At 73.0% G+C, this 54879-nt stretch carries 56 protein-coding genes (1 of these 56 running past the window's edge); 28 read left to right on the forward strand and 28 right to left on the reverse strand.

Features of this window, described 5'->3' with window-relative positions:
- Positions 1-323 precede the first annotated feature (323 nt).
- The 5 genes from ACZ4TR_RS43770 to ACZ4TR_RS43790 form a co-directional block, all read right to left on the reverse strand.
- On the reverse strand, positions 324-1553 hold the full coding sequence (locus ACZ4TR_RS43770) for a lipase family protein (protein WP_465294316.1): 1230 nt from the start codon (positions 1551-1553) through the stop codon (positions 324-326).
- 27 nt (positions 1554-1580) lie between these two features.
- Positions 1581-3170 (reverse strand): acyl-CoA carboxylase subunit beta, encoded by a 1590-nt coding sequence (locus tag ACZ4TR_RS43775; RefSeq protein ID WP_465294318.1) that lies wholly within the window; start codon positions 3168-3170, stop codon positions 1581-1583.
- 7 nt (positions 3171-3177) lie between these two features.
- Complete coding sequence (locus ACZ4TR_RS43780; RefSeq protein ID WP_465294320.1) at positions 3178-10152, reverse strand: SDR family NAD(P)-dependent oxidoreductase; 6975 nt, start codon at positions 10150-10152, stop codon at positions 3178-3180.
- Positions 10149-11858 (reverse strand): fatty acyl-AMP ligase, encoded by a 1710-nt coding sequence (locus ACZ4TR_RS43785; RefSeq protein WP_465294322.1) that lies wholly within the window; start codon positions 11856-11858, stop codon positions 10149-10151. The genes ACZ4TR_RS43780 and ACZ4TR_RS43785 overlap by 4 nt, the downstream gene beginning before the upstream one ends.
- Positions 11859-12248: 390 nt before the next feature.
- Positions 12249-13001: a D-Ala-D-Ala carboxypeptidase family metallohydrolase gene (locus ACZ4TR_RS43790; RefSeq protein WP_465294324.1), complete on the reverse strand. Its 753-nt coding sequence runs from the start codon at positions 12999-13001 to the stop codon at positions 12249-12251.
- 154 nt (positions 13002-13155) lie between these two features.
- Between ACZ4TR_RS43790 and ACZ4TR_RS43795 the strand changes: the two genes are divergently transcribed.
- Together ACZ4TR_RS43795 and ACZ4TR_RS43800 are read left to right on the forward strand one after the other, a co-directional pair.
- The gene (locus ACZ4TR_RS43795) at positions 13156-13707 is read left to right on the forward strand and encodes a hemerythrin domain-containing protein (RefSeq protein WP_364523521.1); all 552 of its coding nucleotides are present in this window, start codon (positions 13156-13158) and stop codon (positions 13705-13707) included.
- 1 nt (position 13708) lies between these two features.
- Positions 13709-14527 (forward strand): family 1 encapsulin nanocompartment shell protein, encoded by an 819-nt coding sequence (locus ACZ4TR_RS43800; RefSeq protein WP_465294326.1) that lies wholly within the window; start codon positions 13709-13711, stop codon positions 14525-14527.
- Between the two features lie 84 nt (positions 14528-14611).
- Here the strand turns inward: ACZ4TR_RS43800 and ACZ4TR_RS43805 are convergent, their stop codons facing one another.
- Positions 14612-15652 (reverse strand): NAD-dependent epimerase/dehydratase family protein, encoded by a 1041-nt coding sequence (locus tag ACZ4TR_RS43805; RefSeq protein WP_364523602.1) that lies wholly within the window; start codon positions 15650-15652, stop codon positions 14612-14614.
- A gap of 133 nt (positions 15653-15785) precedes the next feature.
- Here ACZ4TR_RS43805 and ACZ4TR_RS43810 point away from each other — a divergent pair, with 133 nt between their 5' ends.
- Together ACZ4TR_RS43810 and ACZ4TR_RS43815 are read left to right on the forward strand one after the other, a co-directional pair.
- Positions 15786-16652 carry a manganese catalase gene (locus ACZ4TR_RS43810; protein ID WP_465294328.1) on the forward strand — a complete coding sequence of 289 codons (867 nt, stop codon included), beginning with the start codon at positions 15786-15788 and terminating at the stop codon, positions 16650-16652.
- Positions 16653-16938: 286 nt separating this feature from the next.
- Positions 16939-17283 carry an STAS domain-containing protein gene (locus ACZ4TR_RS43815; RefSeq protein ID WP_465294330.1) on the forward strand — a complete coding sequence of 115 codons (345 nt, stop codon included), beginning with the start codon at positions 16939-16941 and terminating at the stop codon, positions 17281-17283.
- 47 nt (positions 17284-17330) lie between these two features.
- Here ACZ4TR_RS43815 and ACZ4TR_RS43820 read toward each other — a convergent pair whose 3' ends face one another.
- Positions 17331-18347: a DUF5914 domain-containing protein gene (locus ACZ4TR_RS43820; protein ID WP_465294332.1), complete on the reverse strand. Its 1017-nt coding sequence runs from the start codon at positions 18345-18347 to the stop codon at positions 17331-17333.
- Between the two features lie 179 nt (positions 18348-18526).
- Between ACZ4TR_RS43820 and ACZ4TR_RS43825 the strand changes: the two genes are divergently transcribed.
- From ACZ4TR_RS43825 to ACZ4TR_RS43855, 7 genes are read left to right on the forward strand one after another with little or no spacing between them, the layout of a single operon-like run.
- Positions 18527-19618, forward strand: coding sequence for a polyprenyl synthetase family protein (locus ACZ4TR_RS43825; RefSeq protein WP_465294334.1), 1092 nt, complete (start codon positions 18527-18529; stop codon positions 19616-19618).
- On the forward strand, positions 19615-21129 hold the full coding sequence (crtI, locus tag ACZ4TR_RS43830) for a phytoene desaturase family protein (RefSeq protein ID WP_465294336.1): 1515 nt from the start codon (positions 19615-19617) through the stop codon (positions 21127-21129). Before ACZ4TR_RS43825 ends, crtI begins: the two co-directional genes overlap by 4 nt.
- A complete protein-coding gene (locus ACZ4TR_RS43835) occupies positions 21126-22073 on the forward strand; it encodes a phytoene/squalene synthase family protein (protein WP_465294338.1) in 948 nt (315 codons plus the stop codon). The genes crtI and ACZ4TR_RS43835 overlap by 4 nt, the downstream gene beginning before the upstream one ends.
- A 1-nt stretch (position 22074) precedes the next feature.
- Positions 22075-22413 carry a lycopene cyclase domain-containing protein gene (locus tag ACZ4TR_RS43840; RefSeq protein WP_465294340.1) on the forward strand — a complete coding sequence of 113 codons (339 nt, stop codon included), beginning with the start codon at positions 22075-22077 and terminating at the stop codon, positions 22411-22413.
- Positions 22413-22730 (forward strand): lycopene cyclase domain-containing protein, encoded by a 318-nt coding sequence (locus ACZ4TR_RS43845; protein ID WP_465294342.1) that lies wholly within the window; start codon positions 22413-22415, stop codon positions 22728-22730. The genes ACZ4TR_RS43840 and ACZ4TR_RS43845 overlap by 1 nt, the downstream gene beginning before the upstream one ends.
- The gene (locus ACZ4TR_RS43850) at positions 22727-23437 is read left to right on the forward strand and encodes a class I SAM-dependent methyltransferase (RefSeq protein ID WP_364528587.1); all 711 of its coding nucleotides are present in this window, start codon (positions 22727-22729) and stop codon (positions 23435-23437) included. Before ACZ4TR_RS43845 ends, ACZ4TR_RS43850 begins: the two co-directional genes overlap by 4 nt.
- Complete coding sequence (locus ACZ4TR_RS43855) at positions 23434-24936, forward strand: hydroxysqualene dehydroxylase (RefSeq protein WP_465294344.1); 1503 nt, start codon at positions 23434-23436, stop codon at positions 24934-24936. Before ACZ4TR_RS43850 ends, ACZ4TR_RS43855 begins: the two co-directional genes overlap by 4 nt.
- Before the next feature lie 21 nt (positions 24937-24957).
- On the opposite strand, the gene ACZ4TR_RS43860 is transcribed toward ACZ4TR_RS43855, so the two are convergent.
- The 4 genes from ACZ4TR_RS43860 to ACZ4TR_RS43875 form a co-directional block, all read right to left on the reverse strand.
- Positions 24958-25203 carry a hypothetical protein gene (locus ACZ4TR_RS43860; protein WP_465294346.1) on the reverse strand — a complete coding sequence of 82 codons (246 nt, stop codon included), beginning with the start codon at positions 25201-25203 and terminating at the stop codon, positions 24958-24960.
- A 120-nt stretch (positions 25204-25323) separates the two neighbouring features.
- Positions 25324-25806: a hypothetical protein gene (locus ACZ4TR_RS43865; RefSeq protein ID WP_465294348.1), complete on the reverse strand. Its 483-nt coding sequence runs from the start codon at positions 25804-25806 to the stop codon at positions 25324-25326.
- Positions 25803-28139, reverse strand: coding sequence for a molybdopterin oxidoreductase family protein (locus tag ACZ4TR_RS43870; RefSeq protein ID WP_465294350.1), 2337 nt, complete (start codon positions 28137-28139; stop codon positions 25803-25805). Before ACZ4TR_RS43870 ends, ACZ4TR_RS43865 begins: the two co-directional genes overlap by 4 nt.
- Before the next feature lie 140 nt (positions 28140-28279).
- Positions 28280-28741 (reverse strand): DUF6098 family protein, encoded by a 462-nt coding sequence (locus ACZ4TR_RS43875; RefSeq protein ID WP_465294352.1) that lies wholly within the window; start codon positions 28739-28741, stop codon positions 28280-28282.
- 89 nt (positions 28742-28830) lie between these two features.
- Here ACZ4TR_RS43875 and ACZ4TR_RS43880 point away from each other — a divergent pair, with 89 nt between their 5' ends.
- Positions 28831-29748 carry an alpha/beta hydrolase fold domain-containing protein gene (locus ACZ4TR_RS43880; protein ID WP_465294354.1) on the forward strand — a complete coding sequence of 306 codons (918 nt, stop codon included), beginning with the start codon at positions 28831-28833 and terminating at the stop codon, positions 29746-29748.
- 61 nt (positions 29749-29809) lie between these two features.
- On the opposite strand, the gene ACZ4TR_RS43885 is transcribed toward ACZ4TR_RS43880, so the two are convergent.
- Genes ACZ4TR_RS43885 through ACZ4TR_RS43895 form a run of 3 tightly spaced genes read right to left on the reverse strand, consistent with a single transcriptional unit; the run spans position 29810 to position 31659 of the window.
- Positions 29810-30826 (reverse strand): RNA polymerase subunit sigma-70, encoded by a 1017-nt coding sequence (locus ACZ4TR_RS43885; RefSeq protein ID WP_465294356.1) that lies wholly within the window; start codon positions 30824-30826, stop codon positions 29810-29812.
- Positions 30823-31017: a hypothetical protein gene (locus ACZ4TR_RS43890; protein ID WP_465294358.1), complete on the reverse strand. Its 195-nt coding sequence runs from the start codon at positions 31015-31017 to the stop codon at positions 30823-30825. Before ACZ4TR_RS43890 ends, ACZ4TR_RS43885 begins: the two co-directional genes overlap by 4 nt.
- Positions 31018-31047: 30 nt before the next feature.
- Complete coding sequence (locus tag ACZ4TR_RS43895; protein WP_465294360.1) at positions 31048-31659, reverse strand: HSP18 transcriptional regulator; 612 nt, start codon at positions 31657-31659, stop codon at positions 31048-31050.
- Positions 31660-31760: 101 nt separating this feature from the next.
- On the opposite strand from ACZ4TR_RS43895, the gene ACZ4TR_RS43900 reads away from it, so the two are divergent.
- From ACZ4TR_RS43900 to ACZ4TR_RS43915, 4 genes are all read left to right on the forward strand, one after another.
- A complete protein-coding gene (locus tag ACZ4TR_RS43900) occupies positions 31761-32198 on the forward strand; it encodes an Hsp20/alpha crystallin family protein (protein WP_465294362.1) in 438 nt (145 codons plus the stop codon).
- A 131-nt stretch (positions 32199-32329) separates the two neighbouring features.
- Positions 32330-32758, forward strand: a complete 429-nt coding sequence (locus ACZ4TR_RS43905; protein ID WP_364515040.1) for a DUF6292 family protein — start codon at positions 32330-32332, stop codon at positions 32756-32758.
- Positions 32755-33234, forward strand: a complete 480-nt coding sequence (locus ACZ4TR_RS43910) for a DivIVA domain-containing protein (RefSeq protein ID WP_364515037.1) — start codon at positions 32755-32757, stop codon at positions 33232-33234. The genes ACZ4TR_RS43905 and ACZ4TR_RS43910 overlap by 4 nt, the downstream gene beginning before the upstream one ends.
- A gap of 29 nt (positions 33235-33263) precedes the next feature.
- Positions 33264-33548 carry a hypothetical protein gene (locus ACZ4TR_RS43915; protein ID WP_465294364.1) on the forward strand — a complete coding sequence of 95 codons (285 nt, stop codon included), beginning with the start codon at positions 33264-33266 and terminating at the stop codon, positions 33546-33548.
- Here the strand turns inward: ACZ4TR_RS43915 and ACZ4TR_RS43920 are convergent, their stop codons facing one another.
- Positions 33549-33728: a YkvA family protein gene (locus ACZ4TR_RS43920; protein WP_465294366.1), complete on the reverse strand. Its 180-nt coding sequence runs from the start codon at positions 33726-33728 to the stop codon at positions 33549-33551.
- Position 33729: 1 nt separating this feature from the next.
- Here ACZ4TR_RS43920 and ACZ4TR_RS43925 point away from each other — a divergent pair, with 1 nt between their 5' ends.
- From ACZ4TR_RS43925 to ACZ4TR_RS43935, 3 genes are read left to right on the forward strand one after another with little or no spacing between them, the layout of a single operon-like run.
- Positions 33730-34467: a dihydrofolate reductase family protein gene (locus ACZ4TR_RS43925; RefSeq protein WP_465294368.1), complete on the forward strand. Its 738-nt coding sequence runs from the start codon at positions 33730-33732 to the stop codon at positions 34465-34467.
- 5 nt (positions 34468-34472) lie between these two features.
- On the forward strand, positions 34473-34826 hold the full coding sequence (locus ACZ4TR_RS43930; protein ID WP_465294566.1) for a YciI family protein: 354 nt from the start codon (positions 34473-34475) through the stop codon (positions 34824-34826).
- A complete protein-coding gene (locus ACZ4TR_RS43935) occupies positions 34823-36028 on the forward strand; it encodes an RNA polymerase sigma factor (protein WP_465294370.1) in 1206 nt (401 codons plus the stop codon). The genes ACZ4TR_RS43930 and ACZ4TR_RS43935 overlap by 4 nt, the downstream gene beginning before the upstream one ends.
- Before the next feature lie 7 nt (positions 36029-36035).
- Here ACZ4TR_RS43935 and ACZ4TR_RS43940 read toward each other — a convergent pair whose 3' ends face one another.
- From ACZ4TR_RS43940 to ACZ4TR_RS43960, 5 genes are all read right to left on the reverse strand, one after another.
- Positions 36036-37547, reverse strand: a complete 1512-nt coding sequence (locus ACZ4TR_RS43940; protein WP_465294372.1) for an AbgT family transporter — start codon at positions 37545-37547, stop codon at positions 36036-36038.
- 68 nt (positions 37548-37615) lie between these two features.
- Positions 37616-38776 carry an NAD(P)/FAD-dependent oxidoreductase gene (locus ACZ4TR_RS43945; protein WP_465294374.1) on the reverse strand — a complete coding sequence of 387 codons (1161 nt, stop codon included), beginning with the start codon at positions 38774-38776 and terminating at the stop codon, positions 37616-37618.
- Between the two features lie 40 nt (positions 38777-38816).
- On the reverse strand, positions 38817-39530 hold the full coding sequence (locus ACZ4TR_RS43950; protein ID WP_465294376.1) for a GntR family transcriptional regulator: 714 nt from the start codon (positions 39528-39530) through the stop codon (positions 38817-38819).
- Positions 39531-39658: 128 nt separating this feature from the next.
- Positions 39659-40555, reverse strand: coding sequence for an oxidoreductase (locus ACZ4TR_RS43955; protein ID WP_465294378.1), 897 nt, complete (start codon positions 40553-40555; stop codon positions 39659-39661).
- A gap of 59 nt (positions 40556-40614) precedes the next feature.
- The gene (locus ACZ4TR_RS43960) at positions 40615-41301 is read right to left on the reverse strand and encodes an NAD(P)/FAD-dependent oxidoreductase (protein ID WP_465294380.1); all 687 of its coding nucleotides are present in this window, start codon (positions 41299-41301) and stop codon (positions 40615-40617) included.
- Here ACZ4TR_RS43960 and ACZ4TR_RS43965 point away from each other — a divergent pair.
- Positions 41294-41740 carry an SDR family NAD(P)-dependent oxidoreductase gene (locus ACZ4TR_RS43965; protein ID WP_465294382.1) on the forward strand — a complete coding sequence of 149 codons (447 nt, stop codon included), beginning with the start codon at positions 41294-41296 and terminating at the stop codon, positions 41738-41740. The two genes, ACZ4TR_RS43960 and ACZ4TR_RS43965, sit on opposite strands and share 8 nt — an antisense overlap.
- A gap of 22 nt (positions 41741-41762) precedes the next feature.
- On the opposite strand, the gene ACZ4TR_RS43970 is transcribed toward ACZ4TR_RS43965, so the two are convergent.
- Complete coding sequence (locus tag ACZ4TR_RS43970) at positions 41763-42461, reverse strand: SDR family NAD(P)-dependent oxidoreductase (RefSeq protein WP_465294384.1); 699 nt, start codon at positions 42459-42461, stop codon at positions 41763-41765.
- Between ACZ4TR_RS43970 and ACZ4TR_RS43975 the strand changes: the two genes are divergently transcribed.
- Positions 42460-43446, forward strand: a complete 987-nt coding sequence (locus ACZ4TR_RS43975; RefSeq protein ID WP_465294386.1) for a helix-turn-helix transcriptional regulator — start codon at positions 42460-42462, stop codon at positions 43444-43446. The two genes, ACZ4TR_RS43970 and ACZ4TR_RS43975, sit on opposite strands and share 2 nt — an antisense overlap.
- A 25-nt stretch (positions 43447-43471) precedes the next feature.
- On the opposite strand, the gene ACZ4TR_RS43980 is transcribed toward ACZ4TR_RS43975, so the two are convergent.
- The 4 genes from ACZ4TR_RS43980 to ACZ4TR_RS43995 form a co-directional block, all read right to left on the reverse strand.
- Positions 43472-44233 (reverse strand): alpha/beta fold hydrolase, encoded by a 762-nt coding sequence (locus tag ACZ4TR_RS43980; RefSeq protein ID WP_465294388.1) that lies wholly within the window; start codon positions 44231-44233, stop codon positions 43472-43474.
- Positions 44234-44307: 74 nt separating this feature from the next.
- Positions 44308-44916: a TetR/AcrR family transcriptional regulator gene (locus ACZ4TR_RS43985; RefSeq protein WP_465294390.1), complete on the reverse strand. Its 609-nt coding sequence runs from the start codon at positions 44914-44916 to the stop codon at positions 44308-44310.
- Positions 44913-45926: an SDR family oxidoreductase gene (locus tag ACZ4TR_RS43990; RefSeq protein WP_465294392.1), complete on the reverse strand. Its 1014-nt coding sequence runs from the start codon at positions 45924-45926 to the stop codon at positions 44913-44915. Before ACZ4TR_RS43990 ends, ACZ4TR_RS43985 begins: the two co-directional genes overlap by 4 nt.
- Positions 45927-45957: 31 nt before the next feature.
- The gene (locus tag ACZ4TR_RS43995) at positions 45958-46578 is read right to left on the reverse strand and encodes an NADPH-dependent F420 reductase (RefSeq protein ID WP_465294394.1); all 621 of its coding nucleotides are present in this window, start codon (positions 46576-46578) and stop codon (positions 45958-45960) included.
- A gap of 190 nt (positions 46579-46768) precedes the next feature.
- Here ACZ4TR_RS43995 and ACZ4TR_RS44000 point away from each other — a divergent pair, with 190 nt between their 5' ends.
- Together ACZ4TR_RS44000 and ACZ4TR_RS44005 are read left to right on the forward strand one after the other, a co-directional pair.
- Positions 46769-47668, forward strand: a complete 900-nt coding sequence (locus ACZ4TR_RS44000) for a LysR family transcriptional regulator (protein WP_465294396.1) — start codon at positions 46769-46771, stop codon at positions 47666-47668.
- Positions 47669-47752: 84 nt separating this feature from the next.
- On the forward strand, positions 47753-48289 hold the full coding sequence (locus tag ACZ4TR_RS44005) for an EF-hand domain-containing protein (protein WP_465294398.1): 537 nt from the start codon (positions 47753-47755) through the stop codon (positions 48287-48289).
- A gap of 24 nt (positions 48290-48313) precedes the next feature.
- Here ACZ4TR_RS44005 and ACZ4TR_RS44010 read toward each other — a convergent pair whose 3' ends face one another.
- Positions 48314-48823, reverse strand: a complete 510-nt coding sequence (locus tag ACZ4TR_RS44010) for an alpha/beta fold hydrolase (protein WP_465294400.1) — start codon at positions 48821-48823, stop codon at positions 48314-48316.
- A 75-nt stretch (positions 48824-48898) separates the two neighbouring features.
- Between ACZ4TR_RS44010 and ACZ4TR_RS44015 the strand changes: the two genes are divergently transcribed.
- A complete protein-coding gene (locus ACZ4TR_RS44015; protein WP_465294402.1) occupies positions 48899-49774 on the forward strand; it encodes a fumarylacetoacetate hydrolase family protein in 876 nt (291 codons plus the stop codon).
- A 14-nt stretch (positions 49775-49788) separates the two neighbouring features.
- Here ACZ4TR_RS44015 and ACZ4TR_RS44020 read toward each other — a convergent pair whose 3' ends face one another.
- A complete protein-coding gene (locus ACZ4TR_RS44020; protein ID WP_465294568.1) occupies positions 49789-50631 on the reverse strand; it encodes a LysR family transcriptional regulator in 843 nt (280 codons plus the stop codon).
- Positions 50632-50734: 103 nt separating this feature from the next.
- On the opposite strand from ACZ4TR_RS44020, the gene ACZ4TR_RS44025 reads away from it, so the two are divergent.
- A complete protein-coding gene (locus ACZ4TR_RS44025) occupies positions 50735-51625 on the forward strand; it encodes an aldo/keto reductase family oxidoreductase (RefSeq protein WP_465294404.1) in 891 nt (296 codons plus the stop codon).
- 12 nt (positions 51626-51637) lie between these two features.
- Here ACZ4TR_RS44025 and ACZ4TR_RS44030 read toward each other — a convergent pair whose 3' ends face one another.
- A complete protein-coding gene (locus ACZ4TR_RS44030; protein ID WP_465294406.1) occupies positions 51638-52234 on the reverse strand; it encodes a TetR/AcrR family transcriptional regulator in 597 nt (198 codons plus the stop codon).
- 94 nt (positions 52235-52328) lie between these two features.
- Here ACZ4TR_RS44030 and ACZ4TR_RS44035 point away from each other — a divergent pair, with 94 nt between their 5' ends.
- The 3 genes from ACZ4TR_RS44035 to ACZ4TR_RS44045 form a co-directional block, all read left to right on the forward strand.
- Positions 52329-53279 (forward strand): NADP-dependent oxidoreductase, encoded by a 951-nt coding sequence (locus ACZ4TR_RS44035; RefSeq protein ID WP_465294408.1) that lies wholly within the window; start codon positions 52329-52331, stop codon positions 53277-53279.
- Between the two features lie 384 nt (positions 53280-53663).
- The gene (locus tag ACZ4TR_RS44040; RefSeq protein WP_465294410.1) at positions 53664-53915 is read left to right on the forward strand and encodes a hypothetical protein; all 252 of its coding nucleotides are present in this window, start codon (positions 53664-53666) and stop codon (positions 53913-53915) included.
- A 206-nt stretch (positions 53916-54121) separates the two neighbouring features.
- On the forward strand, positions 54122-54879 hold the 5' portion of the coding sequence (locus ACZ4TR_RS44045) for a PA14 domain-containing protein (protein ID WP_465294412.1). 2380 nt of this gene lie beyond the right edge of the window; the window shows 758 of its 3138 coding nt (coding positions 1-758); its start codon is at positions 54122-54124; its stop codon lies off the right edge, out of view.

Raw genomic sequence — 54879 nt, forward strand, 5'->3', positions numbered from 1 at the left:
AACGCCCTGCTGAAAAACAAACAAACCCCCAAAAACCCCCCTAGTGCCCGCCAACCCACTGCAGCCCCCCTCCCCCCCCCCCCTCCCCCCCCCCCCCCCCCCTTCCCCCCTCCCCCCCCCCCCCCCCCCCCCCCCCCCCCCGGCCCCGCTCCTGTGCCCGCCGGGCCGGCCTTCAGGGACCGTCCTTTTCGGTGGCGAGCGAAATCAGTCGTCCGGATCGGTCGGTCGGCGACGGCTCGGCCAGTCAGCCCGAGGTCCTCACGGCGCTGCAGGCTGTTGCCCGTCGCCGGTCACGCGCGGTTGCTCCGCCGCGGGACGTCCGGTCAGCAGTTGGACGGCGCCTGGTCGCCGTTGAACCGCTTCACGATCCACTGGTGGGCGTCCCCGTTGCCGGCGAAGATGCCGGACAGGTGGTCGGAGACGTAGGTGTTCCACTGCTCGCGGACCCCGGCCGCGCAGTAGGCCCGGTGCAGCGCGTCGGCCTGCGGGGTGTTGACGATCTCGTCGGTGCTCGCGTGGTACTGGAACACCGGCACGCGCGGCGGGTGCGCGCCGAGCTTGTTCTCGGCCAGCCGCGCCTTCCACTGCGGGGTGTCCAGCGGGTTCGACGTCGTGTAGTCGCTGATCTTCTTGAACGGATAGTTCGCCAGCAGTTCGACGACGCAGGCGTTCCGCTTGGCGTCGTCCAGCTGCTGCCGGCCGGTGGCGTTGAGGTAGGAGTCCAGCTTCAGGTCCGGGTAGGCCGCGTCCAGCCCGAGCGCGGCGAAGGCGAGGAAGCCGAAGCCGACGTAGCCGTCGAGGCCCTTGGCGACCTCGGTCAGGTCGGCCGGGACCCCGCCGGCCGCGACGCCGACCAGGGTGAGCTCCGGCGCGTAGGACGGCTGCTTCTCCCCCGCCCACATCGCGCCGCCGCCACCCTGGGAGTACCCCTGGAAGATCACCTTGGCGTCGGCCGACAGCCTGGCCGGGGAGAACCGCTGCGCCGCCCGGACCGAGTCGATCACGGCCGGGCCCATCGACTGCCCGGTGATGTAGGTGGGCACGGTCGCCGGGGAGTAGCCCTCGTAGTCGGTGACCGCGACGGCGTACCCGCTGGAGAGCGAGTCGTTGATCGCGGGCTGGTCGTACAGCGTCCCGCGTTCGATCGCCTTGGACGGCGTGCACTTGAACGCCGGGCCCTGCGTGCCGACGGCGTAGCCGACGATCGGCGCCTTCGCCGGGTCGACGCCCTTCGGGACCAGGATGGTGCCGGTCACCGCGTCCGGGCGGCCCTGCGCGTCGGTCGAGAGGTACATGACCTGCCAGGCGTCGGCGTTGGCGGCGTTCAGCAGCGGCACCGACGGCCGCCAGCGGAGGACGTCACCGGGCCGCCCGGCCGGCAGCGGGGACGGGGCCTTGTAGAACGAGTCGTCGAACGGCCCGGGCAGGCCCACGGCGGCGGGAGCGGCGGCCGGGGCTGCGGTCGCCGGGGGCCCGGCGACCGCGACGCCCACCGCCAGCAGCGACAGGCTCAGCAGGGCGAGCAACACTTTGCGTTTCACCGGAACCTCCATCGGGGAAGGGAACTTCGGGCGGGGCTCCTACAGCGGGATGTTCCCGTGCTTCCTGGCCGGCAGGGTCTGCCGCTTGGTCCGCAGCGCCCGCAGCGCGCGGGCCACCTGCAGGCGGGTCTGCGACGGCGCGACGACCTGGTCGACGTAGCCGCGTTCGGCGGCCGGATAAGGACTCGCGTGGCGCTCGCGGTACTCCTCGGTGAGGCGGCGCCGGGCGACGGCCCGCTCCGCCGGGGGCAGCGCGGCCAGTTCACGCCGGTGCAGGACCTCCACCGCGCCTTCGGCACCCATCACCGCGATCTCCGCGGTCGGCCAGGCCAGGTTGACGTCGGCGCCGAGGTGCTTGGACCCCATCACGGCGTAGCCGCCGCCGTAGGCCTTGCGCGTCACGACGGTCACCTTCGGCACGGTGGCTTCCGCGTAGGCGTAGATCAGCTTGGCGCCGCGGCGGATGATCCCGCCGCGTTCCTGGTCCGCCCCGGGCAGGTACCCGGGGACGTCGGCGAGGGTGAGCAGCGGGATGCCGAACGCGTCGCAGAACCGGACGAAGCGCGCGGCCTTTTCGGACGCGTCGATGTCGATCACGCCGGCCTGGTGGCGGGGCTGGTTGGCGACGACGCCGACCGAGCGGCCCTGGATCCGGGCGAACGCGCAGATCATGTTGGGCGCGAAGGCACTGTGGATCTCGGTGAACTCGCCGTCGTCGACCAGCCGGGCGATCACCTCGGTCATGTCGTAGGCCTGGTTCAGCGAGTCCGGCACCAGCCGGTCGAGCTCCAGGTCGGCCGCGGTGAGCCCGGGATCGGTGTCGTCGGCGTACTCCGGCCCGGGGTCGAGGTTGTTCGAGGGCAGGTAGCCCAGCAGGGTCTGGACCCACTCGATCGCGTCGTGCTCGCCGGCGGCCCGGTGGTGGGCGTTGCCGGCGACCTCGCTGTTGGCCGCCGCGCCGCCGAGCTGCTGCGCGGTGACGCGTTCGCCGGTCACGGCGTGCACGACGTCCGGGCCGGTGACGAACATGTGCGAGGTCTCGTCGACCATCACGGTGAAGTCGGTGATGGCGGGTGAATAGACCGCGCCGCCCGCACACGGGCCCATGATCATCGAGATCTGCGGGATCACGCCGGACGCGTGGGCGTTGCGCCGCCCCAGTTCCGCGTAGTAGGCGAGCGAGACGACGCCTTCCTGGATCCGCGCGCCGCCGGAGTCGTTGATGCCGACGACCGGGCAGCCGAGCGTCATCGCCAGGTCCATCACCTTGAGGACCTTCTCGCCGAAGACCTCGCCCATGCTGCCGCCGAAGACGCTGAAGTCCTGGGAGAACAGGCAGATCCGGCGTCCGTCCACAGTGGCGTGTCCGGTGACGACGCCGTCGCCCCAGGGGCGGTTGGCGGCCATCCCGAACTCGGTGCAGCGGTGCCGGGCGAACTGGTCGAGCTCGACGAACGAGCCCGGGTCGGCCAGCAGGTCGATCCGCTCGCGGGCGGTCAGCTTGCCCTTGGCGTGCTGCCGGTCGATCGCGCGCTTCTCGGCGATCCGGACGACCTCGTCCTGGCGCGAGGCCAGGTCGGCGATCCGGAACGACGTCGTCGGCGCGAAGGAGGCGTCTTCGAGCGACATCGTCGCCTCACCCCTTTCCTGCGTGCTGTCCGGTCTCGAGCCGGGCCGCGAGCGCGGCCGCGATCACCGACACGTGCGGCGGGTCGATCATCGAGAGGTGGTCGCCGGGTACGCGGACGATCTCCAGGTCGGCGCAGTGCGCGTCCCACCCGAGGGTGTCGTCGGTGCGCAGGTACCGCGGGTCGAGCGTGGTCGTCAGCGGGTGCGGGTCCTGGGCGCGCAGCAGCAGCACCTTCCCGGCGTAGCGCCCGGGGGCGTAGCGTTCGGCGACGCGGGCGTCCACATAGGACGTGTACTGGTGATGCAGGACCCCTTGGCCCAGGCCGGGGACCCGGGCGGCCAGCCGGCCCAGCACGAACTTGATCTGGTCGTCCTCTTCGAGCTGTTCGAGTTCGGCGCGCGGGATGTCCAGCGGGACGCCGTAGGTCTGCCCGACATGCTCGGCGAACCGTTCGAACCGCTCGAGGAGCAGCTCCCGCACCGGCTTTTCCGGTGCGGGAGCTGGCAGGATCGTGTCGATCATGACCACGACGCCGACGCGCTCCCCCGCGGCGGTCAGCCGCTGAGCCGTTTCGTAGGCGAGGCAGCCGCCGAAGGACCAGCCGCCCAGCAGGTACGGCCCCTGCGGCTGGATCTCCCGGATCAGCTCGAGGTAGCACGCCGCCTTGCCCTCGACGGTGTCCTCTTCGTCGATCCGCTCCAGTCCGTACACCGGCTGTCCTTCGGGCAGCAGCCGGACGAGCTCCTGGTAGACGCTCGTCGGGCCGCCCGCCGGGTGGAACAGGAACAGGGGGTCCGCGGCGACGCCGTCACGCAGCAGCCGCACCGGGCCCCCGCCGAGCCCTTCGATCCGCGCGCGCAGCAGGTCGGCCTGCGCGGCGATCGTGGGTGTGGCGAAGAGCAGGGCTGCCGCCGGCACCTCGTCGAGGTGCTCGGTGAACGCGTCTCGCAGCCTGTGCGCGTGGCCCGCGTCGCCGCCGACGGCGAAGAAGTCGTCGTAGACCCCCGGTTCCGGGCCGCCGAGCACGGTTTGCCAGTGCCGGGCGACCCAGCGCTCGGCCGGGTCCCGCGGGCCGAGCACGACGTGGGGCGGTTCGGCCGGGGTGCCCGCGCCGAAACCGGCCTGTTCGGCCAGGTGCCCGGCGATCTCCGTGAGACTCGCACCGCGCAGCAGCAGGGGCACCGGCAGCGGCAGCCCGAAGTCGCGTTCCACCGCACCGCGGGCCCGCATCGCCATCAGCGAGTCCAGCCCGAGGCTGGTCAGCGGCGCGTGCCGGTCGACGTCACCGGCGGCGAAGCCCATCAGCCCGGCGACGACGCCCGCGAGGTGGCCGGTCATCGCTTTCCGCGCCAGCTCCGGTTCGCCGTCCCGCAGTGCGGCCATACCGTCCCAAGTGGACGGTTCGGTGGTGCCGGGTGCTTCGACCGACACGAACAACTCGAAGAACGGGCGTTCGGCCAGCCGCGGGAACAGCGCCAGCACGGTCTCGGTGTCGACCCGGGCGACGCCGGTCGCTTCGCGGCCGTCGGCGAGCACGGCTTCGAGCGCGTCCAGGGCTTCCCCGGTGCCGAGCGGGTCGAGCACCGGGTTCCGGCTGCCGGTGGCGGCACCGGCTTCGCCCCAGGCGCCCCAGTTGATCGTCGCGGCGGGCAGGCCGAGCCCCCGGCGCCAGGCGACAAGACCGTCGGCCCAGGCGTTCGCGGTGGCGTAGGCGGCCTGGCCGGGGGAGCCGAACAGCGCGGCGGCCGAGGAGTACACGAGCCACCAGTCGAGGTCGTGCCCCAGGGTGGCTTCGTGCAGCCGCCACGCACCGAGGGCCTTGGGCCGCCAGACGGTGTCGACGGCTTCGGCAGTGAGGGCGATGGCGGCACCGTCGGCCAGGGCGCCGGCCGCGTGCAGCACACCGCGCAACGGGAGGTCGCCGGCGGCCGCCACGAGCCGTTCGGCGGTGCCGGGTTCGGCGATGTCGCCGGTGATGACGCGGACGTCGGCATTGAGGTCTCGTAGGAAGTCTTCGGTGTCGCGGGTGGGGCCGCGACGCCCGGAGAGGATCAGCCGGGTGGCGCCACGCTCGGCGAGCCACTTCGCCGCGACCAGGCCGAGGCCGCCGAGGCCACCGGTGATGAGGTAGGCGCCATCGCGCACGACGGGCACGCCGGGCACGCCGGGCGCGCCGGCACGGCCGGTCGAACGCCGCGACACCTCGACCACCGACGAACGGTCGCCACCACGACCACCCAGGTCTCGCCGTGGCTCGGCGACGGACGAACGGTCGCCGCTGGGGCCGCCCGGGGCCCGCGACACCTCAGCAACCGACGAACGGTCGCCACCATGGCCGCCCGGGGCCCGCGGCGGCTCGGCAACCGACAAACGGTCGCCGCTGGGGCCGCCCGGGGCCCGCGACACCTCAGCAACCGACGAACGGTCGCCACCACGACCACCCAGGTCTCGCGGCGGCTCGGCAACCGACAAACAGTCGCCACCACGACCACCCGAATCCCGCGACGGCTCGGCAACCGACAAACGGTCGCCACCACGACCACCCGAGTCCCGCAGCGCCTCGGCAACCGACAAACAGTCGCCACCACGACCACCCGAATCCCGCGACGGCTCGGCAACCGACAAACGGTCGCCACCACGACCACCCGAGTCCCGCAGCGCCTCGGCAACCGACAAACAGTCGCCACCACGACCACCCGAGTCCCGCGGCGGCTCGGCGAGCTGCGGGCGGGTCAGGCGGCGGGTGTGGCGCATGCCTTCGCGCCAGGCGATCTCGTCGTCCGGGCCGTCCGCCCGGACCTCGTCCTGCAGCTCCGCCACCCACAACCGCGCGGGGTCGGGTTCGGCGTCGAAGTCGAGGTGGCTCACCCGCAGCTCCGGGTGTTCGAACGCCAGCACGCGCACCAACCCCCGCAACGCCGCGAGTTCGGGGTGGCCGGTTTCGCCCGGCTCGACCGCCGCCGCCCCCGCGCTGACCAGCCACAACCTCGGCGGCTCCGGCATGTCGGCCAGCTCGGCGACCACGCCCGACAGCGTCAGGACCAGGTCACCGGCTCGCGCCGGATCCGGGGTGCTCAGCTCGTCCGCGCGGCCGGCCATCGCCAGCACGCCGGTCACCTCGCGGGTGCGAAGCAGCTTCGCGAGACCGTCGCCGAACCGCGCGGTGCACAGCTCGCCCCCGGCCTGGGTGACGCCGTCGCGCAGCGTGGCCAGCCACGGCTTGCCCTCCTGCTCGGCGTGGAGGAGGACGACCCAGCTGGGTGTCGCGTCCGCGGGCACCGGCGGCAGCTCGGTCTCCTGCCAGGTCGCCTCGAAGACCAGGCTCGGCAGCGCCGAACGCCGGAGGCGCCGGCAGTAGACGTCGCGGAACTGGACCAGCACCGCGCCGTCGGCGTCGGCGAGCTGGACGCTGCCGAGCAGGCCGTCGCCCGATTCGTCGACCGAATCGAGGACGGCGTCGACCCGGACGCCGCGGCGGGGGTCGCCGGCCAGCACGACCTCCCCGATCGTCAGCGGCAGGTAGAGGCCACCGGCCTCGCCGAGCTGCTCGCCGGTCGCGGCGGCCAGCGCGTGCAGGCAGGCATCGGCGAGCGCGGGGTGCAGCCGGTAGGCCGGGTGGTCCCGGGCTTCCGCGGGCCGCGCGATCGACGCCGACGCCCGGCCCGGCGCGGCCACGACCCGGCGCAGGCCGCGGAAGGCCGGGCCGTAGTCCTGGCCCAGGTCCTCGAAAGCCCGGTAGAGGTCGACCCTGTCACCGGAAACGGCACCGAACGGCGTCAGGGGCGGCGAACCGTCGAGGACCCGCGCGGTGGCGTACCGGACCCAGCCGCCGGACGCGGACTTCGCGTGCACACTCACTTCCGTGCCCGTGAGGCTCGTCGTCACCTCGGTGTGCGCGTCCAGCGGGAGCACCTGGTGCAGTTCGAGATCGCCGATGCGGCCCCCGCCCGCCGCCGCGAGCGCGAGTTCGAGGAACCCGGTCGCCGGGAACAGCGGGACACCCATCGCGGCGTGGTCGGCGAGCCACGGCAACCCGGCGGTGCCGACGTCGGCCCGCCACAGGTGCATCTGCCCGCCGGGTTGTTCGATGTGGACGCCGAGCAGCGGGTGCGCGCCGGTGTCCGGCCGGTGCGCCGGGCGCTGCGGCCAGAAGCGCTCGTGCCGCCAGACCGGGCCGGGCAGCTCGACCGGCGCCGTGCGCGGGCCGTGGTTCAGGACGCCGGGCCGGCCGAGGACGTGCAGCCGGGCGAGGCTGGTCAGGAACGCGGCCCGCTCGTCGAGCTTGCGGCTGCCGCTGGCCAGGCCGATCGCCGCGCCGCCGGTGGTCTGCTCGATCGCGGCCAGCGCGATGGGGTGCGGCGAAATCTCGACGCAGACCGTGTGGCCGTCTTCCGCCGCGGCGGCCAGGGCCTGGGTGAACCGCACCGGACGGCGCAGGTTCGCCGCCCAGTAGCCGACGTCGAAGGCGGGAGTCTCGCGCGGGTCGTCGAGAACGCTGCTGTAGCACCGGATTCCGGCCTGACCGGGCCTGAGGCCGGCCAGCTCGGCGTGGAACCGGCCGAGCACGGCGTCGACGGCGGGCGAGTGACCGGCGCCGCGGACGGGCAGCCGGCGGGCGAGCCTGCCCAGCAGCTCGACGTGCGAGACGAGCGCGTCGACCTCGGCGGCGTCGCCGCTGACCGTGCACTGGGTCGGCGACGCGTACACCGCGACGGTGATGCCGGGGTAGTCGCTTTCGAGGTCGGCCAGCTCCGCCGGGGACAGCTCGACCACGGCCATCGCGCCGGTGCCGCCCGCGTCGACCTCGGCGAGCAGCCGCGCGCGGGTCGCCATCACGCGCAGCCCGTCGGTGACGTCGAGCGCACCCGCGACGACGGCCGCGGCGACCTCGCCCATCGAGTGCCCCAGCACCGCGGCGGGGACGACACCGTGGGCGCGCCACAGCCCGGCCAGGGCGATCTGCATCCCGAACAACGCCAGCTGCGTGGCCCCGAGGTCGGGCAGATCCTGTTCACCCGCAAGGACTTCGCGCAGGGAGAAACCCGCCTGGGCGCGGAAGGCCGGGTCGAGTGCGTCGATCCCGGCGGCGAACGCGGGCTCGGCCGCCAGCAGCCGGCGGCCCATCTCCGGCCACTGGGAGCCGTAGCCGGAGAACACGAACACGACGTCGGTCCGCCCCTGGACCTCGCCGGCGACGACGTCGCGCAAGGCCTTGACCAGCTCGCCGCGCTCCTCGGCGACCACCGCGGCGCGGACGGGCAGGTGCTCGCGCCGCGTCGCCAGGGTCGCCGCGACGGCGCTCAGCGGCGTCGCGCGCCCGGCCGGCGAGTCCAGCCAGTCCGCCAGCTCCCCCGCGCGGGCGTGCAGCACCTCGGCCGAACGCGCCGAGAGCGCGAAGATCCGCGGGCTGTCGGCCGTGGCGCGAGGCGGGAACGACGCGGCGGGCCACTCCTCCAGCACGACGTGGGCGTTGGTCCCGCCGAAACCGAAGGCGGAGACGCCGGCGCGGGCCGTACCCGGGTAGCGGGGCCAGTCCGTGCCGGCCGCGGTCACCCGCAGGCCGAGACGGGCGAAGTCGATGTGCGGGTTGGCGGTGCGGTAGTGCAGGCTCGGCGGCAACCGCCGGTGCACCAAGGAAAGGACCACCTTGATCAGCCCGGCGATCCCGGCGGCGCCTTCGAGGTGCCCCAGGTTGCTCTTGACCGAGCCGACGAGCAGCGGACGCCCGGGTTCGCGCCCGGCACCGAGGACGGCCCCCAGCGCTTCGGCTTCGATCGGGTCGCCGAGCAAGGTGCCGGTGCCGTGCGCCTCCACGTAGTCCACTGAGGACGGATCGACATCGGCGACGGCGTAGGTATCGCGCAGCAGCGCCGCCTGCGCGTCCGGGTTGGGGGCCATCAGGCCGTTGGAGCGGCCGTCGGAGTTCACGGCGCTGCCGCGGATCACCGCCAGCACGCGGTCGCCGGCGGCCCGCGCGGCCTTGAGCGGCTTGAGCACGACCACGCCGCACCCTTCGCCCCGGACGATGCCGTCGGCGCCGGCGTCGAACGGCTTGCAGTGCCCGTCGGCCGCCAGCACACCGGCCCGGTGGAAGTTCGCGGTGACGCCCGGGGACAGCAGCAGGTTCACACCCGCCGCCAGCGCGGTGTCGCTCTCGCCGCGCCGCAGGCTCTGCACGGCCTGGTGCACGGCGACCAGCGACGACGAACACGCCGTGTCGAGGGTGAGGCTGGGTCCGCGCAGGTCGAGCAGGTACGACAGCCGGTTCGCCGCGATGCTCGCCGCGGCACCGGTGCCGGACCAGGCGTCGATGCCGGCGAGGTCGGTCATCGTGAGGTAGCCGTACTCGCCGGCCGACAGCCCGACGAACACGCCGGTTCGGGAGCCGCGCAGCGAGCCGGGCGGGAGGCCCGCGTGCTCCAGGGCCGCCCAGGTCACCTCCAGGAGCATCCGCTGCTGCGGGTCCATCGCCTCGGCTTCGCGCGGGGTGATGCCGAAGAACCCGGCGTCGAACCCGGCGACGTCACCCAGGAACCCGCCGCGGCGGGGCAGCCCGACGAGAGCGTCGGGCGGGGCGAAGGATTCCCAGCGGCCCTCGGGGACCTCGCCGATCCCGTCGGCGCCGGCGTCGAGGAACCGCCAGAACTGCGCGGGCGACTCGACGCCGCCGGGCAGCCGGCAGCCGACACCCACGATCGCGATCGGCTCGCCCGCGGCCATCGGGACCGGGGCAGCCCGCGCGCCGTCTACTGTGGACAGCGCCGCGACGAGCGCCGTGATGCTGGGGTGCTGCCACACGAAGGTCGCCGCCAGGGGACGTCCGACGAGCCGGCCGAGGTCCCCGGCCAGGCTCATCGCGTCCCGGGAGGACAGTCCGGTCTCCTGCAACGACCGGTCGGGGTCGACCTGCCCGGCGGGGATTCCGGTGACCTCGGCGACCCGCTCGACGAGCCACGCCCGGATGGCGCCCGGGGTCGTCATCGCCGCCACCGTCCGTCCAGATAGGACTCCCGGCACCGGGCCCGGCTGATCTTGCCGCTGGAGGTGCGGGGCACCTCGCCGGGTGCCAGCACGACGATGTCGTGCAGCCGCAGGCCGTGCTCGGCGGACACCGCCGCGCGCAACGCCCCGACGGCGACGCCGGCATCGGTGTTCTTGGCCCGCTCCAGCACGACGACCGCCACCTCGCCCTCCTCGTGCGGGATCGCGAAGGCCGCGGCGGAGTGCGGGCGCACGGCGGGGCAGGCTTCCACGGTCTGCTCGATGTCCTGCGGGTAGTGGTTGCGGCCGTCGACGATCACGAGGTCCTTCAGCCGTCCGGTCAGGTACAGCTCGCCCTCGAACCGGACGCCGAGGTCCCCGGTGGCCAGCCAGTCGTCTCCGAACGCCGGAGCTTCGGGACGACCCCAGTAGCCCTGGCCGACGTTCGGCCCGCTCACCCGGATCTCGCCCACTTCGCCGTCCGCGACCGGCGCGCCGGTCGCCGGGTCGGCGAGGCGGATCCGCTGGTCCACCGGGCGCCCGCAGGAGACGAGCGTGGTGCCGGCACCGGCGGGGACCGCGAACCCTCCCGCCAGCTTGTCCCGGTCGAAGGTGACCTGACGCGGCGGCGAGCCCGCGTCGGTCACGGAGACCAGGACGGTCGCCTCGGCCAGCCCGTAGGAGGCCCGGTGGACCTCCGGCCGCAGGCCGCACTCGCCGAACGCGTCCTGGAACTTCGCGAGGGTGGCGGGCAGGACCGGCTCGCTGCCGTTGATCAGCGAGACGACCCGGCTCAGCTCGAGGTAGCTCTTCTCGTCCTCGGTCACGCGGGAAGCGCTGTAGGCGTAAGCGAAGTTGGGGGCCGCGCTGATCGCGCCGGCGCCGGCCGAGAGCGCTCGCAGCCACCGGCCGGGCCGCTCGAGGAACGCGAGCGGGTCCATCAGCACCGAAGCGAGGCCGCCGAACATCGGCGCGCCGATGCCGAGGATCAGTCCCATGTCGTGGAAGAGCGGCAGCCAGCTGACGGTCGAGGTCGTACCGGTCTCGGCGCCGTACGCGGTGCAGCACTGCCGGGCGTTGGAGAGCACGTTGTGGTGGGTCAGCATGACCCCGGCCGGCGAGCGCGTGGAGCCGGACGTGTACTGCAGGTAGGCCAGTTCGTCCGGCGCGGGCCGGTACCATTCGTGCTCGCCCGCGGCGGCCGGCGGCAGCGCGTCGACGGCCACGACGGTGGCTTCGCTCTCGAGCGTGCCGAGGAAGCCGGCGACCTCGCCGGTCAGCTCGGCGGTGGTGAGCACGAGCTGAGGGGCGCAGTCGGTGAGCGTCGCGGCGAGGCGGCCCGCGTGCCCGGGCAGGTTCGGCGCGAACAGCGGCACGGCGACCAGCCCGGCCCGGACGGCCCCGAGGAAGGCGACGACGTAGTCGGCGGACTGCGGCACCAGCACGGCGGCTCGCGCCCCGGGCCGGGCGACGCCCTGCAGGTGCGCGGCGACGGCGCTGACCCGGTCGTCAAGGGCGCGCCAGGTCAGGCTCACCGCGCGGCCGTCGGCGCTGCCGCGGTGGTCCAGGAAGGTCAGGGCGACCTCGTCGCCGAGGCGCCGGGCCCACCGGCCGAGCAGGGTGGCGAACGAGTCGCCCTCGACCGGGCCACCGGCCGGGTCACCGGCCGCGGGTACCGCGAAAGCCGCCTCGGAAATGGTTTCCATAACCCCTCGCCAATGACGTCGCAGGAACGCGGGAATTGCGAGGCGAAGTGCGCCGAATGCGCTGATCATCACCTTCGGCGGAAGGTTATTTCGCGCGGACGAAGAGTGTCAATCGCGCGGATCGCCGAAGACCGTTTTCCCGATCGCGACACTCATCGGGCAACAGAGAACCGGCGGTCGCGGTTGTCACCGGAGGACGGAGTTTCACCGGCAGGGCACGGAAGACGGTCAGCGCCCACGCTCCACCGGGCTCGGGAAGCACCGACCCGCAACCGGGGCTGCCACTGTAACCGCGGTGACAACTTTCTCGGGTCCGATTGTTCTCGGCGCGACAGAACAACGCCGGCGCCCCACCACGAGAGGTGGGGCGCCGGCGTTTCAGGGAGTCACTCAGATTCCGCAGGACGACGCCGACCAGAAGCGGCTCGACCGGTGCGCCACGTGCGTGTGGTCGCTGTGGCCCGGGTAGCCCGGTCCGAGGATCTCGCTGAAGCCGTGGTTGCGGGCCTGCAGCGCCAGTCCGCAGAAGCCCTGCGCCCCGGCCCCGAGGTCGACCGCGTCGCCGTAGAGGTGACGGCTGGCCGCTGCCCCGCCGACCGCGTTGTTGCAGGCGACGCTGCGGAAACCGCCGTTCACCACGATCGGGCGATCCCCCATGGCGTGCCGCATCGCCTGCAGCTTCCACATCGACACCAGCGCGTTGGCCTTCGCGGTCGCGGCGGAGACGTTGCCGCCCGACCAGTCCGAGTTGCACCGGTTCAGTTCGGCGTAGCCGAAGTTGACCGGCGTGCAGTCGTCGTCCTGCAGCTGGTAGATCTTGCCGAAGGTCGCGGGTCCGGCGATGCCGTCCGCGCCGAGGCCGTAGGCCTGCTGGAACCGGGTGACCGCGGCCTTGGTCCCTGCGCCGAACTGGCCGTCGATGGCCAGGACGCCGCCGTAACCCGGGTAGCCGGCGACCCGGATCTGCAGCTGCCGGACGTCGTCACCGGACGCGCCTTGCGCCAGCGTGCGTCCCCAGGTGTAACAGGCGTCGGTGACGGCCATGGCCGTCACGGGACCGGGATCGGCGGCCACCGGAGCGGCACCCACCGAGCAGAACCCGGCCAGCAGGGCGAGCAGGGGCAGGACGAGACGGATGCGCATGACCGGAACACCTTTCGAGCAGGGAAGGTGATACCCGTGGATCGTCGGCGATTCACTGTCCGGCACGGTAGTGCGGTTCCGGGCACCGCACTGTGGGGCGTTCGCACCACAGGGTCCGCGTTTCCCGGGCTCCGGTTGAGGGTAGGAGTGCGGCATGGCCGACATCACCAGCCTCATCCTCGACGACCACGACTGGTTCCGGCGCCAGTTCGCCCGGCTCGACGACCTCACCGACCCCGCCGACCTGGCGGAGGTCTGGCAGCCCCTGGCCGACCTGCTCGACGTGCACGCCCGCGCCGAGGAGGAAATTTTCTACCCCCAGCTGCTGCGTCGCGGCGACGACGCCGAGGAGGAGACGCTCGACGCCGTCGGCGACCACAACGACATCCGCGACGGTGTCCACGAAGCCGCCCTGCACCCCGTCGGCAGCACCGCCTGGCACGCGGCGGTGAACAAGGCCCGGTTCGCCAACAGCGAGCACATGGCCGAGGAGGAGGACGAAGGCCTCGCCGACTTCCGGCGCCACGCCGATCCCGGCCTGCGCGAGGAGCTCGGCCGCCGGTTCGTCGAGTTCAAGCGGCAGCACGAAGGCGCCCGCGACCTCGACGTCAGCGACATCGACCCGCAGCAGTACGTCGACGAACGGCTCGGCGACCACCCCGCCGACGGCTCGCTCGGCATCGGCGGCCTCAAGGAACAGGACTGACATGAACCACCTGATGCGCGGCCTCGCCCCGATCACCGAGGCGGGCTGGAAGGAAGTCGACGCCGAGGCCCGGGAGCGGCTGCAGACCCACCTGGCGGCCCGCCGGCTCGTCGACGTCGCCGGCCCGCACGGCTGGCAGCACTCCGCCACGGACCTCGGCCGGACCACCACTCTCGCCTCGGCTTCCCTGGCCGAAGCGGGCGAGGGCGCGGTGGTCCGGCAGCGGCGGGTCCTGCCGCTCACCGAGGTGCGGGTGCCGTTCACGGTGTCCCGCGCGGAGCTGGACGACGCCGAGCGCGGCGCCGACGACCTCGAGTTCGACGACCTCGACCGCGCGGCGAAGCAGATCGCGATGATCGAAAACCGCGCCGTCTTCCACGGCTGGGCGGCGGCGGGCATCACCGGCATCACCGAGACCTGCCCGTACGACACCCCGTCGCTCGGCGAGGATCCCGAGGCGTATCCCGGCGTCGTCGCCCGCGCGGTGGACACGCTCCGCCAGGCCGGCATCAAGGGCCCGTACGGGCTGGCGATCGCTCCGGCGGGGTACACGCGGATCGTGGAGAGCACCGAGCACGGCGGCCACCTGCTGTTCGACCACCTCCGCCGCATCCTGGGCGGCGGCAAGGTGGTGCGCGCCCCGGGCCTGGACGGCGCCCTCGTCGTGAGCCTCGACGGCGGCGACTTCTCGCTCGAGCTGGGCCAGGACCTCGCGGTGGGCTACAGCCACCACGACGCCGACACCGTGTCGCTCTACCTCGAAGAGAGCTTCAGCTTCCGAGTCGTCGAACCCGACGCCGCGATCACCCTGACCACCTGACCGGCCGCCGGTTCGCGGCCGGGACGGCGCACCGAGCGTCGTCCCGGCCGCATCGCCGTCTGAGGAGCAACACCCTCTCGCGGGTCAGGGCCGCTCCCCCACCCCGGTGGCGACCTCTCGCAGCCGCAGGTGGTCGGCGGCCAAGGGCTCGGTACCGCCTCCGGCGCCGGAGCGGAGCCCGCTGAAGAACGCGCGCAGCGCGTCGGCCGCGTCGTGCCGCGGTGCCCAGTCCAGTTCCGCGGCCGCGCGGGAGGTGTCCATCACGGGCAGCCGCAGCACGGCGTCGAACAGGCCGGGCGTCGCCGGGACCAGGTGCAGCCGCCACGCTCCCCCGAGCGCCGCGCGCACCAGCGCGCGGGGCACGGGCACCGGGCGGGCGCCGAGCAGGCCGGCGACGAACCGGGTGTCCACGACCGGGCCGGTGGCGATGTTGAACGCGCCCGACACCGGCCGCAGCACGCACCGCGCGAGCGCGTCGCCGACGTCGGCCGCGTGCACGACCTGCATCCGCAGGCCCGGCAGGTCGGGCAGGACCGGGACGAGCCCCGGCCGGACCAGGCTGCCCGGCACGAACGGGCCGGCGAACAACCGCCGTTGCTCCGACGCCGCCGCGCGCTGGAACACGAACCCGGGCCGCACGCGGACCACGTCGATCGCGGGGTTTCGGCGTTCGAAGACGTCGAGACACCGCTCCACGTAAGCCTTTTCCCGGGTGTAGGCGGCGCCGGGCCAGCCGTGGGTGGGCCAGTCCTCGCCGACCGGGACGTCGTCTTCCCGCGGCGAGTAGGCCCCCACCGAGGACGCGCACACCAGCTTCGGTACCCCCGCTTCCGCCACGGCGTCGAAGACGCGCAGCGATCCCAGGACGTTGGCCCGCCACGTCCGTTCCGGGCGGTGGGTCGGCTGGAACAGCCACGCCAGGTGCACGACGACGTCGGCGCCGCGGAACAGCCGGGCCAGGTCGTCGTGTTCCACGTCGGCGCGGACGAACTCCGTCTCGCCCCGCCCGGGCGCCGGCGCCCGCCGGGCGAGCCCGACCAGGGAGCCGACGCGCGGCTCGCGGGCCAGCGCGTCGAGGGTCGCGGTGCCGAGGTTGCCCGTGGCCCCGGTGACCACGATGCGCATTCCGTCGCTCATGCGGCGCGGGTACCCGGGCGGTCGCGGCCCAACCGGATTCCCCCTCTGGGGCTGATTCCGGTTAACGCGGGCGTCGGCGGGCACACCCGGACTTCCCAGCCAGTCGGAGAAAGGGAAGCGCGTGTTCCGTCACACCAAGCTCCTGCAGTTCGAAGCCAAGCCCGAGAAGCCCGACCCCGTCTACGCCCACAAGCTCCAAGAACTCATCGGCGGCGCCTACGGCGAGATGACCGTGACGATGCAGTACCTGTTCCAAGGCTGGAACTGCCGCATCGAAGGCAAGTACAAAGACCTCATCATGGACACCGCCACCGAAGAAATCGGCCACGTCGAAATGCTCGCCACCATGGTCGCCCGCCTCCTCGAAGGCGCCCCCGCCACCATGACCGCCGAAGCCGTCAAAGACCCCGTCATGGCCGCCGTCATCGGCGGCATGGACCCCCAGCAAGCCATCGTCGCCGGCGGCGGCGCCCTGCCCGCCGACTCCAACGGCTACCCCTGGAACGGCAAGTACATCGTCGCCTCCGGCAACCTGCTCGCCGACTTCCGCGCCAACGCCGCCGCCGAAGCCCAAGGCCGCCTGCAGACCGCCCGCCTCTACAACATGACCGACGACCCCGGCGTCAAAGCCATGCTCAAGTTCAACCTCGCCCGCGACACCGTCCACCAGAAGCAATGGCTCGCCGCGATCGAAGAGCTGAAGGCCGACGGGCTCGAAGACGACATCGCCCCCAACGCCCTGCTCGACGAAGAAGACCAGACCCACAACCACACCATCTGGCACCTCTCCGACGGCCCCGACGGCGCCAAGGGCACCAGCTGGACCACTGGCGCAGGTATCGAATACCTGATGGACCCGGAACCGCTCGGCGGCCCCGGCACCGCGCCGAAGCCCGATCCCGCTCTCTACGGCACGTACTCGCCGACCCAGGACGCGGTCGGCGTCGTGAAGGGAAAGGCCAAGGCGGTCAAGAACAAGCTCACCTGACGGCGGTGGGCCGGCGATCGCCGCCGGCCCACCCTCGACCGCCCCGGGGGCGGCGGCGGTCTTGCGCGACCGGCCGAGGGGGTTATGGTGGACGTAGCGTGAGGTTGAAACGCCAGCTCTGCGTGCACCCACTCCGCCCGGATCGACGCGGCGGCGGGTACCGGCCGGCGCAGGTCTCGCCCCGCCCCTCGCGCGTCCTCCGCTTCCCTCGGAGGCTCTCGTGATACCAGAGCAATCGCCCGACCCCCACGCCGCAGCCGCGACCTGGTCCGAGGTCGGCGCACCCTTGCGGGTTCGCCGGCACGTCCTCGACGGGCACTCGCTCGTCGTCACCGTCGAAGGCGAGCTGGACCTGTCCGGAGCGCCGATCCTCGGACGCGCCCTGGAGCAGGACCTGCCCGAGTACACGGTCCTGGACCTCGGCGGCGTCACGTTCCTCGCCGCGGCCGGCTTGGGCGTCCTAGCCGGCGCCGTGGCCCGTGCGGAGCGCGAGCACCGGCGCATCGCGGTGATCGCCGGCACCCGCCCGGTGCTGCGAGTCCTCCGCCTGTTCGCCGACGACGTGCGAGTCCCGATCCACGGCGACCGGGCCGAGGCGGTGCGAGACCGGACTCGGTGCCTGTCCTCCTGACCGGGCCGGCTCGTTCGCATGCGCGGCCGCCGCGCACGCGAACCGGCTCAGGGACGCTCCGCCCGCAAGGCGTACCGGCGTTCGGCGTACGCGAGATCGTCACGCCACAGCCGCTTCGCCGTGTGACGCATCAGCGGCCGGACCACCGGAGCCAGTTTCGCGGCCACCGTGAAACCCGGGCGCTCCGACGCGGCGATCGTCGCCTCGATGACCGCCGTTCGCGGACGGCCGTCCGCGCCGGGGCCGAGGGGCGTCGCGTGGGTTTCGACCACGCTGCCCACGCCTTCGCCTTCCAGGATGCGCATCACGACCGTGCGCGGTTCCGGGCAGGTGAACTCCGCCAGGACCGGGACGCCCCAGTGCCCGGCGAGGCGGAAGGTGACCTCGACCAGGAACCGGTCTTCCTCGTCCGGGACGTCGGTGCCGCGCGGGGCCTCCAGGACGCGCAGGCGGGTGAACGAGTACGGGTGGAACCACGCGCCGTGCCACGGGTCGAGGCGGTTGGCCACCACGTCCTCGGGCTCGCAGATCCCGGTGACCGTGGCGACGGCGTCGATGCGGGCGGCGCCGGCCGGGCGGTCGGGCACCACCGGCCGGCCGGCCGGCTGCTCGCGCCCGACGGAGTCCAGCCGCGCCCACACGAGCACGCCGTCGTCGTGCGCCGGGACGGGCGCCCAGGCGCCGCACCGGTCGCCGTCGAGCCGGAGGCCGTGCCACCGGCAGACCAGCCCGCCGCGGTCCACCCGGGCGTCGGCGAGCGGCGCACCCAGGTGCGGGCAGGCGCCCGGCCCGATCCGGACGCCGCCGTCCGGGCCGCGCCAGGCGACGAGCTCGCGGCCGCCGATCGTGACGCCGAAGGGCCGGTCGGCGCGCACCGAACGGCTGGCGCCCAGGACGAACCAGTTGCCCGAAGGGCGCGCGGCCGCCCGCTTGCCCGCCGCTTCGATCAGCGCGGGCGAGCAGTCGCGGTAGGTCGGTTCCTGCCTCGCCCACGGCGGTTCGCGGAACGGCTGGACGGGCCAGCGGCCCGGCCACCGCCGGCTGATGCGCTGGGAGACGTTCACCGGGTCATCGTGACCGATACGCATCGGTACCGCAACGCGTCACCCGGTCTTCGTGGTTCACCCGATCATCGGGTTTATCCGCTCGACACAAGGGGAATGCCTGCACGACTGTGTGGACGGTGACCCGCGTCGACACTCGATCATGCATCGATTGTGTCTCGCGAGTGAATGGAGCCTGGATGAGCGTGATCCCCGACGCCGGTGGTGCCGCGGCGCCCTCGGCCTGGCTGGACGCCGTGCGCCGGCGCTGCGAGGCCGACGTCCACCGCTTCGTCACCGATCGGGTGCACGAACACTTCACCGGCCGTCCGGCCGAGACCCCGGCGATCGCCGTGCTCCCGGAATTCGTGACCGGCGGCAAGTTCCTCCGGCCGCTGTTCGCCTACGCGGGCTGGCGTTGCGGAGCGCCGGAGGACGGCGCCGCGGTGCGCGCCGCGGCGAGCCTGGAGCTGCTGCACTGCTTCGCACTGGTCCAGGACGACGTGATGGACGGTTCGGCGCACCGCCGGGGGCGCCCCGCGGTGCACGTGCGGTTCTCGCGGTGGCACGAAGACGCCGGGCTCGGGGGTTCGGCCGCGCGGTTCGGCGAGTCGGCCGCGATCCTGGCCGGTGACCTGTTCCTCGTCTGGGCCGAGCAGATGTTGCGCGACAGCGGGCTGGGCGCGGACGTGCTCGCGCGTGGCTGGCCGGTGCACGACACCTTGCGGTCCGAGCTCGCCGTCGGCCAGCTCGGCGACCTGCTCAACGACGCCCGGACGCTGCCGTCCTGGGCCGACGTGCTCGACGTGGTCCGCCGCAAGTCCGGCAACTACACCGTCCGCCGCCCGCTCGAGTTCGGCGCCGCCCTCGCCGGCTGCGGCGACAACGTCATCGGCGTGCTCGGCACTTACGGCGAGCTGCTCGGTGAGGCCTTCCAGTTCCGCGACGACCTGCTGGGCGTCTTCGGCGATCCCGAAGTCACCGGCAAGCCCGCGGGAGACGACCTGCGCGAGCGCAAGGCCTCGAGCGTCGTCGTGCTCGCCGCGGAACTGGCCGGCGACCGGCAACGCGCGGACCTGGACGCGCTGCTCGCCCTCGACGTCGTCGACGACGCCGCCGTCGCGCGGTGGCGGACGCTGATCACCGCCACCGGTGCCCGTGACCAGCTGGAGAAGCTCATCGACGACCGCGTCCGCCGCGCTCTCGAGACGATCGACCTGGCCGGCCTGCCGGAGCGGCCGGCCACCGCGCTCACCGCCCTCGCGGCCCGGTGCACCGAGCGGGTCCGATGAGGCGGGTCCCCGGCCGCACCGACCGGGTCGTGGTCGTCGGCGCCGGGCTGGCCGGACTGTCCACCGCCCTGCACCTGGCCGGGCGGGGACGGTCGGTCGTGGTGGTGGAACGCGACCCCGGGCCCGGCGGGCGCGCCGGGCGCGTCTCCCGCGACGGCTACCACCTGGACACCGGGCCGACGGTCCTGACGATGCCGTCGATCCTCGCGGACACCTTCGCCGCCGTGGGCGCCGACCTCGCGGGGCAGCTGCGGCTCACCCGGCTCGACCCCGCCTACACGGCGCGGTTCGCCGACGGGTCGGTGCTGCCCGTGCACTCCGACGCGGACCGCATGACCGACGCCGTCCGCGAGTTCGCCGGCCCGGCGGAAGCGGCCGGGTACGTCGAGCTGCGGAACTGGCTGACCCGGTTGTACCGCACGGAGTTCGACCGGTTCGTCGCCGGCAACTTCGACTCCCCGCTCGGGCTGCTCTCCCCCGACCTGGCGCGGCTGGTGGCCTTGGGCGGCTTCCGGCGGCTGGACTCCCGGATCGGCTCCTTCCTGCGCGACGAGCGGCTCAAGCGGGTCTTCACCTTCCAGGCGCTCTACGCGGGCGAGTCGCCGATGCGGGCCCTCGCGCTGTACGCGGTGATCTCGTACATGGACACCGTGGGCGGCGTCTACTTCCCCGAAGGCGGCATGGCCGCCGTGCCGCGAGCGATGGCGAAGGCCGCGGCGGAAGCCGGGGTGGAGTTCCGGTACGACACGGCCGTCACGGGCCTGGAGCACCGCGGGACGCGGGTCACCGCGGTCCGCACCGACGACGGCGGCCGGATCGGCTGCGACGCGGTCGTGCTCACCACCGAACCGCACCGGAGCTACGAACTGCTGGGCCGGGCCCCACGTCGGCCGCTGCCGTTGCGCGCGGCGCCGTCCGCGCTGGTGCTGCACGCGGGTGGCGCCGGGAACTGGCCGGTCGGGCACCACACGATCTCCTTCGGGCACGGCTGGGCGTCGACGTTCCGCGAGCTCATCACCGACGGACGGCGGATGAGCGACCCGTCCCTGCTGATCACCCGCCCGACCGCGACCGACCCGGCGCTGGCGCCCGCCGGCCGGCAGCTGTTCTCGATCCTGGCGCCGGTGCCGAACCTCCAGCGTGCGCCCCGGGACTGGGACAGCGACACCGGCCCGTACGCCGCGGAGATCCTCGACCACGTCCGCGCCCGGCTGCTGCCCGGGTTCACCCCCGAACTGTCGTACGTCCTCGGTCCGGCCGACTGGCAACGCCGCGGCATGGTCGCGGGGACACCGTTCAGCTACGCGCACTCGTTCGCCCAGACCGGCCCGTTCCGGCCGCGGAACCTGCCGCCGGGCACGGAGAACGCCGTCCTCGCCGGCGGCGGGACCGTCCCGGGCGTCGGCGTGCCGACCGTGCTGCTGTCCGGCCGGCTCGCCGCCGACCGGATCACCGGCACCCGCCCGGCCCCGGCCACCGTCCTCGACCTCGCCGCGGAGGCCACCCGATGACGCGCCGCGAGCTCGACGCCGCCGGCATCACCGAACCCGGCCTCCGCCACGCCTACCGGCGCTGCCGCGAGGTCAACGCCCGGCACGGGCGGACCTACTTCCTCGCCACCCGGATGCTGTCCCCCGCCCAGCGGCCGGCCGTCCACGCGCTCTACGGCTTCGCCCGCCGCCTCGACGACGTCGTCGACGAACCCGGGCCCGGCGCGACGCCCGGCCGCGTCGAGGCGACCCTGCGCGACGCCGAGCGGCGGTTCTTCGCCGACCTCGAAGCCGGGCGCAGTGCCGACCCCGTGCACGCGGCCGTGATCGACACCGTGACCCGCTACGGCATCGCCGAGCGGCACTTCCGCGCGTTCTTCGCCTCGATGCGGATGGACCTCACCGTCACGGACTATCCGACGCGGGCCGCGCTCGACGAGTACGTGCACGGCTCGGCGGAGGTCATCGGGCTGCAGGTGCTGCCCGTGCTCGGCACCGTCGGCACGCGATCGGAGGCGGCGCCCCACGCCGCGGCGCTCGGAAAGGCGTTCCAGCTGACCAACTTCCTGCGTGACGTCGCCGAAGACCTCGAGCGTGGCCGGGTGTACCTGCCCGCGGACGAGCTCGCCGCGGCCGGCGTCGACCGCGACCGGCTCGCCTGGTGTGCCGCCACCCGGCAGGTCGATCCGCCGGTGCGGCGGGCGCTGGCCGACCAGATCGCCCGGACGCGCCGGATCTACGAGCAGGCCCGGCCGGGCATCGGCCTGCTGCACCCGGTGTCCCGGCCGTGCGTGGCGACCGCGTTCACGCTCTACGGCGGCATCCTCGACCGCATCGAGGCCGCCGGGCACAACGTCTTCGCCGGGCGCGCCCGCGTGCCGCGGCACCGCCGGTTGTTCGCCGCCGGCGACGCCCTCGTGCGCGCGAGCTGGGCGCGGCACCGCCACCCGGCGCCGGCGGCCTGACGTGGGGAAGGTGGAGTACCTGCTGGTCCTCGGCGCCTGCGTCGTCGCGACGCTGCCGCTGGAGCTGATCGGCGCCCGGGTCTACCGCCGGCCGCGGCGGCTGGCGCGGGCGGTGCTGCCGGTCGCGGCGGTGTTCCTGGTCTGGGACGCGATCGCGATCGCCGCCGGGGTCTGGGACTTCGACCCGGCGTTCGTCACCGGGGTGCGGAACCCGCTCGGGATCCCGCTGGAAGAGGTGCTGTTCTTCGTCGTCGTCCCGGTCTGCGGGGTGCTGACCTACGAGGCGGTGCAGGCGCTCAGCCCGCTCCTGCGCCGGATCCGGCAGCGGGTGTCGCGCTGATGCCCTGGGGGTACACGGTTCCCGCGGTCGGCGCCGTGCTCGTGGTGGTGGCGGCCGAGCTGGCCGTGCTCCGCACCGGGCTGCTGCGCCGCCCCGCGTACTGGGTCACGATGGCCATCGTGACGGCGTTCCAGATCCCGGTCGACGGCTGGCTGACCAAGCTGTCCGCGCCGATCGTGCGGTACGCGCCCGGCCACATCACCGGCTGGCGGTTCCCCTGGGACATCCCCGTCGAGGACTTCCTCTTCGGCTACGCCCTGGTCACCGCGGTCCTGCTCCTGTGGGAACGCGGGAAGTCGCGAAAGGACAGTGCATGAACCCGTTGCCGGACAACGGCTTGCCCCGCGCCGAGGTCCCGGGCGCGTTCGACGGCGGTGCCGCCGCGTACGACCGGCTCGTCGGCGTGAACCCCGGTTACCACCACCACCTGCGCATCTCCGCGCGGCGGCTCGGGCCGGCCGCCGGCGCGCGCGTCCTCGACGCGGGCTGCGGCACCGGCGCTTCGACCGCCGCGCTGCTGGCCGTCGCGCCGGACGCGCGCGTCACCGCCATCGACGCGTCCGCCGCCATGCTCGCCCGGGCCCGCGCGAAGCCGTGGCCGGAGCACGTGGAGTTCGTCCACACGCCGGTGGAAGAGCTGGCGGGGGTCCACGGCCCGTTCGACGCGATCTTCGCCGCGTACCTCCTGCGCAACCTCGCCGATCCCGACGCGCAGCTGAAGACCCTGCACGACCTGCTGCGCCCGGGCGGCCGCATCGCGGTGCACGAGTACTCGGTGCGGGACTCCCGCCGCGCCCGGTGGGTGTGGAACGCGGTGTGCGGCGCTATCGTGATCCCCGCGGGCCGGCTCGCCACCGGGGACGCGACGCTGTACCGGCACCTGCGGCGCAGCGTGCTCGCCTTCGACGGCGTCGCGGACCTCTGCGCCCGCCTCACCGCCGCCGGGTTCACCGACGTCCGCACCGGCACGATGACCGGCTGGCAGCGCGGGATCGTCCACACGGTTCTGGGCACCCGCGCGTGATCCCGGGCCGTGACCGCCGCGCCGTGACGTACCCGGCGCCCGGCGGCCTCCCCGACGCCGGGCTCCTCGGCCGGCGCCCGCGGGCCGCCGTCGTCGGCGGCGGCATCGCCGGACTCACGGCGGCGACCGGGCTCGCCGAACGCGGCGTCGAGGTGACCGTGTTCGAACGGGAGCCGCACCTCGGCGGCCGGGCCGGCGGCTGGGCCGAGCGCCTGCCGGACGGGACCGCGGTGACCATGAGCCGCGGGTTCCACGCGTTCTTCCGCCAGTACTACAACCTGCGCGCGCTGCTCGCCCGCACCGACCCCGGCCTCGGCCGGCTCACCGCGGTGCCGGACTACCCCCTGATCGACCCGCACGGGCGCACCGACACCTTCGCCGGCCTGCCGCGGACACCGCCGTTCAACGCGCTCGCGTTCGCCTTGCGCAGCCCCACGTTCTCCGCGCGGGACCTGCTGCGCCTCAACGGCCCGCGCGCGCTTCCGCTGGCCACCGTCAGCGTCCCCCGCGTCTACGAGCAGCTGGACCACCTCGACGCGGCGACGTTCCTCACCGCGATCAACTTCCCCGCGGCGGCCCGGCACCTGGCGTTCGAAGTGTTCTCCCGCAGCTTCTTCGCCGATCCGGGCGAGTTGTCGGCCGCCGAGCTCGCGACGATGTTCCACCTCTACTTCCTCGGGTCGTCCGAAGGGCTGCTCTTCGACGTCCCGGCCGAGCCGTTCCCCCAAGCCCTGTGGGATCCCCTGGCCGACCACCTCGCGGGCTTGCGGGCCGACCTCCGCACGGGCACGGCGGTCACCACCGTCGAGCGGCTGCCGGCCGGCTTCCGGGTCGACGGCGAGCCGTTCGACGGAGTCGTGCTCGCCGGGGACGTGCCCGGACTCCAGCGGGTCGTCGACGGCTCCCCCGGGCTGGGCACGCCCCAGTGGCGAGCCGATGTCGCCGCGTTGCGCACCGCGCCGCCGTTCGTCGTGCGGCGGCTGTGGCTCGACCGCCCGGTCGACCCCGGCCGCCCGGCCTTCCTCGGCACCGGCGGTCTGCCGCCGCTGGACAACATCAGCGTGCTCGAGCGGTACGAAGGTGAGGCGCGCCGGTGGGCCCGGCGCACCCACGGCTCGGTGGTCGAGCTGCACGCCTACGCCGCGGGCGACGACACCGGCCGCAGCACGCGGGAGATGGACGAGCGCCTGCACCGGCTCTACCCGGAGACCGCGCGAGCGCGGGTGCTCGGCGAGAGCACGCTGGTCCGGCAGGACTGCCCGCTGTTCCCGGTCGGCGGTTTCGCCCGCCGGCCCACCATCGAGACGCCGGAACCCGGTCTGGTCCTCGCCGGTGACGCGATCCGCGTCGACCTGCCCGTAGCGCTCATGGAACGCGCGGCCACCACCGGCTGGAGTGCCGCGAACGCGCTGCTGCGAGGCTGGGGGCTGGCGGGGCATCCGCTGCGTTCGGTCCCGAACCACGGTCGGATGTCCCTGCTGGAGCGAAGGATCCGCTGACGGAACGGCTCGGTGGCGGGCTCAGCTCCGGGCGTTCGGATCGATCGCGTCGCCCACCGGACCGAGGTTGCCGAGGGCGTCCATCCCCTGCGCGCTCGCCGTGTCGGCGATGTCCTGCCCGGCCCCGGTCACGTCGGCGGCAGTCTGCTCGACCTGGCCGGCGGCGTCACCGAGCGGCAAGTCGACGCCGGTCAGGTCGCTGACCTTCTCACTCGCGCCGCCCAACAGTTCGGTGGCCTTGTCCTTGATCATGTCGAACAGGCTCATCAAGTGCCTTTCCTGATCGGCTCGAGCGACCCCGCGTGAGCAGCGGGTAGCAGAGCGCGGCGATGACGTCACCATACAGGACAAAACAGACGTTTCGGCCCACGCTGCCCCTCGGGGGTGTCAGCTGGCCAGCACCTGAGGGGACAGGATCTTCAGCATCGCGTTGGTCCACTTCAGCTGCCTGAGCGTCTGCGGGTGGCAACGACCGGCCAGCTCGAGCAGGTCGGGATCCTTGACGGCTTGGGCGCCCTGAGCCAGCAGTTCCCAGTCGAGGGAAACGCCGGCGGCCTTGCGGTGCAGCCGGCGCAGGTCGGCGATCAGCAGCAGACCGGGTTCGGGCCGCCGGCCGCTCAGCTCGGCCAGCTTCGTGCGCAGCGCCGTCACCGGCCTGGCCGACGCCGGCACGTCGCCGGACAGGTCGACGTCGTACGCACGGGCCGCGCCGGCGAGCTCGCGAACGTGCGCCCGGGACCAGCCGGCGAGGTCGTGGGCGACGTGGTGCACCTCGTGCTCGACGACGTGCCGGTCGGCGACCTTGACCAGGTCCCGGGCCAGCGAGGTTTCCGACCGGTGCAGTTCACGGATCGCCAGTCCGAGTTTCATCGCCGTTCTTCCTCCGCCGGAAAGTCTTCCCCGACACGGTTGTCGCTCGCGTTCGCCGCCGCGGCGGGCGCGGGACCGGGTTCCGCGCGGCGGATCGCGGCCGCGGCCGTCTTGAACAGCGGTTGCTTGGAGACCGGGTCCCAGTCGGTCGGCGTCAGCTCGTTCGCGGCACGGTCACCGTCGCGGCCGGCGGGGTCTCCGGTGTCGAAGTAGCCGTAGTGGAACGGGAGGAACAGGACGCCCTCGCGGATGCCGCCGACACGGACGCGGGCGCGCACTTGCCCACGTGGCGTCGTGATCTCCGCCCAGTCACCCTCGTGCAGGTCGAGCCGCTTCGCGTCCCCATCGGACACCTCGACCCACGACTCCGGCGCCGCCGCCTGCAGCTGCGGCGCGCGAGCGGTCTTGGTCCGGGTGTGGAAGTGGTGGATCGTCCGCCCGGTGATCAGCGCGAACGGGTGCTCGTCGCTCGGGGCCTCGTGCGGTTCCAGGTACTCGGCCGCCTTGATCATGGCCTTGCCGTCCGGGTTCATCGCCCGGTACTCGTCGGGCTCCATCGGCGCGCCGGTGACCAGGTCGCGTCCGTAGCTCTCGCAGTAGTCGGGCTGGGCGAAGAACTTCCCGTCGGTGTAGAGCCGTTCGGTGCCGTCGGGGTGCTCTTCGGTGCAGGGCCACTGCACGCCGCTGGTCGTCCGCAGCTTCGCGTAGCTGAGCCCGGAGTAGTCGCACGGCCGCCCGGCCGACGCGCGTTTCCAGGCTTCGAACGCGGATTCCGCGTCATGCCACTGCGGCAGCGGTGCGCCGTCCTTGTCGCGGAAGTCCATGCGGCGGGCGTAGTCGAGCAGGATGTCGAGGTCCGGCCGGGCTTGCCCGGGCGGTTCGACGGCCTTCTCCGACAGGTGCACGGTGCGGTCGGCGTTGGTGAACGTGCCGGTCTTCTCGCCCCAGATCGCCGCCGGGAGCACGACGTCGGCGAGTTCCGCGGTTTCGGTGCGGAAAGCGTCCTGCACGACGAGGAACAGCCGCTCCTGGGTCAGGATCGAGCGGACCCGGCGCAGCTCCGGCAGCGACACGGCCGGGTTGGTCGCCGACACCCACAAGAACCGCAGGGTCCCGTTTTCGGCGTACCGCAGCATTTGCATCAGGTGGGTCGGCGGGCCGTAGTGCGGGATCGTGCTCTGCTCGACGTTCCACAGCTCGGCCAGTTCGGCGACGTGGGCGTCGTTGGCCCAGTTGCGGAAGCCGGTCAGGTCGCCGTCCGCGCCGCATTCGCGGGTGTTCTCGGCGGTGGGCTGGCCGTTCATCTGCAGCACGCCCGCGCCCGGCTTGCCGAGCATGCCCCGGATCAGGGCGAGGTTGTTGACCTGCACGGAAGCGGCCGCGGCCTGGTGCGACTGGTAGAAGCCCTGCAGCACGGTGCACAGCAGCCGCTTCGCGGACCCCAGGAGTTCGGCCGCGGCCCGGATTTCGGCCTCGGTGAGCCCGCAGATCGCCGCGACCCGCTCCGGCGGGTAGTCCGCGACCATCTTCTCCAGGTCGGGGTAACCGACGGTGCAGCGCTCGACGTAGTCGTGGTCGACCCGGTCGCGGGCGATGATCTCGTGCAGCAGACCGTTCATCAGCGCGAGGTTGGTCCCGGGCAGCGGCGCGAGGTGCAGCGTCGCGGCGCGGGCGACCGGCGTCTCGCGCGGGTCGACGCAGAGCACCGCCGGCGGGTTCGGGCCCTCCAGCCGGTCGAGGATGCGCGTCCACAGCACGGCCTGGGTCTCGGCGACGTTGTGCCCGAAGAGGGCGATGACGTCGGCGTGGTCGACGTCCGAATAGGACGCCGGCTGGCCGTCGCAGCCGAAGGACTCCTTGAGCGCGGCCGCGGCGGTCGCCGTGCAGAGCCGGGTGTTGCCGTCGAGGTGGTGGGTGCCGATCCCGGCGCGCGCGATCGCGGCGAGGGTGTAGTACTCCTCGGCGAAGAGCTGACCGCTGGTGTAGAAGCCGAGCGCGCTCGGGCCCTGCTCGTCCAGCAGTTCCTTGCTGCGCTCGACGACGAGCGCCATGGCTTCGTCCCAGCTCGCCTCGACGAGTTCGCCGTCGCGCCGGATCATCGGCGTGGTCAGCCGGTCCGGCGAGGAATTGGCCTGCCAGCCGAACAGGTCCTTCGGATCCAGCCGCCCGCGGTTCACGCGGTCGTCCGCGCGGCCGCGCACTCCCACGATTTCGCCGTCTTTGACCGCGATGTCCAGACCGTCCCCATTGGAGTGCAGCACGGCGGCGCTGCGGACCCACCGGTCGACGTCTTGCGCGGTCAGCCCGCCGGCGAGGTGACTGTCCACCCGCACCGGCCACGCCTCGCCGGGACCGTAAGGGGTACGCGTGCCCCAAGGCCGGGTGATTCCGTCGCGTTGCGCCAAGGCCGCACCTCCCGATCGTCATCCGACCCGAGCGGTTACCCCCGATGCCGTGCGGCAAACCCGCGCCGTCAACGCCGGTCCATCGGTCCCCATTCGCGCGAGCCCTGCTCGTCGACGAGTTCGCGAGCTTCCTGCAGCACCTCGTCGGCCACCCACGCCAGCGGACGCTCGCAGTGCACCAGCGGCTCGTTGTCCGGCCCGCGCGCCACCAGCCGGCCCCGGAGGACCCACGGGCGCACGTCCGGACCACGGAGGTCCCGCAGGTGCTGGTAGTCGTAGAGCCGGCGGGCGAGCCACAACCGCACCGACCGTCCGTTCCACCACGGCTCCACTTTCAGGGAATTGGCCGACAAACCGGGCAGCCGGATGCCGGTCAGCCCGTCCCGGCTGGCCTGGTCGAGGCCGTTGCCCAGATCGGTCTCCGGCCCGCGCGACCACCGGACGTAGAGGTCTTCGCCGCCCTCGGTCTCGAACAGGCCGGCCATGTCGTCCAGGTCCTTCAGCGTGGGCAGGTCAGCGCTCTCGATCACGTCCATCATCACCCCGGACCGCACGTACCCGGTCCGGCCGGGCCTAACCGGCGCGTTCACCGGCCGCGTCGACGGGGTAACCGCCGGGCATGGTGAGCACGAAGGCACAGCTGTACATGGCATACCTGCGCGCCACGGGCCAGAAGCGCTTCTACGACGATGCCCGGGCCCTGCACCACCGGCTCCACCGCCACCAGCGTCCGTCGATGGCCCGCCCGCCGCGGCGGCTGCGCCGGACCTGCACGATCGAGCGGCAGGACGTCCGCGGGTTCCCGTGCTGGACACTCCGGCCCCGCCGGGGCGCGACCGCGGGCACGCACGTGCTGCACCTGCACGGCGGCGGGTACGTCGAGGAGATCGAGACCCACCACTGGAGCTTCGCCGTCGACCTCGTCGACCGGCTCGGATGCGCCGTCACCCTGCCGATCTACCCGCTGGTCCCCCGGCACGACCACACCGAGACGCTGCCGATGGTGTACGCGGCCTACGAACGGATCGCCGACGACTGGCCGGCCGAAGACCTGGTGGTCTCCGGCGACTCGGCGGGCGGCGCGCTCGCACTGGCGATCGCTCAGCGGCTGCGCGACGCCGGCCGGGCGCAGCCCGCCCGGCTCGTGCTGATCTCGCCGTGGCTCGACATCACCCTCGAGGACCCGATTTCCGTCGTCCTCGACGAACATGACCCGATGCTCGGCATCACCGGCCTGCGCGAAGCCGGCCGGATGTACGCCGAGGGCACCGAGCCGCACGACCCCCGCATCAGCCCGCTGCACGCCGACCTGACCGGCCTGGGGCCGTTCAGCCTGTTCATCGGCACCCGCGACCTCCTCCTGCCCGACGCGCGCCGCTTCACCGCCCGCGCCCGGGACGCGGGCATCGACGTCGACTACGGCGAATACCCCGGCATGTTCCACAACTGGGTCATGCAGAACATCCCCGAGGGCCGCGAAGCGAGGAACCACATCGAGCGCATCCTCCGGCGGCCACCCGGCAAGCCGGACCGCTGACCTCGAGAGCCGGATCGCCGCCGACTTTCCCGGGCCGGCGCCGAGCGGCCGCGCGGATGGTCTACAGCTCGGCCGGCAAGCCGCACAGCGGGAAGAGCCGAGGCAGGTGGAACAGGGTCAGCTCGCTGACCGCGCCGTCCCCGACGGTCAGCACCAGCAACGCGAACGGCCGGAAACGGCCCCGCTCGTCCCGGATGTAAACACCCAGCGCCGGCTGGCGGTTCGCAGCAGTCGCCACCGCGCGCATGCGGCCCGCCATGCCCGGGGTGAACGCGTGCGAGGCGAGGAAGGTCGTGACCGCCTCCCGCCCGTCGTACCACGACGTCGTCGGGGGCATCACCAAGCGCGCGTCCGCGCCGAGCAGAGCAGCGACCGCGTCGATGTCGGTCCGATCCCACGCCTCGACCATGCCCGCGAGCAGGGACTTCTCGACCTCGCTGAGGCGCGAGAGCGCCTGGTGACCGGTGTCGTCGCGCACCCAGCGCCTCCTGAGCGTCTCCCGGGCGCGCTGCAACGCGCTGTTGACCGACACGACCGTCATGCCCAACGCCGTGGCCGTTTCCTTCGCCGACCACTCGACGACATCCCGCAAGATGAGCACCGCACGCTGCCGCGGCGGCAGGTGCTGGATCGCGGCCATGAACGCCAGCTCGGTCGCCTCCCGGCGGACCAGCATCGCTTCCGGGTCCACCCCGGCGGCCACGACGTTCTCCAAGAGAAGGTCCGGGTACGGCTCCAGCCACGGCAGGTCCGTCGCCGGCCCCGGCCGGGCCAGCGGATTGGCCGGACCGGTCACCTCCGGCGGGGTCACCCGCCGCGCACGGCGGCGAAGCGCGTCGAGGCACGCGTTCGTCGCGATGCCGTACAGCCACGCCCGGAACGTCGACCGGCCCTGGAAACTCGCGCGTTTCGCCCACGCGCGCAGGAACGTCTCCTGGACCAGGTCCTCCGCGTCCTGCGTCGCCGCCATGAACCGGTAACAGTGCAGGTGCAGCTCCGCGCGGTGGCGTTCGACCAGCGCGGCGAACGCGGGCTCGTCGAACTTCTCCGGCCGCGGCGGGCTCGTCACGTCGGTCACCAGGACAACACCTTCTTCCCCGCGAACTTCGGCCTCTGCACGTATGACGCGCCCGAGGCCCCGAACTCATCGGTGAGCCGGACCACGTCACCGCGGCCGTCGAGCGCTTCGATGAACTTCCACCCGGTGGAGAACGCCGGGTTCGCCGGTCGCCCGCAGTCCGGCAACCCGCGGATCGTCGCCGCGGTCACAGCTCGACGCCTGACCCCGGGCCGCCGTGGTCAGACGGCGCGCCCGCGACGGTGCCCGGCGGCGTCGCGGCGCACCAGGTCGACGTGGTCGCCGATGGCACGGACCCGGTCGGCCAGGCCCGCGTGAGCGCGCTTCAGGTGGGCGCGGACCGCTGCCAACGGGGGCAGCAGGCTGGTGACGTCGTCGTCGCCGAGGGCCGCGCCGAGCCGGTCGGCGTTCACGCGCGCCTCGCCGTCCAGGTCTTCGAGCGCACTGACCTGACCGGCCAGCTGCCGCAGCACCGCGGAGTTGCGGCGAGCCCAGTCCGCGACCGCGCGATCACCCGCACGGCGGTCCCGCTCGGCGTCGACCCGCGCCTCCCCCGTCGTCTCTCCCGACGCCGACGGCCGCAGCCGGAGGAACCGCCGTTCCGCGGCCTGCCTGCTCGCCACGCCCAGTGCCGGCGCGAGGGCCGCCCAGCTGGTACCGCCGGAGCGCGCCGCGGCGATCAGCTCCGGCTCCCACCCGGCCAGCTGCTCCCGCAGCGAACGCAACGAGGCCAGCGTGGCCAGCAGCCGATCGGCCGGCACCTCGCCGCGGCCCGCCGCCAGCACCACCTCGTGCACGTCCCGCACGGCGCCGATCGGATCCCGGTCCACCATCTGTCATCCCTTCGACGACCAATCACTTGTCATCGTTTCGATGACATGTTAGAACAGTAGTGCGTGTTGACACCAGATCATCGAGCCAGGAGGTGGACCCCATGTTGATGCGCACCGACCCCTTCCGGGAACTGGACCGCTTCGCCCAGCAGGTCTTCGGCGGCCCCGGCACCTGGTCCAAGCCGGCCGCGATGCCGATGGACGCCTACCGCGCCGGCGACGAGTTCGTCGTCTGCTTCGACCTGCCCGGCGTCACGAAGGACGCCATCGAGCTCGACATCGAACGCAACGTCCTGACCGTCAAGGCCGAACGACGGCCCGCGGCCGGCGGTGATGACGTCCAGATGCAGGTGTCCGAACGCCCGCTCGGCGTGTTCTCCCGCCAGCTGTTCCTCGGCGACACCCTCGACACCGACCACATCACCGCCGACTACGAAGCCGGCGTGCTCACCCTGCGCATCCCGGTCGCCGAGAAGGCCAAGCCACGCCGCATCGACATCACCGGCGCGGCCGGCGACCGCAAGGAGATCCAGGCCTGACGAGCCCGCCCGGCGCAGGACCGGCACCCCGGCCCGGTCCTGCGCCGGCCACGCCCATCCCAAGGCCGTCTCCGAAAGGCACTGTCCTCGAAAGACTCGGAAGACACTGTCCCCGGAAGGCATCCGCACCCGTGACCGCATCGCTGCACATCCCGGCCGGCCACCCCGCCCTCACCGCGCTGTGGACCTACCTCGCCGACGTCACCACCGCACTCGGCATCGGCCCCGAATCCTGCACCGTCGACCACGACACCCCCGTCTCCGCCTACGTCGCGCTCGACGAGCACCTGCCCGGGTACCCCGGCCGGGACGTCGCCCTGCTGTGGGACGAGGTCCGCGGCTGGGCCGCCGCCGTCGAGACCCACTCCGGCGAAGACCTCATCGTCGTGCGCTACCTCGGCGGGCCCACCATCACCCCGGCCCCGGGGAAGATCGCCCGGTTCGTCACCGCACTGCGCGAAGACGACCACCGCGTCGGCCGGCTCGACCCACCGGCGCTGCGCACCGCCACCGGCCTTGCCGGACTCGACGCCGCCCTGCGCGACCGGAGCACGACGTGACGCCCGGTTCCCTGCCGCTGCCGGTGTCCTTCGCCCTCGCGGTCCGCGGCTACGACCGTGAGCAGGTCGACGAGCACCTGGCCGACCTGAACGAAGAGATCCGGCTGCTGACCCTCGACCGCGACGCCGCCGTCGCCGAGGCCGAAACCCTTCTGCGGCACCTGGAATCGGCCCGCGCGGAGGTCGATGACCTGCGTACCCGGCTGAACCGGCTGGCCCGCACGCCGGCCGACCCGGGCGCGCTCGGCGAGCGCGTCCGGCTCATGCTCGAGTGCGCCCGGACCGAAGCGGACGCCATCGTCGCGACGGCACACCGCCGCGCCGCGGCCGTGCGGGAGCGGGCCGCCGAAGCCGAACGGCGCACCGCGGCCCGGCTGCGCGCGATCGACGATTTCCTGGCCCGCGCCGAAGACCTCCTGGCCGAAGAACCGCAGCAGCCCGCTCTTCGTCGGCGAGCCGGGCTCGCCGCCGCGTGACCCGGCCCGTCCCCGGGGGAAAGACGACGATGAACGACCTCGCCCGCGCCGCGGCGGAGAAGATCTTCGCGGCGGCCGCCGACCTCGGCACGACCCGGCAGGAAGCCGTCCTCGTGACCCGCGCGGTCTACGCGGTCAAGAACGGCCGCCCGACGGACGTCGCGCTCACCGACACCGAGCAGCACCGGCGACGCAAGCTCGCCCACGTCGTCGGCACCGTCCTGTGGGATCCCGCGCTCGACGCCACCGCCGTGTACACCGCGGTCACCGACACCCGCTCGCCGGCGCGGGCCGAAAACGCGTCCGCGGCGTGATCATGACCGGTCGTCGGCCTGACCGAGGACCGGGATGACGCCGGGGATCCGGTCGATCGGGAACGCCAGGTGTCGAAGCTCCGAAAAATTTCTCGTCGGCGCATGTCGAGAACGAGCGCTCGGCTCCGACCAGTGGGCACCGGCGGCCGAGCGGGCCGCCCCCACGGCAGGAGCACGCACGATGACCAAGGTGACCGCCCAGATGTCGGTGTCCCTCGACGGCTTCTACACCGGACCGCGGGACGCGCCGGGCGCCACGGACATGAGTGGCTGGATGAAGGGACCCGAAGCGCCCGGGTTCTTCCGGGTCACCCGCTGGGCCGTCGACGCCGCGGCCTGGCGCGAGCGGCAGGGCGGCACCGGCGGCGAGCAGTCGATCGACTCGGAAATCATCGCGGAGACGTTCGCCGCGGCCGGCGCCTACGTCATGGGCCGGCGCATGTTCGACGCCGGCGAGGCCCCCTGGGGTGACGAGCCGCCGTTCCACGCCCCGGTGTTCGTCGTCACCCACCGCCCCCGGGAGGTGCTCGAACGCCGGGGTGGTACCTCCTTCACCTTCGTCACCGAAGGACCCGAGCGGGCCGTCGAGCTGGCCCGGGACGCCGCCGGCGGCAAGGACGTGGCCGTGGCCGGCGGCGGGGAGCTCCTGCGCCAGATCCTGCGCGCCGGGTTGCTCGACCAGTTCGAGTTGCACGTCGCGCCGGTGCTGCTGGGTGACGGCCAGCGCCTGTTCGACGCCGGCCTCGGCCTCGGCGCGGACGACGGCATCGAGCTCGTCCCGGACCGCGTCGTCGAGTCGCCGGGGGTCACCCACCTCCGCTATACCGTCACCGGGCGGTCGAAACTGGTGCTGGACGATCGTGGTTCCAGCGGCGAGCTGGTCGGACCGGCCCAGGCGGAGCGGAGGAGCGCACGGTGAAGTACATGCTGCTGATCTACGGCAACGAAGAAGCCTTCGGCTCGATCGGCGCGGAGGCGCTCGCCGAGCTCATCCGCGAGACCGACGCCCTCAACCAGGAGCTGTTCGAGTCCGGTGAGCTGGTCGGCGCCTACGGGATGGCCGACCAGATGAACTCCAAGATGGTCCGGGTCGCCGGCGGGACGCCGGTGGTGACCGACGGCCCCTTCGCCGAGGCCAAGGAGTACCTGGGCAGCTTCACGATCCTCGACTGCGACAGCCTGGACCGGGCCCTGGAGATCGCGGCTCGCAACCCCTCGGCGCGCCACTGGGGGGTCGAGGTCCGGCCACTCATGCACGAGGCCACCCTCGAGCCGTGACCGGCTGGCGGGCCGTCCGGCGGCTGGTCCCGGAGGTGCTCGGCGCGCTGGTGCGCCGCTACGGCCGGTTCGACGCCTGCGAGGACGCCGTCCAGGAGGCGCTGGTGGCGGCCGCGGCCCAGTGGCCGGTGGAGGGGTGGCCGGAGAGCCCCCGGGCGTGGCTGGTGACGGTGGCGACGCGCCGCCTCGCCGACCACGTGCGCAGTGACGCCGCCCGCCGCCGGCGGGAGGAGGCCGACGCCCTCCGCACGCCGCCCCCTCCCGCCGGTGGCGAGGAGCACGACGACACCCTCACGCTGCTGTTCCTGTGCTGCCACCCGGCGCTGACGCCCCCGTCGCAGATCGCGCTGACCCTGCGGGCCGTCGGCGGCCTGTCGACCGCCGAGATCGCCCGGGCCTTCCTCGTGCCCGAGGCGACCATGGCGCAGCGCATCAGCCGGGCCAAGCAGCGCATCAAGGCGGCCGGAGCCGGCTTCGCCCTGCCGCCGCCGGCCGAGCAGGCGGCGCGGCTCGGGGTCGTGCTCCAGGTGATCTACCTCGTCTTCAACGAGGGCTACACGGCCACGTCGGGAACGCGGCTGGTGCGGGCCGAGCTGACGGCCGAGGCCATCCGGCTGGCCCGCGACCTGCACCGGCTGGTCCCCGGCGACGGTGAGGTGGCCGGGCTCCTGGGCCTGCTGCTGCTGACCGACGCCCGCCGCCGGGCCCGCACGGCGCCGGACGGCTCGCTGGTGCCGCTGAGCGAACAGGACCGGACGCTCTGGGACACCGAAGCCATCGCCGAAGGCGTGGCGCTGGTGACCGCCGCCCTGGCGAGCGGCCCGATCGGCCCGTACCAGCTGCAGGCCGCCATCGCCGCCGTCCACGACGAGGCACCCACCGCCGACGTCACCGACTGGCCGCAGATCCTGGCCCTCTACACGGTGCTCGAGCGCGTGGCCCCCAACCCGGCAGTGACGCTCAACCGGGCGGTCGCGGTGGCCGAGGTCCACGGCCCCGCGGCGGGGCTGGCCCTGCTCGACACCGTCGCGGCCGACGGGCGCATCGCCGTCTCCCACCACCTCGTGTCGGTGCGGGCCCACCTGCTGGAGCTGGCCGGCGACCACGACGCGGCCCGCGCCGGCTACCGCGAGGCGGCCCGGCGCACCACCAGCGAGCCCGAGCGGCGCCACCTCCTGACCCGGGCGGCGCGGCTGGGATGAGCGGGCCCTACCGGAGGGAAACCCCCGGGCCCAGCGGCAGGCCGAGGCCGTACCAGAGCGCGAACAGCGCCGACCAGGCGATCAGGAAGACGAACGCGATCGGCACGGTGAAGGACATCAGGGTCCCGATTCCCGCGTTCTTCCGGTACTGCTGCACGAAGCCCAGCGCCAGCACGAAGTACGGGCTCATCGGGGTCACCGCGTTGGTGACCGAGTCGCCGATCATGAAGGCACCCATCGCCGCTTCCGGGCGCACCTGCAAGTACATCATCATCGGCACCAGGATCGGCGCGAGGATCGCCCACATCGCCGACCCGCTGGTGACGAGCATGTTCAGCAGGGCGACGGCCAGCACGATGGCGAGCAGCACCACCAGGTGCGGCGCGTTCAGCGAACGCAGGAGGTCCGCGCCCCCGACCGCCACGACCGACCCGATGCCGGTCCACGTGAAGTAGGCCAGGAACTGCGAGACGGCGAAGAAGAGCACGAGCACGGGAGCGATCTTGGCCACTCCCCCGGCCATGATCACCGGGACGTCCGACAGCGACGGGATGGTGCCGGTGATCCGGCCGTAGCCGAAGCCCAGGATCGCGAACAGCAGGGCGATGAACACGCTGATGTTCACCACGACCGCCGACTGCACGAAACTGCCGCCGGCCCCCATCAGCGGCGAGCCCGGCAGCACCACGAGCACCGCGACCACCGCCACGAACAGCACGAACACCCCGGCGGTCACCTTCATCGCCCGGCGTTCCACCGCGGTCAGCCGGATGGCCGGGGCGGCCGCGGCGGGGTCACCGTCCTCTTCGGACGGTGCGAACTCGGGCCGCTTGGCCAGGACGAGCTCGACGACCAGGGTGATCAGCCCGGCCAGGACCACCGACGACACCGCGGAGAAAAAGTACGTCGCGACGGGCGTCACCACGTAGCCGGGGTCGACGGTCTTCGCCGCCGCGGCGGTCAGCGACGACCGGATGGCGTCGGACGGGGTGACGAGCGGGCTGGCGTTGAAGCCCGCCGACACCGCGACGTAGGCGACCATCACCCCGAGCACCGGACTGCGGCCGGCCGCGCGGAAGGCGAGTGCGCCCAACGGGATCATCACGAGGTACGCCGAGTCGCTCATGATGTGCGCGATCATCCCGCTGAACGCGATCGCGAACGTCACCCAGCGCCCGGGCAGGCGGACCACGGTGATCCGCAGGAGGGCTTCGAGGAGGCCGCTCTTCTCGGCGACGCTCACTCCGAGCAGCATGACGAGGATGACCGCCAGCGGCGGGAACTTCGCGAGGTTGTCCAATGCGGACTTCGCGGCGAAGCCGATCCCGTCCAGCGAAAGCAGGTTCTTGACCTCGACGACCTCGCCGGTCTTCGGCAGGGTGACGTGGACGCCGGCCAGCGCCAGCACGAGGCTGGTGACCGCCAGCACCCCGGCCAGGATCCAGAACAGCCAGAACGGGTGCGGCAGCTTGTTCCCGGCGCGTTCGATCGCGCCGATGACGCGGAAGAGAACGGTCATCCCGGTCCGGGGAGCAGTGGTGCTTCGGTGCGTTTCGGTCATCCCGATCGGCCTTCCGTGGTGGGGACTTATTGCTCACCCAGCCGGGTGGCGTCCTGGTCTGCTGCGAAGTCCGGGCGCCGCCGGCCGGCAAAGCGGGCGGGGCGGAACGCGTCGAGGAGCTCCTGGCCCCGGCCGGTCACGAGCTCGGTCGCGACCAGGCGGCCCAGCAGCGGCCCCAGGGTGACGCCGCTGTGCGACACGAGGCAGTAGACACGGGGGGAGCCGTACCCGGCGATCGTGTGGCCGTCCGCGGGCAGGGAACGGAACCCGACGCGCAGGTCGATTTCCGGGGCCGGGGCCGGTTCGGGAAGCACGGCCGAGAGCCGCCGGGCGATCTCGCGTGCGATCGGCCCGTCCGGGGACGGCGGGTCGGCCGGGTCGACGGTGGCGTTCAGGTCGAGAGCCTGCACGACGGTGTGCCCGCCGGCCGCGGGACGCAGGTTGAGCCCCGGCGAATGGACCACGCAGCGCAGGTCGATCCCGGGGGTGCGCACGTAGCCGAGCAGCCCGATCGCCGGCGCTCCCCGCCCGGCGTCGGTCAGCATCGGCAGGTCGATCCCGGCTCCCGCGGCGAGCCGCTCGCTCCAGCGGCCGGTCGCCAGGACGACCCGGTCGGCCGTGCGGACCTCGCCGCCGGCCAGCGTGACGGACACTTCGCCGGGGCCGTCGTCGATCGTGACGACCTCGCCGATCGTGAACGTCGCCCCGTGACGCTCGGCGTCCGCGAGCAGGTTTCCCAGCAGCCGGTCCGGCAGGACGTACCCCTCGCTCGGGAAGTGCGCGAACGACACCGCGTCCGAGGGGATCCGGAGTGCTCCGGCGATCCGCGTCGCTTCGTCGCGCTCGATCCACCGCACCGGATATTCCAGGGCCCGCAACCGGTCGACGTTGTCCGTGAGCCAGCGCGCGCTCGCGGCGTCCGCCCAGTGCAGGGCGCCGCTGGGGAAGTACGACGGCGGGCCGGGCAGCCGCCGGGCGAGGTCCGCGTGCTCGGCCATCCCCGCGACGTTCAGCCGGTGGTAGGCCGGGTCGAGCTTCCGGTTCGCGTTGGTCCACGCGAACGTCGTCGAGGTGGTCCCGCGGCCCGGCCGCCAGCGGTCCAGCAGCAGCACCTCCTCGCCGGCGACGGCGAGCGCCCGCGCGACCGCGGTCCCCAGCACACCGGCCCCGACCACGATGACCTTCATCCGCGAACCTCCCTTTCGAAGTGGACACAGTGGACAGTGCTCAGACGGCCGAAGCGGGCAGCTCGACGAAGAACTCGGCGGTACCCGGGCGGACGAGCGCGGTGACGACTTCGACGACGCTCCCGTCGGTGACGCGCAGCTCCCGGCGCCGCCGCATGGTCGCCGTGCCCGGTTCGCTGTCGAGCAGGCCCGCGTCGTGTTCGTCGAGGTTCACCGGGTCGAGGTAGAGCCGGATCGTGTCGACCGGCACGCCCCGGCGTCGCAGGTAAGCGAGGCTGACGAGGTGTTCGAGGTCCTCGTCCAGCAGGTCGGGAGCCACCGAGAAGAGCAGGACGTGCCGCTCGATCGACTGCGGTCGCTCGCGCAGATCCAGCTTGCGGCGGACGAGTTCGACCACGGCGGTGTCCGGCTCGGCGCCGGGCAGGGCGAGGACGGCGTCGGCGGCCGTGGTGATCCGCGCGGACACGATCTCGTGGCGGCCCGGAGCACCCTTCTCGGCGGTGCCGGGCACGACGAAGTTGAGCAGGTTGACCTGCCGCACGCCGTCCGCGACGAAGGTGCCGTGCCGCCGCCGCCGGACGGCCAGGCCCGCTTTCGCCAGGTCGTTGAGCACGCGCTGCGCGGTGGCGCGGCTGACGCCGTACTGGTCGCACAGGTCTTTCTCGGTCGGCAGCCGCGCTCCGGCCGGCAGCGCCCCGGAGTGGATCTGCTCTTCGATCGCCCGCTTGATCCGCAGGTGCAACGCCTCTGACATGAATTGACCGTACAATTGAGCAAATGTCCGGTCAAGTGCCGGTTCGCGGTCGTCGGCCGACAGCACGAAGGCCGCCTCCCGGACGAACCGGAGAAGACGGCCTTCAGCGCCGTGTCAGGACCGCCGCGTCACCCTGGCCCGTCACTGGCGGCGGCGAGCAGCGGAACGACCAGGTCGCTGATCGGTGTCGGGATGCCGTGCCGCCGTCCACATCGCCGCACGACGCCGTTCCGGACCTCCCATTCGAGGGGCCGCCCGGCCTCCCGGTCGGTCAGGATCGACGTGCCCAGGTCGGGCGGATAGGCCCGAAAGCCGGCGACGATCTCCTGCGGCACCGCGTCGTCGAGGTCGGCCCCCTCGGCCCGGGCCACGGCGAGGCACTCCCGCAGGTACGCGAGCCCGAGTTCGGCGATGTCGGCGCGGGCGAACATGCCGGCTCGCCTGCCGGTGAGGACCATGAGCCCGGCGAGCGCGTTCTGCAGGAGCTTGCGCCACGCCGGCGAAAGGAAGTCGGTCGCCGGCTCGACCGTGCACAGGCTCCCGGACAGCGCTTCGGACACCACGCGGCCCGGCTGGGTGTCCGGCACCGTCAGGCGGGCCTCGGCGCGCAGCCACACCGAGCCGTCGGCCTGGGCCTGCGCCGGAAACCACACGACACTGGGCAGCACCTGGCAACGGGGAGCGTGGGCCGCGACGGTGGCTTCCTGGTCGACCCCGTTCTGGAGGACGCAGACCACCGTGCCGGGCCGGCACAGCGCGGCCAGCCACGGCGCGGCCGCCTCGACCTGCGTCGCCTTGACGGCCAGGAACACGAGATCGGCCGGGACCACATCCTCGGTCACCTCGACCCGGACGGGCCCCGGCACCACGATCCGATCCTCCGCGGTCCGCAGCACGAGCTGGTCACGAGCCGTGCGGCCGTACAGCCTCGGCGTGCGTCCCGCCTGATGCAGCGCCGCCGCGACGGTCGTACCGATCGCCCCCGGACCGACCACGGCGACGTTCGAGGTATCGGGCATCGTCATCTTCCGATTGTCGCCCGGACCCCGGCAGCATGATCACCCCGGACCGCGCTTCGGCTCCCCTACCCCACCCCCAGCCGAGCGAAGCTGAAGGGCCGCAGCACTTCCGGGCGTTCCCCGTCGAGCGCCCAGTCCGCCAGCGCTTCGCCGACCGCCGGGGCCAGTGCGAAACCGTGGCCGCTCCACCCGGTGCCGGCGAACACCGACGCGTGGCCCGGCACGGTGTCGATGACCGGGATCAGGTCGATGGTGCTGGTGTCGGCACGGCTGGTGTCGACGGCGAGGACCTCGGCACCGGCCAGCGCCGGGAGGGTCGCGGCCGCGTCGGCCAGGCTGGCCCGCAGGACCTCCGGATCGGGCGTGCCGACGCCGCTCGCCGCATCCCAGCCCCCCGGCCGCCCGCCGGACAGCATCACCTGGCCCTCGTCGGTCAGCTTCACCGAAAGCGCGCGCCGGGTGTGCCCGACCTGGTGGTTGAGGGCGAAGCCCGGCGGTGACGCGACGAACGTGACCTGCGTGGCCTTCTCCCACACGGGCAGGCTCAGGCCGAACGAGTCCGCGAGCAGCCGCGGCACCCCCCGGTTGGCCGCGAGGACCACCCCACGGGTGACGCGCAGTTCGTCGCCCTCGGCCAGGCGCAGCGTGACCGAGCCGTCGGGGTGCGGGACCAGCCCGGTCACCGCGGTGTGTTCGAGAACGCGCGCGCCCCGTTCGCCGGCGGCCTTGTCCTCGCTCTCCGGAGTGCTCACCACCCCGGGCACCGGCGCCTACTCCGCCTCCAAGTACGCGATCGAGTCCCTGGCCGACGCACTCCGCATGGAGCTGCGCCCGTGGCGGATCCGCGTCTCCCTCATCGAGCCCGGCCCCATCCGCACCGACATGTGGGGCGACATGCTCGAGGACTACGACCGCATGACCGCGCACCTGGCCGGACCGCACCGGGAGCTGTACGCGTCCCACCTCACCGGGAACCGGAAGCTCCTGGCGCGGCTGCAGAAACTCGCGAGCGATCCCCGGAAGGCCGTCAAGGCCGTCGAGCACGCCCTGACGTCCCCCCACCCCAAGCGCCGCTATCTGCTCGACAGCCTCAGCCGGGTGCAGAAAGCCTTCGTCGCCCTCACTCCGACGGCCCTCAGCGACGCGGTCCTGGCCGGGGCCACCACGGCCAAGCCGGATTCCCGGCCGTGAACGAGGACGGCCCCGGCCGGGCTCAGGACCAGGCGAGGTCGCCGTCCCGGTCGACGAACCGCCCGGAGCCGGCGCCGGGCTTCTCGGTCGCGAGGCCGACGATGGCGTCCGTGCCTTCGGTCACGGTCTGCGGACCGCTGTGGCCGTTGAGGTCGGTCGCCGTGTAGCCGGGGTCGACGGCGTTGACGCGGATGTCGGTCAGCGCCTTGGCGTACTGGGTCGTCAGCATCGTCAGCGCCGCCTTCGAGGCGGTGTAGAGCGGCACGATGACCTTCGACTCGATCCGCGCCGGGTCGTGCGTGATGGCCAGCGAGCCCAGCCCGCTGCTGACGTTGATGATGACCGGGTCCGCCGACCGGCGCAGCAGCGGCAGGAACGCGGTGGTCGTCCGGATCGCGCCGACGACGTTGACGTCGAAGACCCCGAAGGCGTCCGCCGCGGTGAGGGCGCTGGGGTCGCCGACGGGGCCGTTGATGCCGGCGTTGTTGATCAGGACGTCGATCGAGCCCTCGTGCTCGGCGACGTTCGCGGCCGCGGCGGCCACGGAGGCGTCGTCGGTCACGTCGATGGGGACGAACCGCGCACCGAGGGCGGCGGCGGCTTCGGCGCCCAGTTCGGGGTTGCGGGCTCCGAGCAGGACGGTGTGGCCGAGTGCGACGAGACGGCGGGCGGTCTCACGGCCCAGCCCCTTGTTCGCCCCGGTGATGAAGGTGATCGTCATGGAGTCCACCTTCGTCCCCTCGCGGCGCCGCGGCCAGGGACGCCTCGACGGTAGGAACAGCAGTACCACCTCCGGCGGTGGCGGCTGCGGGATGATGGACGTCATGACCCCGCACTCCCCCACGCAGCTCGGTGCGATGATCCGCACCTGGCGGGATCGGCTGCCGCCGTCGGCCGCGGGACTGCCGGCGGCCCGGTCGCGTCGGGCGGCCGGCCTGCGCCGCGAGGAGCTCGCCGAGCTCGCCGGCATGTCGGTCGACTACGTCGTGCGCTTGGAGCAGGGGCGGGCCACGACGCCCTCGGCGTCGGTCGTGGCGGCGCTGGCACGCGCCCTGCAGCTGTCCACCGCCGAGCGTGACCACCTGTACCGGCTGGCCCGCCTCGCCCCGCCGGCGGACGGCGCGATCTCCGACCACATCCCGCCCGGTGTCCGCCGGGTCCTCACCCGGCTGGGGGACGTCGCGGTCGCCGTCTTCGCGGCGGACTGGCAGCTGATCTGGTGGAACCCCGGGTGGGCCGCGCTGCTCGGCCATCCCGCGTCCGCGCCGCCGCAGCTGCGCAACTTCGCCCGCGACCGGTTCCCGGTCGACGCCGGGCCCGCTCGCCTCGCGCTGTGGCCGGTGTCCGAACTGGACAGTGCGGCGACCGACGCCGCCGTCGTGTCGGACCTGCGCCGCGCCACCGGGCGCTTCCCGTACGACAAGCGCCTGGCCGAATTGATCCGCGTCCTGCACAAGGGAAACCGGCGCTTCGCCGAGCTGTGGGCGGCCGGCACCGTGACCGCCCACCGTGAAGACCACAAGACGATCGAGCACCCCGCGGTGGGACCGGTCACGGTGGACTGCGACGTGCTGACCGACGGCGACTCCGAGCTGAAGATCGTGATCATGACCGCAGCTCCCGGCAGCGAGGACGAGACCAAGCTGCGGCTCGCGGCGATCGTCAGCCCGGCGATCACCACGAGCGGCCCGGCCGACCACCGCTGACCGGCACCTGCGACGACCGCCGGTCTTAACCGTCCAAACGGGACCAGAACGCGGTCAGGGCGCGCGCCACCGGGTGGGGGTCCGTCACCGGCCACCAGTGCCCGACATCGGCGAGTTCGGCGATCTCGGCGCCGGCGGCCTCGCCCGCGGACCGGTGCTGCGCGGGCGTTCCACTGGCCTGGTCGGCGTCCGCGAGGGCGATCAGGGCCAGGCCGGGCCGCTGTCGCGCCTTCGCGAGACCGCGGCCCGCGTCGGCCATCGCCGGCTGGGCGGCCGACCGCAGCAGCGAAAGCACCGCCCGCCCCATGCCGTCGTCCATCCCGGCGGCCACGCGTTCCGCGACCGGGCCGGTCATCCCGAGCGCGCCGACGACCTCCAGGCGCTGCGCCAGCGTGCCGCCGAAGATCTCCTTCACCGAGGCCTCGCCCGCCCCCTCCTGTTGCCACACCTGGGCCCGCGCGTGCCAGACGTAGCCCGGGTCGAAAAGGCCGAGCGCGTCCGACGCCCAGCTGCGGATCAGATCCGGGCGGGTCATCGCGATCCCGGCGACGTGTGCGCCGCCCCAGTCGTGGCCGACGAGATCGACGGGTTCCCGGAACTGCTCCAGCCGCGCGGCGAGCCACTCGCGGTAGCCGTCGACGGTGGCGGAGAAGCCGTCCGGCGCGGGCACCCCGAAGCCGGGCGGGGACAGCGCTATCGCGTCGTCGCGGCCGAGCGCGGCGAGCAGCGGTCCCCACACGGCGGAGTTCTCGGGATTGCCGTGCACGAGTACCAGCGGAACAGCCATCTTCACTCCTAAGTTGCGTGCATGTATGCAAGTAAATGTAGCAGCGGACGGCGCGGGAGACCACTGGCCGGAAGCTACGGCGTGACCGCGAAGGCCGCGCGTACCGCGCGCATCGCCTCCCGGATGAGGGTGGGGACGTTGCGCACCGGAGGCTGGGCGATGAGCTGTAGACCGGTCCCCCGGACCAGGGCGACGACGAGCACGGCGGCCGCGGCCGGGTTCGCGTCGGGCCGGACGGACCCGTCGGCGACGCCCTGGCGGACCACGTCCGCCAGGAGCTGCCGGAAGTCGGCGTCCCGCCGGGCGAACAGCGGCGCCAGCACGGGGTCGGCCGCGATCGCCTCGCCCCACAGCTGCAGGAACGCGCGCGCCGACGGTGTCTGCCGCACGACGTGGCGCAGGTACGCCTCGATGATCCGCACCAGGTGGTCCAGGCTGTTCCCCTGGTAGGCGGGGACGTCGAACCGCTGCGCCTGGTCGAGCACGGCTTCCAGCAGCCGTTCCCGGCTGCCGAAGTGGTGGTAGACGATGCCGCGGCTGTAGCCGGCGGCTTCCCCGACCTCGGCGAGCGTGACGGCCCGCGACCCGCTGCGGGCGATGAGCGCCATCGCGGCGTCCAGCACGCGCCGCTCGGTCTCGGCGCGCCGTTGCTCCTGCGTTCGCCGGGCCGGGCGATCGGTCATGCGTCGTGCTCCTCTGACCGGGCATCGTGGTCCCCGAAGTCTGCCACGGCGTCCTTGCGCAGGTCCCCGCCCGTCAGCCGGCGGGGAAGTAATGACCGTTGTCCAGACCGGCGAGCAGGCCGGGCTGAACGGGTTTCCCAGCCGAGAGCCCGGCGGGTGCCGAGGTTGGCCGCCGGGTAGCTCCGGGTGACGATGTTCGCGAGGAACCCGAAGTAGCCCGGCACCATCAGCTCGTCCACGGGAATGCTCACGGCGGGCAGACCCAGCCGGGCACCGATGGCTTCGGCGATCTCGCGGAACGGGATGCCTCCGTCCCCCACCGCGTGCCAGTACCGGCCGGCCGGTCCCTTCTCCAGCGCCAAGCGGAACACGGCGGCGGCGTCGCGGATGTGCACGGCGTTCCACAGGTTCGCGCCTTCTCCGGGATAGCCGACGAAGCCCTTCTCCTTCGCCAGCGCGATCAGCCGCACGAGGAAGCCGGCGCGATCGGTCGTGCTGTGCGCGATGTTCGCGATCCGCACGACCGAAGACCGCACCCCCCGCTCGGCGAGGCCGACCACGGCGGTTTCCACGACGTTGCGAGCCCGCAGGGTGCCCTTGTGCTCCTCGCCGGCGGGAAGGGCCGGGTCCTCCTCGGTGGCCGGCCGGCCCAGGTTCCCGGGCGAGCCGATGCTCCCCGCCGCGACCAGCGGCTTTCCGGTTCCTGCCAGTGCTTCGCCGTACGCGAGCATGATCGGGACCTCCGCCGCGGCCACGGCGTCGAGCCCGCCGGACGGAAGCAGGTCCTGCCGGTGCGCGACGTGGATGACGCCGTCGGCATCCGCGGCCGCCTCCTTGAGCCCGTCGAGATCCTCGAGGTCGCCGCGACGCACCTTCGCGCCGAGCGCGGACACCGCCGACGCGGCCGTGTCCGACCGGGCCAGGCCGGTGACCTCGTGCCCGGCGGCGACGAGCTCGGGAATGATGTACGAACCGGAATGGCCGGTTCCGCCGGTGACGAAAACGCGCACGTTACCGCTCCTGGGAAATGTGGGGGTGCACTCAGCCGAAAACGCTGACGCCGAGGGCGAGGTCGAAGCTCCCCACGCCGTGGCGGGCCAGGCCCATCAGCAGCGGCCCCACCCCTTCCAGCCAGCGGGCCATCTCCAGGCCGCCGACATCGAGGGGACGCAGTCCGAGGCTTTCGATGAACGCCGACACACTCGCCTTGGCCCGCGCGTCGTCTCCGGCGAAGAACACGTCCAACGAGTGCCCCTGGGCCAGAACGTGGCCGAAGACGGTGTTGAACGCCTTCACGACGTGCGCACTCGCCGGGACGGCCTTGGCGATCTCCTGGGCACCGGAAGTGCCCTCAGGAGTGACCACTTCGGTGGCGTCGGCGTTGAAGGTGTTGGAGATGTCGACGATGACCTTGCCGCCCAACGCGTCCCCGTACCCACGGACCACGGCCACCGCGCCGGCGTAGGGCACGGCGAGCACCACGATGTCCCCCGCCGGGGCGGTGCCGGCCGTCCCGACGGTGGCCCCGTCGAGAGTGGCGGCCAATTCCTTGGCCTTCGCCTGGTCCCGGCCGATGATCTCGACGGCGTTGCCGCCGGCGAGCGCCCGGCGGGCGAGAGCGCCGGCCATGTTCCCCACGCCGATGACGCTGATGCTGCTCATGAAGTGCCTGCTTTCCGAAACTGGATGAAAGAGAGTTGATCCGTGCTCGTTCCCCGCCATGAATTCCGTTTCCGAATTCTTCGGCGAATTCGCTCGGACCCCCTTGACGATGCCCTTGGCCCGAGCCGGTGTCCAAGACCTCTTTCGGTCGCGGTGATAGCCTGAAGGCATCACCGGACCGGGAGGCGCCGTGGACCTGGACCTGCGCAAGCTGCGGTACTTCGCCGCCGTGGCCGACCGGTTGCACTTCGGCCGCGCCGCCGAAGAGCTGCACATCGCGCAGCCGGCGCTCAGCCGCCAGATCCGCGCGCTGGAGCAGGATCTCGGCGCTTCGCTGTTCACCAGGGATCGCCACGGCGTGGCGTTGACCGACGCGGGCCGGCAGCTGCTGACCGACGCCGGTCCGCTGCTGGCCTCCGCGGACGCGGTCCGCCGCCGGGTGTCCGCGGCGGCTCACGGCAGCCGGCGGCTCGTGGTCGGCTTCCGGACCGGCATCCCGGTCATCCCGGCGGCGCGGGCGTTCGAGGCCCGCCATCCGGACGTGGCCGTGGACGTGCAGCGCCTGGAAGGGGACGACCAGGCCTCGATGCTGCTCGACGGCCGCGTCGACATCGGCTACGTGCGCCTTCCCCTCGACGAGACCGGCCTGCGGGTGACTCCGCTGTACACCGAGCCGCTCATGGTGGTGCTGCCGGTGGGCCACCGGCTGGCCGGCAAGGAGGAGGTCACCGAGGCCGACCTGGCCGGTGAGCCACTGGTCTGGCACGCCGGCCCGGGCACGCACCCCACCCGGCGCCCGCACCCCGACTCCGGGCTCCGGGTGCGCGGGGTCGAGGAGAAGCTCGAGCACGTCGCGGCCGGCCGGGGCATCTCGTTCGTGGCGCGCTCGGAGACCGTGTTCTACTCGCGTCCGGACATCAGCTACGTGCCCGTCCCGGAACTCGCGCCGGGCCAGGTGGGCCTCGCGGTGGCGGCAGCACGCACCTCCCCGCTGGCCGACGACTTCGTCGCCGCGGCGCAGGCGACGGCCGAGATCACGGCGGAGTGCGGGAACCACGAGGCTTACGCAGAGGGCCGCGTAGAGGTGTAGGACTCCCGGAGAGTGAAGCGGGCCGCGGGGTCCACCTTTCGTGCGACTGTCCGACACCGCTTTCCGCTCCTAGGGTGATGAGCCATGACCACCGCCCTGAGGACCGAGCACGAAATCAAGCGATTCGAGAAATGGGACGCCAATGGGGACGGCGTCATCGATCGCACCGACTACGACGCGGAAGCGCGCCGCATCGTCGAGTCCTTCGGCGAAACCACGACCAGCGACCGCGGCCGGGCCGTGCGGGACGCCCTGCTCGCGATGTACCGGCGCCAAGCCGAAGCCGCGGGCGTCGGCCCCGACGGCGCCATGAACCAGGAGCAGTACCTCGCCGCCAACCGGGAACTGATGTACGACCGCGGCGACAGCGGTTTCGCGGACCTGCTCCGCCCGACCATCGCCGCCATCGCCGACCTGTGCGACACCGACCGCGACGGGTACGTGAGCAAGGTGGAGCTGCGCCGCTGGCTCGGCCCGGCAGTGGGCCTCAGCGACGCGGACTCCGACGCGACGTTCGACCGCATCGACCTCGACGGCGACGGCCGCCTCACCGTGGACGAGCTCGTCGACGCCGTCCGCGAATTCCACTATGGACGGTTGGACATCCCGCTGCTCGGCTGAGCCGACCGGCGGAAGCCGCGCAGTTCAGCACGAAGGCCAGTTGCCCCACCTGGAAAAGCGGCACCCGCCCGGTGGTAATCGATGGCGTGGCCGGCGGAGGGGCAGTACCCGGCATCGGCCGGCCTTCTGCCCGATCGGCGGGTCCAGAGTCAGCCCCGGGGCCGCCGCCCAGATGCCGGCCAACCGCTCGGGTACGCGCAGCAGGCATCCCGACAAGGCCATGCCGAGGAGGGGCCACTCCGGCTTGCGCGCTCCGATGGCCATCGAGATCGGGACGCCGATCGGGTGGCCGATGAGGAAGACACCGGCCGTGCCGGCCCCGTCCGTCTCCCACAGTTCGGCGATGAGGTGGTCGAGTGCGGCCGCGTTCGCGAGGAACACCGACCCGTCGGACGCCACGGGACTGCTGCCCCCGTACCCGGGCCGGTCGACGGCGATGATCGGGATCCCCAGGCCTGCCGCGCGGTCCAGCGCGGTGACCAGCCAACGCCGCTGTCGCGAGGTCGAACCGTCACAGCACCTGCCTCGCCGCACCTGCCGGCCTTTCGACACTCGTTGACCGCCACGCTCCGCACTCCGTAGGTTCGGTACCGACCGAGGAGGTCCGGAATGAGTCACCTGGTGCGATTCGCCGACGACACGGGCACCATCCGAGTCGGCCTGCTCACCGATGAGCGGCTGCGGCCGCTCGCGGTGGCGTCGATGAGTGAGCTGCTGCGCCACTCCGTGGCGGAGATCCGCGAGCTGGCCGAGGCCGCCGGGGAGCCCGTGTCCGCGGCCGGGGCGCGCCTGCTGCCGCCGCTGGACGGCCGGATGGAGGTGTGGGCCGCCGGGGTGACCTACCTGCGGTCCGAGGAGGCCCGCCGCGAGGAGAGTGCCGACGAGGACGTCTACGCGCGGGTGTACCGCGCCGAGCGGCCCGAGTTGTTCTTCAAGTCGGCCGCGTGGCGCGTGGTCACCGACGGTGAGCCCATCGCCATCCGCACCGATTCCGCCAACGACGTGCCGGAGCCGGAGCTCGGCCTGCTGCTGACCGCCGCCGGGGAGATCGCCGGGTACGTGGTGGTCGACGACGTCAGCTCCCGCAGCATCGAAGGCGAGAACCCGCTGTACCTCCCGCAGGCCAAGATCTACACCGGTTCGTGCGCGGTGTCGGCGCGGGTGCGACCGGCGTGGGAGGTGCCGGACCCGCTGGCGCTCGGCCTCCGCATGCGCGTCCTGCGCGACGGTGACGAGGTGTTCGCCGGCGAGGCCAGTACCGCGCAGCTCAACCGCAAACCGGCCGGGCTGGTCGAGTACCTGTGGCGGGACAACGACTTCCCCGACGGCGCCGTCCTTTCGACGGGCACGTCCGTGGTGCCGGGGCTCGATCAGGGGCTGCGGCCGGGAGACGTGGTCGAGATCGAGATCGCCGAGGTCGGCTCGCTGCGCTCCCCCGTGGTGCTGGGCGCCGACGAGGTACGCCGGGCGCTCGCAACGCGCTGAGGGAACGCGCCGCGTCAGAGGCGCGAGGCCGTCCGGACCAGCCCGGCCAGGGCGCGCGAGCGGCTGTGGGCCGGCCAGACGATGTGGGTGGTGACCGCCGGGGCGTCGCTCAGGGGGACGGCGGCGTGCTCGTCCCACAGCCAGGTGCGGGCGGACTCGGGAAAGACCGTCATGGTGCGGCCGAGGGCGATCAGCTGGGCCAGCTGCGTCTGGTCGTGGACCTCCGGGCCGGGGCCGGGCGGGTAGACGTCGTGGCGGGGCCAGCGGGCGAGCGGAAGATCCGGGACGTCCGCGATTTCGGCCAGCGACAACACCTTGCGCTCGGCCAGGGGGTGCCGCGCGGGCAGGATCGCCACCTGTCCCTCCGTGATCAGCTCGACGCTGTCGAACCCGGCGAGGGAGTTGAACGGCGTGTGCATGAGGGCCACGTCGGCGCGGCCGTCGCGCAGCATCCCGTCCTGTTCGCACATGCCGCTGGGCAAGACCTCGATCTCGGCGGCGCCGGGCTCGGCCGCGTAGGCGTCGAGGAGCTTGTTCAGCAGCTCGTGGAACGCGCCGGCCTTCACCGCCAGCACCAGCCGGTCACCGGGGCCGGCATCCCCGGCACGACGGGTGCGGCGGACGGCGGCGGTGGCCGCGTCGAGCGCCGCCCGCCCTTCCTGCAGCAGGATCTCCCCGGCGCCGGTCAGCGAGACGCCGCGGCGGTCGCGCTTCAGCAGGGCGACGCCGAGCCGGCGCTCGAGCTGCTGGATCGCCCGGGACAACGGGGGCTGGGCGATGCCGAGGCGTTCGGCGGCCCGGCCGAAGTGCAGTTCTTCCGCGACGGCGATGAAGTACCGCAGCTCGCGAGTCTCCACAGTGTCCACACCCCACCGTACCTCGCTGTGATACCGCCCGAGTATCACAGCGCACCGGATCGGTGTTGGCCGCCGCCCCCGGCCGCGCGTGAAGATCGACGGCATGAGCACGAACACCGTTTCCCTGCCCGGCGGCACCTGGTCCCTGGGCGAACTGACCGTCACCCGGTTCGGCTACGGCGCCATGCAGCTGGCCGGCCCCGGAGTCATGGGGCCGCCCGCCGACCGCGACGGCGCACTCGCCGTCCTGCGCGCGGCCGTCGACCTCGGCATCACCCACATCGACACCTCCGGTGCTTACGGCCCCCGCGTCACCAACGAGCTGATCCGCGAGGCGCTGCACCCCTATCCCGAAGCGCTCCACGTCGTGACCAAGGTCGGCGCACGCCGCGACGAGCAGGGTGGCTGGCCACCGGCCCGGCGGCCCGCGGACCTGCGCCGCGCGGTCCACGACGACCTGGGCACCCTCGGCCTCGACCGGCTGGACCTGGTGAACCTCCGCCTCGGCGACGCCACGGGACCGCAGCCCGGCTCGCTCGCCGAGGCCTTCGGCACCCTGGTCGAGCTGCAGCAGGAAGGCTTGATCCGGCACCTCGGCGTGTCCAACGCCACCACCGAGCAGGTCGCCGAAGCCCGGGCGATCGCGCCGATCGTGTGCGTGCAGAACATGTACAACCTCGCGCACCGGCACGACGACCGGCTGATCGACGAGCTCGCCGGCCAGGGCATCGCCTACGTGCCGTTCTTCCCGCTCGGCGGGTTCAGCCCGCTGCAGTCCACGGCGCTGTCGGCGGTCGCCTCGCGGCTGGGCACCACACCGATGGCGGTCGCGCTGGCCTGGCTGCTGCGGCGATCGCCGAACATCCTGCTCATCCCCGGGACCTCGTCGGTGGCGCACCTGACCGAAAACGCCGCGGGCGCGGCGATCCGGCTCTCCGAACAGGATCTGGCCGAGCTGGACGAGATCGGCTCGACGCGACGCGCCGACGGGTGATCCGCCCTGGGATCACCCGTCGGCCGGGCCGTGAGCGGAGGGGCGGAGCCCGTCCATCAGGAGGTTCAGCAGGCGAGCCGCCATCGCTTCGTGCTCGGGCGCGCCGGCCACGGTGAAGATGCCGATGAGGGCGGCGGCGATGTCTTCGGCGGGGACGTCGGCGCGCAGCTGCCCGCTCGCGCGGCCGGCTTCGAGGATGTGGTCGATGGCCGCGAGCAGCTCGGTCCGGGTGCGGGCATGGGCGATCTCCCCGGATTCGACCATCGCGAGCAGGGTGTCGACCATCCCGTTCTTGGTCGCGATCCAGTCGCCGAACAAGTCCATCCAGCGGCGCAGCGCCGCGGGCGGGTCGAGCTCGGCGAGGAGCTCACGGGCACCGGTGGTGAGCCGCGAGACCTGGTCCTGGTAGACCGCGTCGACCAGCGCCTCCCGGGTCGGGAAGTGCCGGTAGAGGGTGGCGATGCCGACCCCGGCTTCGTGGGCGATCGCCCGCATCGACGGCTCGGCCTCGGCCTCGGCCGAAGCGAACAGGCGGGTCGCCACGTCGAGCAGCTGCTGGCGGTTGCGGGTCGCGTCCGCCCGCGGTCCGCGGGGCTTGACGGCAGTCAAAACGGATCACGCTCCACTTGTGCTACCTTGAGGTCACTAACCGAAGCGTAGTCCGTTTACGCGCTTCGCGAGCCGTTACAGGAGGCAGGTGAGCATGAAAGACACCACGCCGGCGACCACGAGCCGGGCGGTCCGGTTCGAGTCGTTCGGCGGCCCCGAGGCCTTGACCATCCGCGAGGTACCCGTACCGCGGGCCGGCTCAGGAGAGATCCGCGTACGGGTCACCGCGGCCGGCCTGAACCCGATGGACTGGTTCATGACCTCCGACGCGGAGACCGCCGCGCGGTTCGGCTTGAGCCTGCCGTGCGGGTTCGGCACCGACTACGCCGGCGTCGTGGATCAGGTCGGTGCCGGCGTGACCGGGTTCGCGGTCGGCGACCGGGTGTTCGGCGGCGCCCTGTCCCGCGCGGTCGCCGACCACGTCGTCGTGGACGTGGCCGGGACCATCGCGGTCGGCGGCGAGGCGCACCCGACCCCGGACGGCGTCGACGACCGCACCGCCGCCGCGCTGGCCATCGCGGGCTGCACGGCGGCCGCGGCGGTGGCCGTGGTCGCCCCCGGCCCGGGCGACACGGTGCTCATCGGCGGCGCGGGTGGCGGGGTGGGCGTGTTCGCCGTCCAGCTCGCCCGCCTCGCGGGGGCGCGGGTGATCGGGACGGGGTCGGCGTCCTCGGCCGATGCCCTGCGCGCCCTGGGAGCCGAGCCGGTCACCTACGGCGACGGGCTGGTCGACCGGGTCCGCGCACTGGGTCCAAACGGCGTCACTGCGGCCATGGACCTGCACGCGACCGACACGGTGGCAGCGGCACGCGAACTCGGCGTGCCCGACGAGCGCATCACCACCATCGCCGGACTGGTCGACGGGATCACACCGGCGAACGGCGCCAACGCCCCCGAGAACGCCATCGAGGAGATCGCCGGCCTGGTGGCGGCGGGCCGGCTCCGGGTGCCGATCGCGGCGACCTTCCCGGTCGAAAAGATCCGCGAGGCGGTCGAGCTCCAGGCGGCCCGCCACGTGCACGGCAAGGTCGTCATCGACCTCTGAGAAGCGGTGAACCCGGTCGGGCGTGAGGCCACGCGGCCGACCCGGCCACCGTCCCCGGCCGGGGACGAACCGTGGCAGCCGGGCGGGGTCGAGGTCTGCCGGTTCGTCGAAGGTGGCCCGCTCACAGGACTCGGCCTCGGACAAGTGCACATCGGACAGTTCGCCCTCGGCGAGCCCGGCGATCAGCCGGGCGTCGTGGCCGGTGTGGTCGTGCGCGGCGAGGTTGACGAGTTCGGGGAACGCGCGGCGGAGTCCCCGGTCAGCAGGAACCGGTGGTCCACCAGCACATTGGTGCCGCTCGGGCCGTGTCCCGGCGTAACTCCCCTTTCACCGCAACGGAACTGTTCCGTCGTCTACCTCGAACGGGAACCGGCAGGAGCGGCGGTGCTCCAGGAATCTATCCCGGCCACCGTCACCCGCGCGATATCCGACCAGCTCGCCGAGATCGGCTACGCGCGCCCGTCGATGGACGCCCAGGCCGCCGATCCGCCGATCAGGCGGATCACCCTGGACATCCTCGTCGAAACCACGCGCACTCCCGAGCCGGCCACCGCGCTGCAGGACCTCGAACTCGGGCCTCGACCTGCTGATCTCACACCGCTGACCAGGTCGGCGCCGCCTACCTCACCCGGTTGACCAAGGTGATCGTGGCCGGCCTCGACGCGATCTGCCCATCCCCGGCCCGAGGGACCACATTCACCCGGTTGCCGCAGATCGGGCGACCCGTTGGGCCATTCGGTCCTCCAGATACCGACGTTCGGCGGTGGCCAGAGGTCCGAGTTGTCTGATTGGATCCCCTCCAGAAACGTTTTACAACGTTGTAAAAATGAAGGGTCTCGCCGATGAGAAGAGCCGCTTCCGTCCTCCTCGCCTTGCTGGTGGCGGTGGGCGTGGCGTCGGGAACGCCGCCCGCAGGTGCCGCCGAGCCGACCGTCCACGGCTTGAAGGCCGAATACTTCACGATGTCGGCGCCCGGGGCGCGGGACTTCGTGAACTCGGCCGGCACCGCGCTGGATGGGGAGGTCGACCATCCGGACCTGACTTCGATCTTCGGGGTGATCGCCGGGCGCACGGAGCACACGACCGCCCGGTGGACCGGGCAGCTCGCCGTGCCGCAGACCGCGGACTACACGTTCTACGCCATCGGTGACAACGGGTTCCGGCTGTTCATCGACGGCGCGCCGGTGATCGACCACTGGGTCGGGGACTGGGACACCGAACAGACCAGCGCGCCGGTCACGCTGACCGCCGGCAAGCAGTACGACTTCAGGCTGGAGATGTTCCAGGACGTCGGCGGCGCGAACATGTTCCTGCGCTGGTCGAGCGCGGGCATCGCGAAGCAGATCGTGCCGCTGTCCGCGTTCACGCCGCCGGCCGACTACCAGGTCGTGCCGCGCTCGGCGGAGGTCTCCCAGGACGGCCGCACGCTCACGGCCGGCTTCGACGGCCGCGTCTCGGGTGCGAGCGACTTGAAGGACCACCTGCGGATCGAGGTCGACGCGACGCCGATGCCGGTCTCGCTCGTCACGGCGAGCCGCGACCGGGTCATGATCCGGCTGGCCGAGAGGATCCTGAAGGGACAGCGCGTCAGCGTCTACTA

Source organism: Amycolatopsis sp. NPDC028719, from assembly GCF_055565395.1.

What these genes read in the sequence shown, in the direction of transcription:
- ACZ4TR_RS43770 (WP_465294316.1), bottom strand. Translation starts at nt 1,553, where the DNA reads ATGGAGGTTCCGGTGAAACGCAAAGTGTTGCTCGCCCTGCTGAGCCTG.
- ACZ4TR_RS43775 (WP_465294318.1), bottom strand. Translation starts at nt 3,170, where the DNA reads ATGTCGCTCGAAGACGCCTCCTTCGCGCCGACGACGTCGTTCCGGATC.
- ACZ4TR_RS43780 (WP_465294320.1), bottom strand. Translation starts at nt 10,152, where the DNA reads ATGACGACCCCGGGCGCCATCCGGGCGTGGCTCGTCGAGCGGGTCGCC.
- ACZ4TR_RS43785 (WP_465294322.1), bottom strand. Translation starts at nt 11,858, where the DNA reads ATGGAAACCATTTCCGAGGCGGCTTTCGCGGTACCCGCGGCCGGTGAC.
- ACZ4TR_RS43790 (WP_465294324.1), bottom strand. Translation starts at nt 13,001, where the DNA reads ATGCGCATCCGTCTCGTCCTGCCCCTGCTCGCCCTGCTGGCCGGGTTC.
- ACZ4TR_RS43795 (WP_364523521.1), top strand. Translation starts at nt 13,156, where the DNA reads ATGGCCGACATCACCAGCCTCATCCTCGACGACCACGACTGGTTCCGG.
- ACZ4TR_RS43800 (WP_465294326.1), top strand. Translation starts at nt 13,709, where the DNA reads ATGAACCACCTGATGCGCGGCCTCGCCCCGATCACCGAGGCGGGCTGG.
- ACZ4TR_RS43805 (WP_364523602.1), bottom strand. Translation starts at nt 15,652, where the DNA reads ATGCGCATCGTGGTCACCGGGGCCACGGGCAACCTCGGCACCGCGACC.
- ACZ4TR_RS43825 (WP_465294334.1), top strand. Translation starts at nt 18,527, where the DNA reads ATGAGCGTGATCCCCGACGCCGGTGGTGCCGCGGCGCCCTCGGCCTGG.
- crtI (WP_465294336.1), top strand. Translation starts at nt 19,615, where the DNA reads ATGAGGCGGGTCCCCGGCCGCACCGACCGGGTCGTGGTCGTCGGCGCC.
- ACZ4TR_RS43835 (WP_465294338.1), top strand. Translation starts at nt 21,126, where the DNA reads ATGACGCGCCGCGAGCTCGACGCCGCCGGCATCACCGAACCCGGCCTC.
- ACZ4TR_RS43845 (WP_465294342.1), top strand. Translation starts at nt 22,413, where the DNA reads ATGCCCTGGGGGTACACGGTTCCCGCGGTCGGCGCCGTGCTCGTGGTG.
- ACZ4TR_RS43850 (WP_364528587.1), top strand. Translation starts at nt 22,727, where the DNA reads ATGAACCCGTTGCCGGACAACGGCTTGCCCCGCGCCGAGGTCCCGGGC.
- ACZ4TR_RS43860 (WP_465294346.1), bottom strand. Translation starts at nt 25,203, where the DNA reads ATGAGCCTGTTCGACATGATCAAGGACAAGGCCACCGAACTGTTGGGC.
- ACZ4TR_RS43865 (WP_465294348.1), bottom strand. Translation starts at nt 25,806, where the DNA reads ATGAAACTCGGACTGGCGATCCGTGAACTGCACCGGTCGGAAACCTCG.
- ACZ4TR_RS43880 (WP_465294354.1), top strand. Translation starts at nt 28,831, where the DNA reads ATGGTGAGCACGAAGGCACAGCTGTACATGGCATACCTGCGCGCCACG.
- ACZ4TR_RS43895 (WP_465294360.1), bottom strand. Translation starts at nt 31,659, where the DNA reads ATGGTGGACCGGGATCCGATCGGCGCCGTGCGGGACGTGCACGAGGTG.
- ACZ4TR_RS43900 (WP_465294362.1), top strand. Translation starts at nt 31,761, where the DNA reads ATGTTGATGCGCACCGACCCCTTCCGGGAACTGGACCGCTTCGCCCAG.
- ACZ4TR_RS43915 (WP_465294364.1), top strand. Translation starts at nt 33,264, where the DNA reads ATGAACGACCTCGCCCGCGCCGCGGCGGAGAAGATCTTCGCGGCGGCC.
- ACZ4TR_RS43925 (WP_465294368.1), top strand. Translation starts at nt 33,730, where the DNA reads ATGACCAAGGTGACCGCCCAGATGTCGGTGTCCCTCGACGGCTTCTAC.
- ACZ4TR_RS43930 (WP_465294566.1), top strand. Translation starts at nt 34,473, where the DNA reads ATGCTGCTGATCTACGGCAACGAAGAAGCCTTCGGCTCGATCGGCGCG.
- ACZ4TR_RS43940 (WP_465294372.1), bottom strand. Translation starts at nt 37,547, where the DNA reads ATGACCGTTCTCTTCCGCGTCATCGGCGCGATCGAACGCGCCGGGAAC.
- ACZ4TR_RS43945 (WP_465294374.1), bottom strand. Translation starts at nt 38,776, where the DNA reads ATGAAGGTCATCGTGGTCGGGGCCGGTGTGCTGGGGACCGCGGTCGCG.
- ACZ4TR_RS43950 (WP_465294376.1), bottom strand. Translation starts at nt 39,530, where the DNA reads ATGTCAGAGGCGTTGCACCTGCGGATCAAGCGGGCGATCGAAGAGCAG.
- ACZ4TR_RS43955 (WP_465294378.1), bottom strand. Translation starts at nt 40,555, where the DNA reads ATGACGATGCCCGATACCTCGAACGTCGCCGTGGTCGGTCCGGGGGCG.
- ACZ4TR_RS43975 (WP_465294386.1), top strand. Translation starts at nt 42,460, where the DNA reads ATGGAGTCCACCTTCGTCCCCTCGCGGCGCCGCGGCCAGGGACGCCTC.
- ACZ4TR_RS43970 (WP_465294384.1), bottom strand. Translation starts at nt 42,461, where the DNA reads ATGACGATCACCTTCATCACCGGGGCGAACAAGGGGCTGGGCCGTGAG.
- ACZ4TR_RS43980 (WP_465294388.1), bottom strand. Translation starts at nt 44,233, where the DNA reads ATGGCTGTTCCGCTGGTACTCGTGCACGGCAATCCCGAGAACTCCGCC.
- ACZ4TR_RS43985 (WP_465294390.1), bottom strand. Translation starts at nt 44,916, where the DNA reads ATGACCGATCGCCCGGCCCGGCGAACGCAGGAGCAACGGCGCGCCGAG.
- ACZ4TR_RS43995 (WP_465294394.1), bottom strand. Translation starts at nt 46,578, where the DNA reads ATGAGCAGCATCAGCGTCATCGGCGTGGGGAACATGGCCGGCGCTCTC.
- ACZ4TR_RS44005 (WP_465294398.1), top strand. Translation starts at nt 47,753, where the DNA reads ATGACCACCGCCCTGAGGACCGAGCACGAAATCAAGCGATTCGAGAAA.
- ACZ4TR_RS44015 (WP_465294402.1), top strand. Translation starts at nt 48,899, where the DNA reads ATGAGTCACCTGGTGCGATTCGCCGACGACACGGGCACCATCCGAGTC.
- ACZ4TR_RS44025 (WP_465294404.1), top strand. Translation starts at nt 50,735, where the DNA reads ATGAGCACGAACACCGTTTCCCTGCCCGGCGGCACCTGGTCCCTGGGC.
- ACZ4TR_RS44035 (WP_465294408.1), top strand. Translation starts at nt 52,329, where the DNA reads ATGAAAGACACCACGCCGGCGACCACGAGCCGGGCGGTCCGGTTCGAG.